The sequence below is a fragment of the Methylobacterium sp. UNCCL125 genome (assembly GCF_900116795.1).
GTDB lineage: Bacteria > Pseudomonadota > Alphaproteobacteria > Rhizobiales > Beijerinckiaceae > Methylobacterium > Methylobacterium fujisawaense.
Genome location: NZ_FPBW01000005.1, coordinates 167505 through 223490, shown reverse-complemented (window position 1 = coordinate 223490; position 55986 = coordinate 167505). Strand labels below are relative to the sequence as shown.

General features: G+C 70.0%; 55 protein-coding genes (2 of these 55 running past the window's edge). 27 read left to right on the top strand and 28 right to left on the bottom strand.

Annotated elements, in window-relative coordinates; genetic code table 11:
• The 5 genes in view from BM396_RS06445 to BM396_RS06425 are tightly spaced (at most 8 nt apart) and all read right to left on the bottom strand, a layout consistent with a single transcriptional unit that may run on beyond the window.
• Positions 1 to 1641, bottom strand: partial view of a glycosyl hydrolase 2 galactose-binding domain-containing protein gene (locus tag BM396_RS06445; RefSeq protein ID WP_043382224.1) — the 5' portion only. Its footprint begins 795 nt before the window's first position; the window shows 1641 of its 2436 coding nt (coding positions 1-1641); its start codon is at positions 1639 to 1641; the stop codon falls past the left edge of the window.
• 8 nt (positions 1642 to 1649) lie between these two features.
• Positions 1650 to 2621, bottom strand: coding sequence for a DUF1839 family protein (locus tag BM396_RS06440; RefSeq protein WP_043382227.1), 972 nt, complete (start codon positions 2619 to 2621; stop codon positions 1650 to 1652).
• A gap of 4 nt (positions 2622 to 2625) precedes the next feature.
• Positions 2626 to 3582, bottom strand: a complete 957-nt coding sequence (locus BM396_RS06435) for an amino acid--[acyl-carrier-protein] ligase (protein WP_244538823.1) — start codon at positions 3580 to 3582, stop codon at positions 2626 to 2628.
• Positions 3582 to 4745 (bottom strand): acyl-CoA dehydrogenase family protein, encoded by a 1164-nt coding sequence (locus BM396_RS06430; protein ID WP_043353391.1) that lies wholly within the window; start codon positions 4743 to 4745, stop codon positions 3582 to 3584. The genes BM396_RS06435 and BM396_RS06430 overlap by 1 nt, the downstream gene beginning before the upstream one ends.
• The gene (locus BM396_RS06425) at positions 4742 to 4996 is read right to left on the bottom strand and encodes an acyl carrier protein (protein ID WP_043353394.1); all 255 of its coding nucleotides are present in this window, start codon (positions 4994 to 4996) and stop codon (positions 4742 to 4744) included. The genes BM396_RS06430 and BM396_RS06425 overlap by 4 nt, the downstream gene beginning before the upstream one ends.
• A gap of 386 nt (positions 4997 to 5382) precedes the next feature.
• Between BM396_RS06425 and BM396_RS06420 the strand changes: the two genes are divergently transcribed.
• The 9 genes from BM396_RS06420 to BM396_RS06380 all read left to right on the top strand — a co-directional run bounded on the left by BM396_RS06420 (position 5383) and on the right by BM396_RS06380 (position 18002).
• Positions 5383 to 6471 (top strand): acyltransferase family protein, encoded by a 1089-nt coding sequence (locus tag BM396_RS06420; protein ID WP_043382230.1) that lies wholly within the window; start codon positions 5383 to 5385, stop codon positions 6469 to 6471.
• 311 nt (positions 6472 to 6782) lie between these two features.
• Entirely contained in the window at positions 6783 to 7952 is a 1170-nt protein-coding gene (locus BM396_RS06415; RefSeq protein WP_043382233.1) for a glycosyltransferase, read from the top strand.
• An 11-nt stretch (positions 7953 to 7963) separates the two neighbouring features.
• Positions 7964 to 10159, top strand: a complete 2196-nt coding sequence (locus BM396_RS06410; protein ID WP_043382236.1) for a GumC family protein — start codon at positions 7964 to 7966, stop codon at positions 10157 to 10159.
• Positions 10156 to 11382: a glycosyltransferase family 4 protein gene (locus BM396_RS06405; RefSeq protein WP_081948652.1), complete on the top strand. Its 1227-nt coding sequence runs from the start codon at positions 10156 to 10158 to the stop codon at positions 11380 to 11382. The genes BM396_RS06410 and BM396_RS06405 overlap by 4 nt, the downstream gene beginning before the upstream one ends.
• A gap of 46 nt (positions 11383 to 11428) precedes the next feature.
• On the top strand, positions 11429 to 12565 hold the full coding sequence (locus tag BM396_RS06400; protein ID WP_043382238.1) for a glycosyltransferase family 4 protein: 1137 nt from the start codon (positions 11429 to 11431) through the stop codon (positions 12563 to 12565).
• The gene (locus BM396_RS06395) at positions 12546 to 13802 is read left to right on the top strand and encodes a glycosyltransferase family 4 protein (RefSeq protein ID WP_043382241.1); all 1257 of its coding nucleotides are present in this window, start codon (positions 12546 to 12548) and stop codon (positions 13800 to 13802) included. Before BM396_RS06400 ends, BM396_RS06395 begins: the two co-directional genes overlap by 20 nt.
• A gap of 110 nt (positions 13803 to 13912) precedes the next feature.
• The gene (locus BM396_RS06390) at positions 13913 to 15136 is read left to right on the top strand and encodes a glycosyltransferase family 4 protein (protein WP_043382296.1); all 1224 of its coding nucleotides are present in this window, start codon (positions 13913 to 13915) and stop codon (positions 15134 to 15136) included.
• On the top strand, positions 15133 to 16644 hold the full coding sequence (locus tag BM396_RS06385; RefSeq protein ID WP_043382244.1) for a lipopolysaccharide biosynthesis protein: 1512 nt from the start codon (positions 15133 to 15135) through the stop codon (positions 16642 to 16644). The genes BM396_RS06390 and BM396_RS06385 overlap by 4 nt, the downstream gene beginning before the upstream one ends.
• A 119-nt stretch (positions 16645 to 16763) precedes the next feature.
• The gene (locus BM396_RS06380; protein WP_236961656.1) at positions 16764 to 18002 is read left to right on the top strand and encodes an O-antigen ligase family protein; all 1239 of its coding nucleotides are present in this window, start codon (positions 16764 to 16766) and stop codon (positions 18000 to 18002) included.
• A gap of 45 nt (positions 18003 to 18047) precedes the next feature.
• Here the strand turns inward: BM396_RS06380 and BM396_RS06375 are convergent, their stop codons facing one another.
• The 8 genes from BM396_RS06375 to mdcA form a co-directional block, all read right to left on the bottom strand.
• Positions 18048 to 19529: an aldehyde dehydrogenase gene (locus BM396_RS06375; RefSeq protein WP_043382250.1), complete on the bottom strand. Its 1482-nt coding sequence runs from the start codon at positions 19527 to 19529 to the stop codon at positions 18048 to 18050.
• Between the two features lie 69 nt (positions 19530 to 19598).
• The gene (gmd, locus tag BM396_RS06370) at positions 19599 to 20582 is read right to left on the bottom strand and encodes a GDP-mannose 4,6-dehydratase (protein ID WP_043350641.1); all 984 of its coding nucleotides are present in this window, start codon (positions 20580 to 20582) and stop codon (positions 19599 to 19601) included.
• Positions 20583 to 20758: 176 nt separating this feature from the next.
• Complete coding sequence (locus BM396_RS06365) at positions 20759 to 21685, bottom strand: acyltransferase domain-containing protein (RefSeq protein WP_043380218.1); 927 nt, start codon at positions 21683 to 21685, stop codon at positions 20759 to 20761.
• Positions 21682 to 22341 (bottom strand): malonate decarboxylase holo-[acyl-carrier-protein] synthase, encoded by a 660-nt coding sequence (mdcG, locus tag BM396_RS06360; protein WP_043380220.1) that lies wholly within the window; start codon positions 22339 to 22341, stop codon positions 21682 to 21684. The genes BM396_RS06365 and mdcG overlap by 4 nt, the downstream gene beginning before the upstream one ends.
• Complete coding sequence (gene mdcE / locus BM396_RS06355) at positions 22334 to 23050, bottom strand: biotin-independent malonate decarboxylase subunit gamma (protein ID WP_043380223.1); 717 nt, start codon at positions 23048 to 23050, stop codon at positions 22334 to 22336. Before mdcE ends, mdcG begins: the two co-directional genes overlap by 8 nt.
• Positions 23037 to 23966, bottom strand: coding sequence for a biotin-independent malonate decarboxylase subunit beta (locus BM396_RS06350; RefSeq protein WP_043380226.1), 930 nt, complete (start codon positions 23964 to 23966; stop codon positions 23037 to 23039). Before BM396_RS06350 ends, mdcE begins: the two co-directional genes overlap by 14 nt.
• Positions 23967 to 23968: 2 nt before the next feature.
• Complete coding sequence (gene mdcC / locus BM396_RS06345) at positions 23969 to 24277, bottom strand: malonate decarboxylase acyl carrier protein (protein ID WP_043380229.1); 309 nt, start codon at positions 24275 to 24277, stop codon at positions 23969 to 23971.
• A 39-nt stretch (positions 24278 to 24316) separates the two neighbouring features.
• Positions 24317 to 25963, bottom strand: a complete 1647-nt coding sequence (mdcA, locus tag BM396_RS06340) for a malonate decarboxylase subunit alpha (RefSeq protein ID WP_043380232.1) — start codon at positions 25961 to 25963, stop codon at positions 24317 to 24319.
• A gap of 227 nt (positions 25964 to 26190) precedes the next feature.
• Here mdcA and madL point away from each other — a divergent pair, with 227 nt between their 5' ends.
• The 3 genes from madL to BM396_RS06325 all read left to right on the top strand — a co-directional run bounded on the left by madL (position 26191) and on the right by BM396_RS06325 (position 28223).
• The gene (madL, locus tag BM396_RS06335; protein ID WP_043380233.1) at positions 26191 to 26649 is read left to right on the top strand and encodes a malonate transporter subunit MadL; all 459 of its coding nucleotides are present in this window, start codon (positions 26191 to 26193) and stop codon (positions 26647 to 26649) included.
• Between the two features lie 17 nt (positions 26650 to 26666).
• A complete protein-coding gene (madM, locus tag BM396_RS06330; RefSeq protein WP_091994733.1) occupies positions 26667 to 27431 on the top strand; it encodes a malonate transporter subunit MadM in 765 nt (254 codons plus the stop codon).
• A gap of 123 nt (positions 27432 to 27554) precedes the next feature.
• Positions 27555 to 28223, top strand: a complete 669-nt coding sequence (locus tag BM396_RS06325; RefSeq protein WP_043380236.1) for a GntR family transcriptional regulator — start codon at positions 27555 to 27557, stop codon at positions 28221 to 28223.
• A 322-nt stretch (positions 28224 to 28545) separates the two neighbouring features.
• On the opposite strand, the gene BM396_RS06320 is transcribed toward BM396_RS06325, so the two are convergent.
• Entirely contained in the window at positions 28546 to 28917 is a 372-nt protein-coding gene (locus BM396_RS06320; protein ID WP_043380238.1) for a cell division protein ZapA, read from the bottom strand.
• Between the two features lie 42 nt (positions 28918 to 28959).
• The gene (locus tag BM396_RS06315; protein ID WP_043380241.1) at positions 28960 to 29244 is read right to left on the bottom strand and encodes a DUF4164 family protein; all 285 of its coding nucleotides are present in this window, start codon (positions 29242 to 29244) and stop codon (positions 28960 to 28962) included.
• 450 nt (positions 29245 to 29694) lie between these two features.
• Between BM396_RS06315 and gap the strand changes: the two genes are divergently transcribed.
• The 7 genes from gap (at position 29695) to BM396_RS06280 (ending at position 35763) form a co-directional block, all read left to right on the top strand.
• Positions 29695 to 30699: a type I glyceraldehyde-3-phosphate dehydrogenase gene (gap, locus tag BM396_RS06310; RefSeq protein WP_043345211.1), complete on the top strand. Its 1005-nt coding sequence runs from the start codon at positions 29695 to 29697 to the stop codon at positions 30697 to 30699.
• A gap of 89 nt (positions 30700 to 30788) precedes the next feature.
• A complete protein-coding gene (locus tag BM396_RS06305; protein ID WP_043380244.1) occupies positions 30789 to 31277 on the top strand; it encodes a hypothetical protein in 489 nt (162 codons plus the stop codon).
• A 35-nt stretch (positions 31278 to 31312) separates the two neighbouring features.
• On the top strand, positions 31313 to 32515 hold the full coding sequence (locus BM396_RS06300) for a phosphoglycerate kinase (protein WP_043380246.1): 1203 nt from the start codon (positions 31313 to 31315) through the stop codon (positions 32513 to 32515).
• A 55-nt stretch (positions 32516 to 32570) separates the two neighbouring features.
• Positions 32571 to 32915 (top strand): hypothetical protein, encoded by a 345-nt coding sequence (locus tag BM396_RS33105; RefSeq protein WP_210187135.1) that lies wholly within the window; start codon positions 32571 to 32573, stop codon positions 32913 to 32915.
• Between the two features lie 63 nt (positions 32916 to 32978).
• Positions 32979 to 34049 carry a class II fructose-bisphosphate aldolase gene (fba, locus tag BM396_RS06290; RefSeq protein ID WP_043345222.1) on the top strand — a complete coding sequence of 357 codons (1071 nt, stop codon included), beginning with the start codon at positions 32979 to 32981 and terminating at the stop codon, positions 34047 to 34049.
• A 20-nt stretch (positions 34050 to 34069) separates the two neighbouring features.
• A complete protein-coding gene (locus BM396_RS06285) occupies positions 34070 to 34714 on the top strand; it encodes a thiamine phosphate synthase (RefSeq protein ID WP_043380249.1) in 645 nt (214 codons plus the stop codon).
• A gap of 44 nt (positions 34715 to 34758) precedes the next feature.
• On the top strand, positions 34759 to 35763 hold the full coding sequence (locus BM396_RS06280; RefSeq protein WP_244538822.1) for a tetratricopeptide repeat protein: 1005 nt from the start codon (positions 34759 to 34761) through the stop codon (positions 35761 to 35763).
• 3 nt (positions 35764 to 35766) lie between these two features.
• On the opposite strand, the gene BM396_RS06275 is transcribed toward BM396_RS06280, so the two are convergent.
• The 3 genes from BM396_RS06275 to BM396_RS06265 are packed head-to-tail and all read right to left on the bottom strand — an operon-like array spanning position 35767 to position 37070.
• Positions 35767 to 36207, bottom strand: coding sequence for a cupin domain-containing protein (locus tag BM396_RS06275; RefSeq protein WP_051044584.1), 441 nt, complete (start codon positions 36205 to 36207; stop codon positions 35767 to 35769).
• Positions 36204 to 36617 carry a carboxymuconolactone decarboxylase family protein gene (locus tag BM396_RS06270; protein WP_043345227.1) on the bottom strand — a complete coding sequence of 138 codons (414 nt, stop codon included), beginning with the start codon at positions 36615 to 36617 and terminating at the stop codon, positions 36204 to 36206. The genes BM396_RS06275 and BM396_RS06270 overlap by 4 nt, the downstream gene beginning before the upstream one ends.
• A gap of 27 nt (positions 36618 to 36644) precedes the next feature.
• Complete coding sequence (locus tag BM396_RS06265) at positions 36645 to 37070, bottom strand: DUF779 domain-containing protein (protein WP_043345230.1); 426 nt, start codon at positions 37068 to 37070, stop codon at positions 36645 to 36647.
• Positions 37071 to 37218: 148 nt separating this feature from the next.
• Here BM396_RS06265 and BM396_RS06260 point away from each other — a divergent pair, with 148 nt between their 5' ends.
• A complete protein-coding gene (locus BM396_RS06260; protein ID WP_043380252.1) occupies positions 37219 to 37512 on the top strand; it encodes a hypothetical protein in 294 nt (97 codons plus the stop codon).
• A gap of 81 nt (positions 37513 to 37593) precedes the next feature.
• Here the strand turns inward: BM396_RS06260 and adh are convergent, their stop codons facing one another.
• The 5 genes from adh to BM396_RS33630 all read right to left on the bottom strand — a co-directional run bounded on the left by adh (position 37594) and on the right by BM396_RS33630 (position 42914).
• Positions 37594 to 39117, bottom strand: a complete 1524-nt coding sequence (gene adh, locus BM396_RS06255) for an aldehyde dehydrogenase (protein WP_043345235.1) — start codon at positions 39115 to 39117, stop codon at positions 37594 to 37596.
• 310 nt (positions 39118 to 39427) lie between these two features.
• A complete protein-coding gene (locus BM396_RS06250) occupies positions 39428 to 39775 on the bottom strand; it encodes a DUF3325 domain-containing protein (RefSeq protein WP_043380256.1) in 348 nt (115 codons plus the stop codon).
• On the bottom strand, positions 39772 to 41295 hold the full coding sequence (locus tag BM396_RS06245; RefSeq protein WP_348273013.1) for a PepSY-associated TM helix domain-containing protein: 1524 nt from the start codon (positions 41293 to 41295) through the stop codon (positions 39772 to 39774). The genes BM396_RS06250 and BM396_RS06245 overlap by 4 nt, the downstream gene beginning before the upstream one ends.
• Entirely contained in the window at positions 41292 to 41603 is a 312-nt protein-coding gene (locus BM396_RS06240; RefSeq protein ID WP_043380262.1) for a hypothetical protein, read from the bottom strand. Before BM396_RS06240 ends, BM396_RS06245 begins: the two co-directional genes overlap by 4 nt.
• Positions 41604 to 42131: 528 nt before the next feature.
• Positions 42132 to 42914 carry a cold-shock protein gene (locus tag BM396_RS33630; RefSeq protein ID WP_043380269.1) on the bottom strand — a complete coding sequence of 261 codons (783 nt, stop codon included), beginning with the start codon at positions 42912 to 42914 and terminating at the stop codon, positions 42132 to 42134.
• A gap of 315 nt (positions 42915 to 43229) precedes the next feature.
• Here BM396_RS33630 and BM396_RS06225 point away from each other — a divergent pair, with 315 nt between their 5' ends.
• From BM396_RS06225 to BM396_RS06210, 4 genes are all read left to right on the top strand, one after another.
• The gene (locus BM396_RS06225) at positions 43230 to 43703 is read left to right on the top strand and encodes a response regulator (RefSeq protein ID WP_012317168.1); all 474 of its coding nucleotides are present in this window, start codon (positions 43230 to 43232) and stop codon (positions 43701 to 43703) included.
• Positions 43704 to 43813: 110 nt separating this feature from the next.
• Positions 43814 to 44896, top strand: a complete 1083-nt coding sequence (locus BM396_RS06220; RefSeq protein ID WP_043345257.1) for a Ppx/GppA phosphatase family protein — start codon at positions 43814 to 43816, stop codon at positions 44894 to 44896.
• Positions 44897 to 44906: 10 nt separating this feature from the next.
• Positions 44907 to 45632 (top strand): RlmE family RNA methyltransferase, encoded by a 726-nt coding sequence (locus tag BM396_RS06215; RefSeq protein WP_043380271.1) that lies wholly within the window; start codon positions 44907 to 44909, stop codon positions 45630 to 45632.
• A 206-nt stretch (positions 45633 to 45838) separates the two neighbouring features.
• Positions 45839 to 46396 (top strand): hypothetical protein, encoded by a 558-nt coding sequence (locus tag BM396_RS06210; protein ID WP_348273012.1) that lies wholly within the window; start codon positions 45839 to 45841, stop codon positions 46394 to 46396.
• A gap of 69 nt (positions 46397 to 46465) precedes the next feature.
• Here BM396_RS06210 and BM396_RS06205 read toward each other — a convergent pair whose 3' ends face one another.
• From BM396_RS06205 to BM396_RS06185, 5 genes are all read right to left on the bottom strand, one after another.
• Positions 46466 to 47542 carry a DUF4167 domain-containing protein gene (locus BM396_RS06205; RefSeq protein ID WP_043380274.1) on the bottom strand — a complete coding sequence of 359 codons (1077 nt, stop codon included), beginning with the start codon at positions 47540 to 47542 and terminating at the stop codon, positions 46466 to 46468.
• Between the two features lie 420 nt (positions 47543 to 47962).
• Positions 47963 to 48847 carry a peptide chain release factor N(5)-glutamine methyltransferase gene (gene prmC / locus BM396_RS06200; RefSeq protein ID WP_244538821.1) on the bottom strand — a complete coding sequence of 295 codons (885 nt, stop codon included), beginning with the start codon at positions 48845 to 48847 and terminating at the stop codon, positions 47963 to 47965.
• A gap of 23 nt (positions 48848 to 48870) precedes the next feature.
• Positions 48871 to 49956 carry a peptide chain release factor 1 gene (gene prfA / locus BM396_RS06195; protein WP_043380277.1) on the bottom strand — a complete coding sequence of 362 codons (1086 nt, stop codon included), beginning with the start codon at positions 49954 to 49956 and terminating at the stop codon, positions 48871 to 48873.
• Between the two features lie 215 nt (positions 49957 to 50171).
• Complete coding sequence (ptsP, locus tag BM396_RS06190; RefSeq protein WP_043380280.1) at positions 50172 to 52433, bottom strand: phosphoenolpyruvate--protein phosphotransferase; 2262 nt, start codon at positions 52431 to 52433, stop codon at positions 50172 to 50174.
• A 189-nt stretch (positions 52434 to 52622) separates the two neighbouring features.
• Positions 52623 to 53858: an aspartate kinase gene (locus BM396_RS06185; protein WP_043380282.1), complete on the bottom strand. Its 1236-nt coding sequence runs from the start codon at positions 53856 to 53858 to the stop codon at positions 52623 to 52625.
• 258 nt (positions 53859 to 54116) lie between these two features.
• Between BM396_RS06185 and ubiG the strand changes: the two genes are divergently transcribed.
• The 3 genes from ubiG to BM396_RS06170 all read left to right on the top strand — a co-directional run.
• Positions 54117 to 54890 (top strand): bifunctional 2-polyprenyl-6-hydroxyphenol methylase/3-demethylubiquinol 3-O-methyltransferase UbiG, encoded by a 774-nt coding sequence (gene ubiG / locus BM396_RS06180; RefSeq protein WP_043380284.1) that lies wholly within the window; start codon positions 54117 to 54119, stop codon positions 54888 to 54890.
• 46 nt (positions 54891 to 54936) lie between these two features.
• Positions 54937 to 55509 (top strand): YbhB/YbcL family Raf kinase inhibitor-like protein, encoded by a 573-nt coding sequence (locus tag BM396_RS06175; protein ID WP_043380286.1) that lies wholly within the window; start codon positions 54937 to 54939, stop codon positions 55507 to 55509.
• 171 nt (positions 55510 to 55680) lie between these two features.
• On the top strand, positions 55681 to 55986 hold the 5' portion of the coding sequence (locus BM396_RS06170; RefSeq protein WP_244538820.1) for a PAS domain-containing protein. It continues 276 nt past the right edge of the window; 306 of the gene's 582 nt are visible here — the first part of the coding sequence; it begins with the start codon at positions 55681 to 55683; the stop codon falls past the right edge of the window.

Below are 55986 nucleotides of genomic sequence, written 5' to 3'. Positions count from 1 at the left end.
CAGCGCCGCCGGATCGACGCCGTAGAGCAGGGCGACATAATGGTCGCGCACCGTCTCGAAGTCCCAGTCGGCCCCCCGGTCCCGGGGGATGCCGGCCGGCCAGAGCGGATCGGCCGGTCCGGTCGGTCCCGGCGTGCCGGGTTCGGGCGGATTGGCGAAGGCGAGGCATTCGCTGGCGAAGCCAGGTTCTGCCCGGCGGGCATCCTCCAAGGGCCGTCGATAGGCGCCGACGCCGAAATAGTGCGTGCAGCCCCCGCGCGGCGAGAAGGGCAAGTCGCCGCCGGAGGGCGAGTTCGGCACGACGATGAGATCGGATCGCAGATCCGCCGCGCGCGCCGGCAAAGTCGTCGCGCAGAAGGTGTCGGCCCAGACGGCCCGGGGCGCGCCGAGCATCGCCGCCTGCTGCCAGACTTCGCTGCCCCCGCACAGCACGCAGAGCGACGGCGCGGTCTGCGTCCGCTCGAGAAACCCCGTCAGCTCGCGGTCGAGTTGGGACGCGAAAGCCGGGTCCGCGTGCGGATAGTCGAAATTGGCGAGCATCAGGTCCTGCCAGACCAGAATGCCGAATTCGTCGCACAGATTGTAGAAGTCGGAATCCGGATAGAGCGTCGTGCCCGGGACGCGCAGCATATTCATGCCGGCCTCACGGGCGCGCATGAGCAGCGTTCGGGTCCCGTCGGAGCCCAGCCCGACGAGATCCGGCGGCGTCCAGACGGCGCCCCGGCAGAAGACCGGCACGCCGTTCACTGCCAGCGACAGGCCGTCCTCGAACGGACGGGTGAGCGTCAGGCTTCGGAAGCCGACGCGGCCGAGGTCGAAGCGTGCGCCGTCGACGCGCACCTCGACCGGGTAGAGGTTCGGCACGCCGTGCGTGTGCGGCCACCAGGGCGCGATGCCGGGAAGCGCCAGCGCGCCTGCGAACAGGCCCGGCTCGACCTCGGTCAGAGAAGCCTCACCCCCGCCGCACGCGAGGATGACCGAGTCGGTCCGCCCGTCGATTCGCAGGCGCACGGCCAGGTGGCCGATGTCGCCTTCGAGGGTCGAACGCACATCCGCGGCCGCCATGCGGGGTCGGACCGGCCCGACAGTCAGCGGTCGGAAGGGGCCGACGTGGTCGATCTCCGGGCACCAGCCCGGCATGAAGCCGAGGACGCTGGTTCGCAGATGGCGCAGCGATCCGGGTGTGATCATCCGAGGCCGCCAGCGCCCGCGCTTGGCCGGTCGGTCGAGTTCCTCCCGGAGCGCACGGAAGCAGAGCGCCAGCTCGGAGACGCCGCCGAGTTCGACATCGACGGTGTGCGCCTCGAACATGGAGCGGGTGCAGAGGATCGGCGCGAAGTCGAGCCAGACCTCGGCCAGGGTGGCGAGCCCTTCGAATCGAAGACGGGCCGGGCCCGCCCCGGCGATGCGCGACCGGTACCAGACATCGCGATCGTGGATCGGCTCCGGCGCGGCCTCGCTCCAGCGCCCGGCGGCCCGCAGGGCGGCGGCGGCGGTGCCCGGAACGGTGGCGGGGATCCAGCCGGTCACGGCGTCGAGGTCAGCGGGGCCCGCACAGGCGCCCGGCGGCGTGACGCCGAGCATCCAGGGCCCGAACTGGACCTCCGGCGCACGCTCGTCGACGCAGCGGATGCGGGCCATCGCGGCTCTCAGCGGTCCAGCGCGCGGTCGAGGTCGGCGAAGAGGCGGTCGTAGGTCGCCGCGAGGCGGTCGAGACGCAGTGCCAGTCCCTCGGCCGAGCGGCGGTGGAAGGCGCGGGCAAGCTGGAACTGGAAGGCCTTCGCCTCGCGGCTCACATCCGCGGCGGCCGCGGCCGCTGGCGCGAACCCACCGGCATCCCGCGCCTCGAGCCACGAGAGATGACTGGCGAGCATCTCGAAATTGGCGCCGAGCTGGCGCGTCGTATTGAAGGCGTAGGCGTGGAACACGCTGAGCGGCCGGCACACCAGATCCCCGGCCGTCGCCGCCAATGCGTCGCGGAACGCCAGGACAGGATTGCGGCGGGGCGCCCGGGCGCGATGCCGGACGAGCAGCGCGCGGGCGGCCCCCGGCAGGTCCGCGGAACTCAGGGGCGAGGCGACCGACTTCACGAACTCGGCGTAGGGCGGCAGCAGCGCCGGCGCAAAGATCCCGGCATAATCCGCCCCCGACAGCCGGAAGCGCCCGGCATTGTGGAGATAATCGAGTTCCTGGGTCACCGGGTCGAGGGCCAGGATACCGATCGTGGTCTTGGCGTGGTCCCGGCTGTAGGTCGTCCCCTGGGTATCGGGCAGATAGATCGCGTCGACTTCGACCAGCACCGGGCGGCCGGCCTCCGCCTGACGCACGGCATGGGCCTCGAGGCCTCCGTAGACCGCGAGTTCCAGCACCTCCAGCCCGTAGAGCCGCTCGATGTCGCCGGGCGGCGGCTTGAAGAAGGTGAACTGGTCGCCCTCGAAATCCTGCCGCAGGGTGAAGCCCAGCATCGCCTCGGGCACGAGGCCGCGTCCGTGCAGGAGCTCGATCCAGAGGTCGACGTAGCAATTCGTCTCCGGCCAATCGCGGCCGGACCCGTGGAGCGGGTGCGGGGCGTAGGGTCCCGCGGCTCCGAGACCCTCCGGCCGGCGCAGAGCGGCGGTCACCGCCTCAACCCCACAGCTCGGCGCGGACGGCCTCAGGCCAGGCGGCGAGATCGAGTCCGTGGTGGCGCAGCAGCGCCAGGGTGATCCGCTCCAGGCCGAAGCCGACGCAGGCCGTATGGGCGACCGCGCCATCCGCCTGTTGCAGGTCCCAGGTGCTGCCGAAATGGTCCTGGTGATAGTTGAAGCTGAGACAGGCGGTCGGATTCTCGACGCTGTTGACCGGGACATTCAGTTCGAACTTGAGGCCCTGCGCCCGCTGGTTGTTGGCGAGCATCCGGCCGGCGCGTCCGAAAAACGGATCGTTGGCCGCGTCGATGGCGAGCGGAAGACCGAGGTCGCGCATCATCGCCGTGCCGCGTTGAAGCCACGACTCGCGGAAGGCCAGAACCTGCTCGGGACTGCCCATGCGCACGTATTCGCGCATGCGGAAGAGCTGCATCCGGGTCGGCTCCAGCGAGGGCTCGCGCCGGAAGCAATAGGATTGCAGGTCGAAGAGGCGGCCCGCGGCGGGCAGCGCCCCCCGGGCGGCAGCCACCGGATAGACCGGGTAGCAGGCCGCGGGCGTCAGGACGACGTCGGTGGCCTCCTGCTGGCCGGTCCAGTCGGTCCCGGCCTCCAGACAGGCGAGGATCTCGGCATGGCCGCGGGCGTCGCCGCAGAAGCTGTGGACGGTGCCGGCGAGGTTCGGGAACCCCTTGAGGTACCCGCTGCGCTCGAAGGCCGACCGGCTCATCGCGGGCGGGAAGCGCAGCACCTCGGCCCCCTCGGCGGCGCCGAGACGCGTGATCATCCGGTCGAGGGCGTCGACGACGCTCTCGAAGCCGCCGCTGCGGCCGTAGAGGCCGTCGACGCCGGTCCGGACCAGCAGCCCGTGGTCAAACAGGCGGTCGAGGAACGTCGGACCGCCGGCCGGCTCGTCCTCGGGGAGGACGTCGCCGGCGGGAGAGGAGATCGATTCCATCACGCACTCATGAGCTGGCCGCTGCCCTTCTGCACGAGCAGGAGCTTGGCGGTGTTGGCGAGGATGCGATCGTTGCCGATCATCAGCGGTGCGGAGAGGACGTCGCGCAGCGGCCGTCCCAGGCTGAAGGGCGTGTCGTTCCTGTATCCGGCGAGACCGACGATCGCGAGCGCACCCCGCACGATCTCGACCGCCATGTCGGAGACGGTGACCTTAAGGTTGTTCAGCATCACGCAGAAGCCGACGGAGCCGATCGTGTCGGCGTCCCCGTGCGCATCCTCGAAGCGGCGCAGGGCCGACACGATGGTGCCGCGCATAGCCTGGTGCGCGTTGGAGACCTCGGCCAGCCGCAGGGCCGTGGGCGGGACCTGCCCGGGCCGCCGTCGGGCCTCGGCCTGCACGAAGGCGCGGGCGCGGTCCACCGCGTAGGTCGCGATCCCGTACCACACGCTGCTCCACAGCAAGTGCGACGAGGCCAGCATCGACTGGGCGGCGATCTCCGCGAACGGCTTCGGCAGGATCTGCTCGACCGGGACGTTCCGGGCCTCCAGGCGGAAGCCGTCGCTGCACGTCCCGCGCATCCCGAGGGTGTCCCAATCCCCCGTGCGCACCAGGGAGATCTGATCGGCCATCAGCGCGACGAGGACCTGATCGGACGTCGCCGCGTCCGGATGGCGCCGGGCCGTGGCGAGGATCAGGTCGGCCCGGGCGCCGTAGGAGATCACCGACGCGTCCTTGCCGAGGGCGAAGACCTCACCGGTGGTCTCCACGGCGCAGAGGCTGTTGCGCAGGTCGCCGCCGATGCCGGCTTCGGTGGTCGAGGAGGCGACCAGCAATTGCTCGCGGGCGATCCGCTCCATCAGGCGGCCGTGCCACGGGCTGTCGAGCCCGTGGGTCACGAGGCTCGACACCTTGATGTGGTGCATCGCGAACACCATCGCGGCCGCGCTGCAAGCCTGCCCGAGCGTACTGCACAGCTCGGCGATCTGGACGAGCCCAGCCCCCTCGCCGCCGAACTGCCCCGGGATCTGAAGACCGAGGAGGCGCTCGGCCTTCAGCGCCGCCACCGCCTCTTCGGGGAAGCGGCCTTCGCGATCGACGGCGTCGGCGTGACGCGCCGCCACCGCCGCCACCCGCTCGGCGCGCGCGGCAAACGTGCTCATGCGGCTTCCTGCTGGATCAGCGTGGAGACGGCCTCGCGAATCGCGCGGATGGACGAGAACGACTTGCGGTTCAGGAGTTCATCGGGGAACTCGATGTTGAAGCGCTCCTCCAGCGCCAACATCAGCTGCACCGAGCCGAACGAATCCAGCCCGCGATCGAACAGGCTGTCATCCTCGGAGAGCTGGTCGGCCTTGCCGGCGAAGGCTTCGTTCGATCCTAGGATCTCACGGATATCCTGAGCGATGTTCAAGGCGGAACTCCCTATTCCAGTCATAACGACGCTATTGAACGGATCGGCCCGCCGTCAAATTATCTATTTATTAATAGTAAATAGCCGTGCGCGTGTTGCGATACGGGGATGCGCGCGGCGTATCCAGGCAGCTCACGCGGCCCGAGCGCTATATTGGCCGCCGCTACCTTTACGATCACTTTCCAGCTCTTTATTTCGCGACCGACTCTCCCGCCAATTCGCGGATTCAGCAACTTACGCGCGTAGATGCGCGGCATGACGTCAATTCGGGATGAGGAGCCATTTAGGACGATTCGGGACTTGTCGTGACGTGGCGGGGCCATCGTGGCCATAAGGTTGCGGCTTCGCCTGTCCCGGGCGTAGCCCCAGGCATCAGCCGGCGCGCGATGATCGACAATCTTCAAATTCTGCGTGCCGTCGCGTCATACCTTGTCTTCCTCACGCATTACGGCCTGTATATCGGACCGGTTTTGCCGCGACCGGATCTCCTGGCCTTCGGCGCCTTCGGCGTGGACGTCTTCTTCGTCCTGTCCGGGCTCATCATGTTCGTGAGCACCAGCGGCCGCCATGAGAGCCCCGGTGGGTTCCTGCTCCGCCGGGCGTCGCGCGTCGTCCCGGTCTACTGGCTCGTCACGATCGGCCTGGCGCTCATCGCGCTGACCGGCCTGAAGCCCATCGGGATCATGGAGGTCCGGCCGGACTACCTCATCCAGTCGTTGCTGTTCCTGCCGTTTTCCCGCGGAGGCTTCATCGAGCCTCTGAATTCCGTCGGCTGGACGCTCAACTACGAAATGTTTTTTTACGTGATCTTCGCGGGCCTGCTGCTGGTGCCGAAGCCCGCCGTCCGGGCGCTGGGCGCGGCCGCAATCTTCCTCGCGTTGATCCTGCTCGGACTTCTGCCCGTCCCGGGCCTGTACTGGGCCTACTACACGAAGCCGATCATCATCGAGTTCGCCGCCGGCATCGGCCTGGGCTACGCCTATCTGCGCCTCGGCATCCCGCCCGCGGGATTCCCGGTCAGGCGCTTGGCCTGTGCCGCCCTGTCCGCGGCGGCGCTGCTCGTCCTCGGCGGCCAGATCGCCACCACGCTGCTCGACGCCAGCCCCGAATTGTCTGGATTCGCCCGGCCACTGGTCTGGGGCTCCGCGGCCGTCCTCGTCGTCGGCGCGATGCTGCTCCTGGAGCAGGGCGGCGTCGCGCTGAAATCGCGCTGGCTGCTCTCGCAAGGCAATGCCAGCTACTCCTTCTACCTGGTCCACAACCTGCTGCTTCACAGCGCCGCCAAGCTCGCAGCGCTCCTCGTCGCCCCCGGATACGCGCGTGCCGCTCTCATCTTCGCCATCGCGTTTCCGGCCTCTGTGGCCGCGGGAGAGGTGCTGTTCCGATATGTCGAGACCCCTCTGATCGCCGGCCTGCGACACCGGCTCCATCGACGGACGCGTCCTGCCTCTCAGCCGACGCCGATCGCCTCGTAGCCTGCGCCACGCAGGATCTCCGCGGTGCAGGCCGCGACCGGCTTGCGCTGCCAGTGCATAGACCGAAACCACGCGCTGACCGTGCAGAGAATGCCGATCATTAACGTTACTAATTCATAAAAATTAAGTTTACACTCGGTATTAGACATCTGAACAGGGCCTATTTCCAACTGTTGTCGAGGCGGTGACCCCTTTTTTAGGGCCGATGTCTCCATTACTCTTTCCAGTGCGCCTTTGCTCGCTGTCACAGGCGGGGGCGGCAGGACAGTATTGATTGGTCCCGCGTCTGGCGTGCCGACGAGGAAGCTGTGATGCGTGTCGCGATTGTTCACGACTGGTTGTATATCGTCGGTGGCGCCGAGCGTGTCCTCGAGCAGCTGCTGCGGATCTATCCCGACGCGGATGTCTTCGCGCTCTTCGATTTCCTGTCCGAAGAGGATCGGGAGCGGCTGGGCTACACGCAGGCGCGGACAAGTTTCATCCAGCGTATGCCCTTCGCGCGGACGCGGCACCGCAACTACCTGCCCCTGATGCCGCTCGCGATCGAACAGTTCGACCTCTCGGCCTATGATCTCGTCATCTCCAGCAGCTACGCGGTGGCCAAGGGCGTCCTGACCGGACCCGACCAGCTGCACGTCTCCTACATTCACTCGCCCATGCGCTACGCCTGGGACATGCAGCATACCTACCTGAGGGAGAGCGGCTGCGACGCCGGGATGAAGAGCCTGCTCGCCCGGCTCATCCTGCACCGGATGCGGGTCTGGGACTTCCGCACCGCGGCCGGTCCCAACGCGATCGTGGCCAATTCCGCCTTCGTCGCCCGGCGCATCCACAAGGTCTACGGCCGCACCGCCGAGGTCATCCACCCGCCCATCAATCTGCCGAGCCAGCGCTACGACGGGCCGCGCGGCAACCACTTCCTCGTGGCCAGCCGGCTCGTGCCCTACAAGAACGTCGAGGCCGTGATCCGCGCCTTCGCCCTGCTTCCCGATCTCGAACTCGTGGTGGCGGGCACCGGGCCGGATGCGGCACGGCTGCGGGAGATCGCCGGGCCCAACGTGTCGTTCTCCGGCTTCGTCTCCGACGGGGAATTGCGGCGCCTCATGGCCACGGCCCGGGCCTTCATCTTCGCGGCCGAGGAGGATTTCGGGATCATCGTGGTCGAGGCCACGTCGGAGGGCACGCCGGTCCTCGCGCTGGGCCGCGGCGGCGCCCGCGAGACGGTTCAGGTCCGCGGCCCGCAGCGCACCGGGATGTTCTTCGACACGCCGGAGCCGCAGGCCATCGCCGATTGCGTTGGCTGGTTCCTGCAGCAGGAAAGCCTGTTCACCCGGGAGGCCCGCTGGGCGCAGGCCGAGATGTTCTCGGCCGAGCTGTTCCGAAGCCGCTTCGCGAGCTTCGTCGGTCAGCAGATGGCTCTCCATCAAGCCGCCTGCGAGACGCGCCCGCGGATCCTGCCGCGGCTCGAAGCCGTCGGCTGAGGACGCGCCGCATGTCCTTCCTGACTGTCGATCTGGCCGACCGGGCGCCGGTCCGCGCCCTCCCCCAGGAGCCGGTGCGCGGCGGCCCGCTGGCCGCCGCCCTCTCCCGGATCTGGCATCGCCGCTACCTGTTCGCAGCGGTGTTCGTCGGGATCCTCGGCCTCGCCGTAACCGCCCTGCTGATGATTCAGCCGCAATACGTGGCGAGCGGCTCGGTGATCGTCGCCGAAGCGGAGCCCGGGGCGAACAACGCCTCCATGGCCTGGATCCAGAAGATCGGCGATCCGGCCGATATCGAGAGCCAGATCCTGGTGATCCGCTCGCCCCGGCTGCTGCGTCTCGCGATCGACGACGGCCTGATCGCGGCCGTCATGGCCGAGTGCCGCTCTGCGGCGACCCGCGGGCATCCCGACGAGATCAGCGCCAAGAAGGAAGCGGCCTGTACGAAGCTCACGACGGATCGCAACGCCCTCGTGGAGTATCTTCAGAAACGCTACACGGTCCTGAGTTCGGGCCGCTCGCGCATTATCACCATCGGTTACAAGTCGCCACTGCCCGAGACGGCGCAGACGATGGCCAACGGCCTGATCAACGCCTTCCTGGAGGATCAGCGCGAGACGCAGGCCTCGAGCCGGAAGGCGGCCGCCGACTGGCTGCATGCCGAGATCAGCCAGCTCGATGCATCGATCCGCGCGGACGAGACCCGAATCCAGACCTTCCGCCGTCGCAAGGGCCTGCTGAAGGGCTCGACGGCCCCGATCAGCGCCGAGCGACTGACCAGCATCAGCCAGCAGCTTGCCGCTGCGGAGATGGCCAAGGCGGATGCCGCCGCGCGTCTCAGCGAGATCGAGAACAAGGGCGCTCGCGGCGCCGACAGTGCCCCGGCGGTGCTGGCCAGTCAGACCGTCGTATCCCTGAAGCAGCAACTCAGCGGCGTCAGCGCGCAGCTCGCCAACCAGAGCACGCTGCTCGGGGCGAACCACCCGGTCATCCGGGCGCTCGAGACCGAGCAGGCGAGCCTGCGCACGCGGATCGAGCAGGAGGTCGGCAACGTGGCGAAGGGCTTGCGCAAGTCCTACGAGGCGTCGAACGCCCTCGCCAAGTCGCTGCGCGCCCAGCTCGAAACCGCCAAGACCGACGCCGCCGCCGCCATGGACGACGAGGCCTCGATCGAGGGCATGGTCCGCAACGCGGAGATCAAGCGCACCCGCTACGCCGATCTGGTGAAGCGGGCGGGCGAGCTGGAGACCGAGCGGCGCATCCTCACCGGCAGCACGCGGCTGGTCAGCCTCGCCGAGCTGCCGCAGGAGCCGTTCTCGCCGAAGGCCGTGCCGTTCCTGGCGGGCGGCTTCGTGCTCGCGGGCGTCCTCGCCGCCGCTGCCGCGCTGCTGCGCGACTATACCGACCGACGGGTGCGCAGCTCCGCGCAGCTCATGGCCGGCACCGGCGCCCCGGTCTTCGCGCAGCTGCCCAGCCTGGAGCCAGCCGGGCTGGTCGGACGCTTCTCCGAGCGTCAGCGGGCGCTCGAACTCCCGGAGGCCCTGGCGCGGGCGCGGGTCGATCCGGTGATGCAGAACGTCCTGCGCAACCTGCACGCCCATCTCGTCCTGGCAGGCTCCGGCAAGTCCCGCGTCATCCTGGTGACCTCGGCGAAGCCGCGCGAGGGCAAGTCGTTCACGGCCTTCGCGCTGGCCGGGATCGGCGCCGCCGGCGGGCGACGGGTCCTCGTCGTCGAGTGCGACCTGCGGCGCCCGAATTTCGAGGCGTCGCTCGGGCTCGGCCGCGGGCCGGGCCTCGGCGGCGTGCTCCGCGGCGAGATCGACCCGGCCGAGGCCGTGGTCCCGGCCGGACGCTTCGACGTCATCCCGGCGGGGACGCCGACGGCCGACTCAACCGAGCTTCTGATGAGCGACCGGATGGCGGGCTTTCTCGACTGGAGCCGCCGCTACGACCTCGTCCTTCTCGATACGCCGCCCACCAGCCTCCTGATGGACGCGCCGACGCTCGCCCGCCACGTCGACGGCGTGCTCTGTTGCGCCCGCTACGGCCGCTCGCAGCTCTCCGACACCGTCGAGACCGTGGCGAACCTGCGCCGCGCCGGCGGACACGTGCTCGGAATCGCGATGACGATGGTCCGGCCGGGCACTCAGCCGACCTACGATGTCATGCCCCTGCCCGATCCACGCACGGCCGCGGGCGCCCGATGACAGACGTCCTTCCCGCCGCGACGCTTCCGGAGCGTGGCTCCGTCGACCCGGTTTTGGCCGCCCGGTCCGGGATCGCCGCGCGTCCCAGCGTTCTGTTCGTCAGCCACACCGGCACGATGTCGGGAGCGGAGCTGGTGCTCCGCGACGCCGTCCAGCCATGGGCGGGTTCGACCGCCTTCCTGTTCGAGGACGGCGCCCTCACCGACGCCCTGCGCGGGCAGGGTCTGGAGATCCGTCTTGCACGGCGTCGGACCTCCCTGGCGGCTCTCCGGCGGGATGCCTCGCCCCTGAGCGCCCTGCCGGTGCTGGGCCGGCTCGGCGCCCTGGCCCTGGAGATCGCGCGGGCGGCGCGCGCCTGCGACGTCGTCTACGCGAATTCGCAGAAGGCTTTCCTGCTGTCCGCCTTCGCCGCGCGCTGCGTCGGACGCCCCCTGGTCTGGCACCTGCACGACATCCTCGACAGCGCGCATTTCGGGCGGGCCCAGCGCATCGCCCAGGTGTGCCTCGCCAATCTCTGCGCGACCCGGGTGATCGTGCCGTCCGAAGCCGCAGCGCGGGCCTTCGTTCAGGGCGGGGGACGCCGATCCCTGATCCGTATCGTGCCGAACGGCCTCGACCTCGACCGCGACCCCCGGCCTGCCGCGGCGCTGCGCGCGGAACTCGGCCTTCCGGCGGGTCCGCTCGTGGGCGTGTTCAGCCGCATCGCGCCCTGGAAGGGACAGGACGTGCTGATCGAGGCGCTCGCGCGCCTGCCCGGCCTCCACTGCATCGTGGTGGGGGCGCCGCTCTTCGGCGAGGATGCCTACGCGGCGCATCTGAGGGACCTTGTGGCCAAGTACCGGCTGTCGGACCGGATCACGTTCCTCGGCCAGCGCGACGACGTCCCCCGACTGATGCAGGCGGTCGACGTGGTCGTGCACCCCTCGGTCGATCCGGAACCGTTCGGCCGCACCCTCGTCGAGGCGATGCGCGTTGGCGTGCCGGTGGTCGCCACGGATGCGGGTGCCTCTGCGGAGATTCTCGACGGCGGGGCGGCCGGAACGCTGGTGCCGCCACGGCGACCGGACCGTTTGGCGGCCGCCCTGTCGGAACTGCTCGAAAACCCCGACGCCTTCGCGCCGCGAACCGGTCTCGCCCGGGAACGGGCGCTGTCCCGCTTCGGAGCGGACAGGATGCAGCGCGCGCTCGCCGACATCATCCTCCAGGTCGCCGGCCGCGCCTGACGGGCCGGCAATCCCTCCCCTCTCCTCCGGAGCCGTCAGAACCGCAATGCCGCGCGTCCTCGTCAACATGCCGAGCCAGCATGCCGGTCGGCCGTCGGGCGTCGCTCTCGTCGCCTTCCGGGTGATCGCCGGCCTGATCGCGCGCGGCACCTTCACGGTGGTGCTCCGCTCTCCCTGGCGCCGCGACCAGCTGCCGGCGGCGATCCGCGACCGCGTCGAGGTCGTGACGGTGCCGCGGCCGCGGATCATGCTGCTCGACGTCCTGCGCCAGAGCCTCGCGATCCCGCGGCTGTGCCGGGCCCTGGACATCGACGTGGTGCTGAATGCCGACCCCTACGGTGCGGCCTTCGGCGGTCGCGCGCGGGTGAGCGTCGTGCACGATCTCTATTTCCGCACGCTGCCCGAGCGCATCCGCTCCCGCGAGGCCCTGACCAGCGATCCGATCTTCCGGCTGGTGCTGGGCAACAGCGCACGGGTGATCACCGTGTCCGAGGCGACCCGGCGCGATCTGGAGCACCATTATCCCCGGCTTCGCGGACGGGCTCAGACCGTGCCCTCCGCGGCGATGCTGAATCCCACGCGCGACGGGCCCCGGGCCGGACTCCCGGCCGGGCCCTTCGTGCTGGCGGTCGGCAACGCCCTGTACAACAAGAACTTCGCGACCCTCGCCCGCGCCGTGGTCGGGCTCGGCCGGCCGGGGATCGGGATCGTGCACGTGGGCGAGGATCCCGACGAGGCGATCGCCGCCGCGCTCGGCGGCGCCCCGGTGCCGCTGACGCGCCTGTCGCGGATCGACGACGACCAGCTGGCGGGCCTCTACCGCGCGGCCTTGTGCCTGTGTGTCCCGTCCTTCGCCGAGGGGTTCTGCCTGCCCGTGCTGGAGGCGCAGGCCCTTGACTGCCCGGTTCTCTGCTCGGACCGCTCCGCGACGCCCGAGATCGCCGGAGCCGGTGCCCTGACCTTCGATCCCGCCGACGCTGCGGCGCTGACCACGGGCCTGCGCCGCCTGCTCGACGAGCCGGGGCTCCGGGCCACGCTGATCGCGCGCGGCCGCGACAATGTCCGTCGCTACGACTGGGCCGAAACCGCCCGCCGCTACGAGGGCCTGCTGCTCGACGCGCTCCGGGACGGCGCTCCGGCGCGCCCCGCTCGGGAGGTGCCGCATGCGCATCCTGCACCTTAGCTCGCTCTATCCGCCCGAGCAGGTCGGGGGCGCCGAACTGATGGTCGAGACACTCGCCCGCACCCAGGCGGGCCTCGGCCATGACGTTGCCGTCGTCTGCGCGGCACGGGCGCAGGGCGAGCCGGTCCGTCAGGACGGCGTCACCGTCTATCGGACCGGCCACGGAACGCCCTTCCACATCCTCGACTGGCCTGAACGCGGGCGGCTCGACCGCCTCCGCTACAAGCTCGCCGCGCAGTGGAACCGACCCACCCTCGACCGGATGGCGGCGGCGGTCCGGGATTTCGGGCCCGATCTCGTGAACACGCACTCGATCTCCGAGCTGCCGCCGGCGCTCTGGCCGATGCTCCGGCAGCTCGGACTGCCGATCGTGCACACGCTCCACGACTTCACCAGTCTCTGCACCAACGGCGCGATGGTGCGGGACGGCCGGCCTTGTGACGGTCAGCATCTCAAATGCCGCCTCTACGGTGGGATCCACCGGCGCTGTCAGCGCGCCGTGACGGCTCTGGCCGCCGTGGGCTCAGACATCCTCGAGCGTCATCTCGATGCCGGGTTCTTCACCGACGTGCCGCCGGCGCTGCGCCGGGTGATCTGGAATCCGATCCCGCCCGGCCTGCCGCCGGCACGGCGTCCGCGGGTTCCGGGGGCGCCGGTTCGGTTCGGCTATCTGGGTCGGATCGAGGCCGCCAAAGGCTTCGACACGCTCCTCGAAGCCTGCCGGAGCCTGCCGCGGGCAGGCTGGAGCCTCTCCGTTGCCGGCCGCGCCGTGGACGGGCTCGACCGCTACCGCGCCCGGGCCGAGGGCCTGCCCGCGACCTTCCTGGGCTACGCGGAGCGCGACGCCTTCCTGGATGGCATCGACTGCCTCGTCGTCCCCCCGATCTGGCCCGAACCCTTCGGCCGGACGGTGGCGGAAGCCTACGGGCGCGGCGTCCCGGTGATCGGAACCGCAAGCGGCGGCATCGGCGAGCAGGTCGGACCGGGGCCGTGGCTGGTGCCACCGGGCGATGCCCCGGCACTCGCCGCCGCGATGGCCCGGATCGTCGCGGAGCCCGCCCGCCTCGCAGAGGGGCTCGCCCGCGCCGCCCGCATCGGCGCCGGCACCGACCCGGTCGTCGTCGCCGCCGCCTATCTCGACCTCTACGCCGCGACCCGTGACGCGGCCCGCCCCGAACTGCCTCTCGAGCTTTCCGCGCGCGCAGAGCGCCCGCACCTCAGCGAGTGCCGTCCATGATCACCCCGACCCTGTCCTCGACCTATGTCCGGATCCTCACCGAGGAGCCGCGCTCCCAGGGCCAGGACCGGCCGAGCGATCAGGGCGCCGCACGCGCGGTGACCGGCCCCTTGCGGATCCTGCACCTCAGTGCCCTCTATCCGCCCTACATCGTGGGCGGCGCCGAGCGCTCGGTGGAGCACCTCGCCGAGGAACTGGTCGCCGCCGGCCACACGGTGGCAGCGGCCTGCATTGCCCGGGAGCCGGAGCCCAAGAGCGTGCGCGGCGGCGTCACCGTCTACCGCATGGCGCACCACAACGATTTCTGGCTGGAGGACTGGCCCAAGGCGACCCGGTTCGGCCGCGCCTGGGCCAAGCTCAAGCAGCAATGGAATTTCGCCGTCGCGGCCGAGTTCGGCCGCGTCCTCGACGATTTCCGGCCCGACATCGTCAACACGCACTCGCTGCTCGACGTCTCGACCCTGGTCTGGCGCGAGGCGGCCAAGCGCGGGATCCCGATCGTCCACACGGTCTGCGAGTACGACCTGATCTGCGGCAACGCCGCCATGTTCCGGGACGGCAAGCCGTGCGACCGCTGGCATCTGGGATGCAAGGTCGTGAACGCCGCCAAGCAGATCACCAACCGGTCTGTGGACGCGGTCGTCTCCGTCGGCACCGAGATCCTCAAGACCCATGTCGATCACGGCCTGTTCGCGCATCTCGCGCCCGAGCGGCGCCGGGTGATCTTCTATTCCTGCACGGTCCCGGATGGGGATCCCGCGGCGCGGCGGCAGATCGACCGGACGGACCGGCCGATGACCTTCGGCTATCTCGGTCGGATCAACACCGAGAAGGGGGTCGGCACGATGATCGACGCCTTCCGCCGGATCGGCCCCGGCGACTGGCGCTGCCTCGTCGCCGGCCAGGCGATGGACGACTCCATCGCGCGTTTCACCGCGCAGGCCGAGGGCCTCCCCATCGAGTTCGTCGGATGGGCCAAGCCCGCCGACTTCCTCAGCGCCATCGACGTGCTCATCGTGCCCTCGTTCTGGGCCGAGCCTTCGCCGCGGACGATCTACGAGGCCTATACGATGGGCGTTCCGGTGATCGGCGCGGCCTCGGGCGGGATCCCCGAGCTGGTCGGTGAGGACAACGCCGAATGGCTGTTCACGCCGGGCGACGATGCCGATCTCGCGGCGCGGCTACGAAGCGTGATCGCCCGGGGGCGCAAAGACCTCCCGGACGAGCGCGCCTTCCAGCACGTGATCCGCGAGTCGACGTCCGAGCGCGTCGCCGAGAAGTATCTCGACCTCTATGCCGAACTCGTCGCCGAGCGCCGGGCAACCCGCCCGTGAGCGCCGCCGCGCCGGTGCTTTCGGAAGCCGCCGCTGCAGAAGAGGAGCCTGGGCTCGCCTCCGGCGCGGAGGTGACGCGCCGCTCGTTCGACGCCGCGCGCTGGGTGGCGGTCGCGTCCGTCGGCAACGTCGTCCTGAGCTTCGGGGTGTTCCTCGTGCTCGCCCGGCTGATCGGACCCGCTGAGTTCGGGATGGTGGCGATCGCCGCCGTCTTCATCGACATCCTGCAGATCGTCGCCCGCTGCGGCCTGCCCGACGCGGTCGTCCAGCGGGCAGACCTCGACGAGGACTTCGCCGCCACCGCCTTCTGGGTCATGCTCGCCACCGGCGCCCTCTGTGCCGTGGGGCTGGTCGCATTGTCCGGGCCGATCGCCTGGATCTTCGACCTTCCGGCGCTGCAACCGGTCCTGTGCGCGCTGTCCGCCTGTTTCGTCATCACGGCCGCGGGCGCGATCCACGAGGCGCGGCTCCAGCGAAGCTTCGGCTTCCGCAAGCTCGCCCTGCGGGCGCTGGGCGCCAACATCTTCGGTGGCGCCGTCGCCCTCGTGCTGGCCCTCGACGGCTACGGTGTCTGGAGCCTCGTGGTTCAGCGCCTCGTCGCCGCGACGGCGACCACGCTCCTCACCTGGGTCGCGGCCCGCTGGATTCCGCCGCTGCGGCTGCACTTTGCCTCCGTGCGCGAGCAGATCGCGTTCGGCTCGCGGCTGTTCTGCACCTACCTGCTGCTCGTCGCCTCGATCCGGAGCCAGGAGGTGATCGCCGCCTATTTCCTGTCCGCGGCCGATGTCGGCTACCTGCGCCTCGCGTGGCGCTGCATCGACCTCGTGAGCCAAGTGGCGGTCATCCCGCTGACCACGGTCGGATTGACCACCTACGCGCGCCTGCAGGATCGGCCGGGCGAGCTGGCGACGGCCTTCTATGGCTTCACCGAGGCCTCGTCCTTCCTGGCGGTGCCCGCCTTCTTCGGCATGGCGGCCGTGGCCCCGACCCTCATCCCCTTCCTGTTCGGCGATCAGTGGCACGACGCGGCGCCGGTGCTCCGGATGCTGGCGTTCCTGGCCCCCGAATTCGTCGCCACCTCGATGCTGTGGATGATCTTCACGGCGCTGGGGCGGAACGGCATGGCCCTGCGGCTCGCGGGCGCGCAGTTCGGCCTCGGCGCCGTGGCGGCCGTCGTGACCGCGCCCTTCGGCCTCGCCGCCCTCGTCGCCGGGCACGTGGTCCGGGCCTACCTGTTCTCGCCCGCGATCGTCGCCAGTGCCGGGCGCATCGTCCCGGTGACGAATGGGCGCCTCGTCCGGATCCTGACGCCGATCACGCTCTGTGCCGGCGCGATGGCCGGGCTCGTGCTGCTCGTCCAGAGCCCGCTCGACGCCGCCCTCGGGGATCGGGTCGGCCTCTTCGCGGCAATCGGCACCGGGATCGTGGCCTATCTGGGTCTCGCCTGGTTCCTCATGCGGGACACGCTCCGCACGGCGCTCGGCTTCTTCCTGCGTCGCGCCGCCTGATCTGCACCCTCCGCCAACCTTTCTGGGCGACATTGTCCGCCGAAGGTCGCGGCCGGCGGAGACGGTTCATCGGCGGCGGGTGCGCGTTCAGACGGTGCGGGACCATGACGGGACAGGCGGTGCCCATCGGAACAGGTGCGCCGGCCGCGTCCCTGCTGGCGGATCGCGTCGCGGTGTTCCTGCTCGGCGCGGCCCTGAACTTCAACGTGTTGACCTCGACTTTCGGGCTGCCGTTTCAGCGCCTGTCCGACCTTCTCCCGTTTTTGCTCATCCCCTGGCTCGGGCTGCGCCGCGCCGTCATCGCGGAAGCTTTACGTCAGGCCGCGCCGCTCGCCGGCATCCTGGCGCTCGTCGCGGCCTCGCTGGTGCTGAAGGCGCACAAGCAGGCCGGCGACGTCTACCTGACCCTCGTCCTCCTGCTCTACGTGGTCCAGGCGTTCATCCTGCTGGTCATGTTCCGCGACCGGCGCGTCGAGGACGCGTTCTGCGTCGGCCTGCTCGCCGGCCTGCTCGCCTCCCTCGCCGTGCTGCTACTCGCCGCTTCGGGCCTGCAGCTCGAAAAGTTCGGGCTCGCGGTCCCCACGGACGGGCTCGACGAGGAATTGAAGCTGTTCGTGCAGGACAAGCAGGGTGGCCTCTGGGCCTCGGGAAACGAGACCGGCCATGTCTTCGCCCTGGGCGGGACGGCGGCCCTGGTGCTCAGCCTGCGCTATCGCCTGAAGGCGATCTATCTCGCCTATTTCGCGGCCCTGCTGGCGAGCTTCCCCTTCACCAACAACCGCGCCGGCCTGTTCATGCCGCTGCTGTTCCTCGGCCTGCTGATGCGGCGGAACCTCAAGGCGCCCGCCGTGCTGGCCGTGTTCGGTGTGCTCGGTCTTCTGCTCGTGGCCTGGGCGGTGACGGGGGAGATCCCTCTGCCGGGAACCCTGTCCCAGGCGATCGAGCGGCGCTTTGCCGAGGATCGCAACGTCACGGGCAATTTTGACGAGCGGTTCCTGTCGGGCGTGACCGCGCTCCAGCTCGTCGTTGAATACCCGTTCGGCGTCGGCGAGGTCGCCAGGCGGGAGGAACTTCAGGCGCTGACCGGCCTCGTGACGCCGCATAACGGCTTCGTCTCGCTGGCGCTTCAGAGCGGCATCGCGGTGGCGCTGCTGCTCCTCTCCGGTCTGGGCCGGATCCTGCTGGCGCCCGCCGCCTTCGGGCCATTCCTGACCTACAGCGCCCTGTTCCTCATCCCGTCGCTGATGTTCGAGGAGCTGTCGGTCAACCAGTATTTCCTCTTCTTCATGGGCTTCATCCTGGCATCCCTCGCCCTGCCGCCCGACCGCGCGGCATCCGCGACCGGCCAGCGACCCTGAGGGCCGGCCGCGCCGCCGCGATCTGCAACGGCGCGGCCGCTGCCATCACCGCATGACGAAGGGGTTCTCCGGCGCGTCGCGGCTGGTCGAGATCCAGACGCTCTTGGTCTCCAGGAACTCGCGGATCGACTCGATGCCGCTCTCGCGGCCGATGCCGGAGCGCTTCATGCCGCCGAACGGCATCATGTAGCTCACCGCCCGGTAGGTGTTCACCCAGACGGTGCCGGCCCGCAGCCCCTTCGACATCCGCATCGCGCGGCCGATATCCTGCGTCCAAACGCCGGCGGCGAGCCCGTAGATCACGTCGTTGCCGAGCCGGAGCGCCTCGGCCTCGTCCTCGAAGCCGATGATCGACAGGACCGGGCCGAACACCTCCTCCTGGGCGATACGCATGTCGTTGGTGACGCCGGTGAAAATCGTCGGCTCCACGAACTGGCCGCCGAGCACGCCGGGACCGGAGGCGGGATTGCCGCCGAAGACGCAGCGGGCCCCCTCGCTCTTGGCCAGCGCAATGTAGTCGAGCACCTTCGTGTATTGCGGCGGCGTGGTGATCGGCCCGATATTGGTGTCCGCCTGCATCGGGTCGCCGAGCTTGGCGGTGCGGGCGAGTTCGATCAGTCGGTCGGTGAATTCCTGGCGGATGCTGTTCTGAACCAGCAGGCGCGAGCCGGCGATGCAGGTCTGCCCGGTGGCCGCGAAGATGCCCGAGATCGCGCCCGCGGCGGCGGCCTTCAGGTCGGCATCGGCGAAGACGATGTTGGGCGACTTGCCGCCGAGTTCCAGGGAGACGCGCTTGATCTGGCGCGCGGCCGCTTCGTAGACCTTCGCGCCGGTCGCGTCAGAGCCCGTGAAGGTGATCTTGGCAACGTCCGGATGCTCGACGATCGCGCTGCCGGCCTCGCCGCCGAAGCCGGTGATGACGTTGAACATCCCGTCGGGCAGCCCCGCCTCCTTGGTGAGCCGGGCGAATTCCAGCGTGCTGGCTGAGGCGAACTCGGAGGGCTTCACCACGACCGCGCAGCCGGCCGCGAGCGCGGGCGCACATTTCCAGGCCACGAACAAGAGCGGCGAGTTCCACGCCGTCAGCGCCCCGACCACGCCCACCGGCTCGTGCCGGGTGAACGCGAAGGTCTCGGGCTTGTCGATCGGCACCTGGGCGCCCTCGACCTTGTCGGCAAGCCCCGCATAGTACCACCACCATTCCGGCTGGTAGCGGGTCTGGCCGTACATCTCGGCGAACAGCTTGCCGTTGTCGCGGACCTCGACCTCGGCGAGAGCTTTCGCTTCGCGCTCCACGAGGTCGCCGATCCGGCGCAGCACCTTGCCGCGCGCGGTGGCCGTCATGGTGGCCCAGGGGCCCTCCCACATGGCGCGCTTGGCGGCGGCCACCGCCCGGTCGACATCGGCCCGCCCGGCACGTGGGATCCGGGCCCAGGGCTCACCGCGATAGGGATCGATGGACTCGAACCACGAGCCCTCGACCGGATCGACGAATTGCCCGTCGATGTAGAGCTGGTAGGTCTTCACGGCGCGCTCCTCCGACTGCGGATGCGCGCCATATGGATCCGGGGCCCGCCTCCGGCGAGCCCGGCCGTCTCAGGCGTTGGCGCTGAGGCGCTTGATGTCGGCGTCGACCATCTCGGTGATCAGGGCCTCCAGGCTGGTCTCGGCCTCCCAGCCGAAGGTCGCCTTCGCCTTGGCGGGGTTGCCGAGCAACACTTCCACCTCCGCGGGCCGGAACAGCGCCGGGTCGATGACGAGGTGGTCGTCCATGGTCAGGCCGACATGCTTGAACGCGATCGCGCACATGTCCCGCACCGTCGTGGTCCGGCCGGTGGCGATCACGTAATCGTCCGGGCGGTCCTGCTGCAGCATCAGCCACATCGCCTGCACGTAGTCGCGGGCGTGACCCCAGTCGCGCTTGGCGTCGATGTTGCCGAGCCGCAGCTCCTTCTGCGTGCCGAGCTTGATCCGCGCCACCGCGTCCGTGACCTTGCGGGTCACGAACTCGACCCCGCGCAGCGGGCTCTCGTGGTTGAACAGGATCCCGTTCGAGGCGTGCAGCCCGAAGCTCTCCCGGTAGTTGATGGTCATCCAGTGGGCGTAGAGCTTGGCCACACCGTAGGGCGAGCGCGGGTAGAACGGCGTCGACTCGCTCTGCTTGGCCTCCTGGATCAGGCCGAACATCTCCGAGGTCGAGGCCTGGTAGTAGCGCGCCTGGGGGGCGACCGAGCGCAGGCATTCCAGCATGTGCGCGGCGCCGAGGCCGGTCACCTGCCCGGTGAGAAGCGGCTGCTGCCACGACGAGGTCACGAAGGACTGGGCGGCGAGGTTGTAGATCTCGTCGGGCTTGGCGGCCTGGACGATGCGCATCAGCGCCGAGAGGTCGAGCAGGTTGCCGTCGACCAGCTCGACATCGTCGAGGATGCCGAGCCACTTCAACCGGTGGTCGAACACGCCGGCATGGCTGGAGCGCCGCACGATGCCGGTGACGGCGTAGCCCTTCTGCAGCAGCAGCTGTGCCAGATACGCGCCGTCCTGGCCCGTCACACCCGTGATCAGCGCTCGCTTGGCCGTCATGAACCCGTCCCGTCCCGAAGATGCCCGGCTGCTACGACCGCAACGGGCCGCGCGTCAAGGCGAGGTGTCGACATCAGTATTGTGCCAGGCGAGCGGGGCCGGACTGGCCCATCACCAGACTAGCGTCGCAGAGGCACGGCCAACCGCAATGGATGTGCGGCATATGTGCGGCGTGACTAAGGTCGCGCGAGCCAGTCCGTCACACCGCTGAGCGAGCGGAATTCCTCGACGGCGTGGACGCGTGCCGCCGGGAGGGCGGCCCGGGCCATCGTGGCGAGGGCGTGCCCCGGTCCGAGTTCGAGCACGCGGTCCGCGCCGTACTCGCGGCACGCCTCAAGGCAGGCGGCCCAGTCGATCGTGCGCGAGATCTGAAGCGCCAGCTTCTCGCGACCGTCCGCGTCGCGAAACACCGTGCTCCCGTCCAGCCCGCTGACCAGGCGCGGCGCGCGGGCCGGCGGACGGCGCGGCGACACCGCGGCGAGCGCGTCCCGAAAGCCCACCGTTGCGGCATCCAGCAGGGGCGTATGCGACGGCGTGTGGACGGGCAGGACCACGGCCCGCTGCGCGCCCGAGCCGGTCGCATCCCGGCACAGCGCCGCCAGCGCCTCGCGCGGACCGCCGACGACGCCGCTGTCGGCCGCGTTGCGGATGGCGAGGTGGCAACCGTGGCGTGCCGCAAGATCCGCGAGCGCGTCGAGGCTCAGACCGCGGATCCCCGCCAGCCCGAACCCCGCGCCGGAAGCGGCATCCATGGCCTCCGCGCGTCGCGCAGCGAGAGCGAGCACGTCCGCGTGGTCGAGGCGTCCGGCGACGCCCCAGGCCGCGAGATCGCCGATGCTGTAGCCGGCCACGATCGAGCGGTCCGATGCCGCCCCGGCCAGCGCCCGCCACGCCGTCAGGGCGGCGACGCAGCACAGGATCTGACCAGTCCGATTCGCCTGCAGGTTGTCGCCGCCCGCGCGGGCCAGGTCGCGCGGATCGGTGCCGCCGAGAAGCGGTCTGGCGGAAGCGAACACGTCCTGCGCGGCCGGATGATCGGCCGTGAGGTCGAACATGGCCGGGTGCTGGCCGCCCTGGCCGGAGAGGAGGATCGCGAGGGTCATGCCGGGCCGGGGCCGCGCAGGCCCGCGACCCCCTGCAGGGCCAGACGGTCCAGGCTCTTGGCGAGCACCGAACCGTCCTCCGGCGCGTCGCGCAGTTCGCGCCAGTGCAGACCGGCGCCGTCCGGCAGGAGGATCTCCCCATCGATGCCCATCGGTGCCGTCCCAGCCACGGCGGCGATGCCGTCGAGAAGACCGACCGGCACCGGAAGTCGGCACGGCCAGAGCAGGTCGAGGTCGGAGGCGGCGCTCAGGTAGGTGAGGCCCGTGACAGCCTGCCAGAGGAGGCTGCCGAAGGGGCGCGGCACCAGGCCGTGCCGTCGGCCGAGCGCCGTGAGGGCGTCGACGGCCGGACCCCAGGACGCCGGGGCGTGGGCGGCGGCCTCGGCGAGGCTCACCGCCGGTACGGGCGACAGCGCGGATGCCGGCAGGGCGAGCCCGATCCGCCGCTTGCCGTCCGCGGGCGGCAGCGGCAGGCCGAGCGGCACCGGGTCGCCGGTCTCCCCGGGAACACGGCGGCGGACGATCAAGGGCCGGCCCGCCGAGGCCCAGCCCTCCAGATGGGGGACGGCGCCGAGATCGGGCCGGTCCGCGCGCCACGCGTCCCAGGCCGCCGGATCGACGCGGACGAGGTCGTGGCGTCGGAAGGGCTCAGCCAAGGCGCGCCTGATCGGCGACGGCCGCCGCGACGGTGTGGGCGACCGGGCGGCCGCCCCGCTCGGCGCCCAGCCGGTCGCGGACGTCCTCCGCCTCGATCGTGTCGATCACCGCGCGGATCTGGCTGCCAAGGGGCCGGTCCGGGTCCAGAACGACGTGGACGGCACCGGCCGCCACCATGTTGTCGAGGCCGGGGGCGAAGACGGGGGTCGACTTGGCCATCTCCTCAAGGGTGTCGAGGGGCAGCTTGGTCACCCGGGCGACGGACGGCAGATCCATGACGCTGGGATTGGCCCCGGGCAGTGCCGCCAGGACCCGCGTCGCGAGGGCCGTGGCGATGAAGGCGCCGGCGGCCGAGTGGCCGTAGATCAGCCCGATCGTCGGATGGCCCGACCGATCCGCCAGGAGCAGCGCCTTGGCGAGATGGGCGAGGCATTCGTTGAGACCCAAAAGCTCGTCACGGCGGCTCATGCGCTGGCTGTCGGAATCCACCGCCACCAGGATCGGCGCGCGGTCGCCGGTGCGCACGGCATTGAGCACGGCGCGCGACAGGACGAGCGCCCCGTCGACGCCGAGGGGCGTGTCGCCGTCGATGCCCACCACGTGCATCGGGCCGTCCCCGAACGGACCGGTGCCGGTCACGAGGCCCTCGCGCACCGCGACCGCGTGGCCCTGCGGGAAGAGGGAGGCGAGGATCTCAGCGAGCGTCATGGTCGGCCTCCGGGCTTCGTGCCACGGTCTCCGCGAAGGCGTCCGTATCCATTGCCGGCACGGATTCGGGATCGTTCACGCCCAGGCGGGCCCAGACATCCGTGGCGTCGCGGCAATCGCCGAACCGGTCGATCCGGGCTTCCAGGCGGGCCTGCTCGGCTTCGAGGGTGTCCAGGTCGAAGGCCGGCGCGCGGCCGACGAGATCGCGGGCGGCCTTGCGGAAGGCCGAGACGATGTCGGCGCAGAAGGCGTCGGCACCCCCGATCAGGCGGCGGTGCTTGCCGCCCATGGTGCGCCAGACCAGCGCCCGGTCGCGGGAATCGAATTCCTCCGCGCCCTTGTTGGTCTCGATGACCTCGGGGCCGGACACCGAGATGCGGCCGCCCTCCGAGACCGCGAGCCGCGAGCAGGTGCCGGCGATCAGGCCGCCGCCGCCGTAGCAGCCGGCCCGGCCGCCGATCAGCCCGATCACCGGGATGCCTGCGACGCGCACATCGACGATGGCCCGCATGGCCTCGGCGATGGCCGTCTCGCCGGCATTGGCCTCCTGCAGGCGGACGCCGCCGGTGTCGAACAGGATCAGCACCGCCTTCGGCTTCAGCGCCAGGGCCGCCCGGAGCAGGCCGACCAGCTTGCCCCCATGCACCTCGCCGAAGGCCCCGCCCATGAAGCGGCCCTCCTGGGCGGCGATCAGGATCGGTTCGCCGTCGAGGCGCGCGCGGCCGACCACGATGCCGTCGTCGAAGGCGCGCGGCAGGTCGAACAGCGGCAGGTGCGGGCTCATGCGCCGCTCCGTCGGCGGCAGGAACTCGTGGAAGCTTCCCGGATCGGTGAGCGCCAGCACCCGCTGGCGGGCGGTGGCCTCGTACCAGCTCAGGGCGTCCGGATCGATGCTCGCGGCGCGGTCGCCAGCCATGGTCAGGCCTCCATCAGCCGCGCGCCCTGGAGCAGGCGCAGCGACACGGTGTCGGGGCGGGCACCGCCGTCGTTGATGCTGATGCGCAGGCCCCCGGGCTGCGCCCGGGCGACGAAATCGGCCACCACCGCCTCCCAGACGTCGCCGTAGCCGGCGATCGGGGTCTCGACGGCCACCTCGCAGGCATCCGGCGGCAGGACGCGCTCCAGCAGGATCTCCAGGTTGCCGGACGCCACGACGCCGGTGATCGCGCTCGGCACCGAGCCGGGCAGCGGCTTCTTCGTGGTGTGGCGGAAGGTCAGAGATTCCATGGCCGGCTCCTTGCCAGAGGACCCTTCATCGCGCGCCGCTCACCAGTTCCGGAACCGGGCCGGCGGCTCGTAGAGTCCGCCGGACCAATGCACGAGATCCTTGATCGACTTCGCGGCGAGCAGCGCCCGGTCGGCGTCCAGGGGCTCGATGCCGAGATCCTCGGGGCGACGGATGACACCCCGGGCGCGCAGCGCCTCCACCTTCGCCCGGTCCCGGCCGCGACCGACCTCGGTGTAGCCGGCGACGCCCCGGATCGCCTGCTCGCGCTCGTCCGCGTCCCGGCAGAGCAGGAGGTTCGCGATACCCTCCTCGGTGACGATGTGGGTCACGTCGTCGGCGTAGATCATGACCGGCGCCAGTTCGAGGCCGATTTTCTTCGCCAGTTCGAGGGCGTCGAGCTTCTCCACGAAGGTCGGGACCAGCTTGTCGCCGAAGGTCTCCACCAGCTGCACCACGAGCTTGCGCCCGCGCATCAGCGCCGGGTCGCCGACGATCTGGCCCTCACGGCCGGCCTTCATCCAGGCATCGGAGGGATGGCGCCGGCCATGCGGGTCCGAGCCCATGTTGGGGGCGCCCCCGAAACCCGCCACCCGGGACTGCGTGACGGTCGAGGAATGGCCCATCAGGTCGATCTGGAGCGTCGCCCCGATGAACATGTCGCAGGCGTAGAGACCGGCGGTCTGACAGAAGGCCCGGTTCGAGCGCAGACTTCCGTCCGCGCCGGTGAAGAAGATGTCGGGCCGCTCACGGATGTAGCGGTCCATCCCGACCTCGGAGCCGAAGCAGTGGACCTGCTTGACCCAGCCGGATTCGATCGCCGGGATGAGGGTCGGGTGCGGGTTGAGCGCCCAGTGGGTGGCGATCTTGCCTTTCAGGCCGAGCTTCTCGCCGTAGGTCGGCAGCAGCAGCTCGATCGCCGCGGTCCCGAAACCGATTCCGTGGTTCAGCCGGCGGATGCCGTACTCGGCGTAGATCCCCTTGATCGCCATCATGGCGATTAGGATCTGGGTCTCGGTCATCGCCGCCGGATCGCGGGTGAAGAGCGGCTCGACGTAGAACGGCGTGTCGGCCTCGACCACGAAGTCCACCCGGTCGCCCGGGATGTCGACCCGCGGGACCGTGTCGACGATCTCGTTGACCTGCGCGACCACGACGCCGTTCTTGAAGGCGGTCGCCTCCACGACGGTCGGCGTGTCCTCGGTGTTCGGCCCCGTATACAGGTTGCCGTTCCGGTCGGCCGAGACGCCGGCGATCAGCGCCACGTTGGGCGTCAGATCGACGAAGTAGCGGGCGAACAGCTCCAGGTAGGTGTGGACCGCGCCGAGCTCGATCTGGCCGCCGTAGAGCATCTTGGCGATGCGGGCGCCCTGCGGACCGGAATACGAGTAGTCGAGCCGCTTCGCGATCCCGGTCTCGAACACGTCGAGGTGCTCTGGCAGCACGATCCCCGACTGGACCATGTGCAGGTCGTGGATCTTGTCGGGATCGTAGGCGCTCAGGCCGCGGGCGAGGCAGTCGGCCTGCTTCTGATTATCGCCCTCGAGACAGACACGGTCGCCGGGCCGCAGGATCGACTCCAGCAGGTCGACCACGGCCCCGGCCGGCACGACCTTGCCGTCCGCGTGGGCGCGCCCCGCCGCGATGCGCGCGTCCCGCGCCCGCCTCTCACCGCGCCACTCGCCCATCCGCGTGCTCCAACCGGTGTACCAGAAGATATCTAGCGGCTGTTCCCGTATTTTCAAACCCGGCGCAATCACAGTTTCGTATACGGGATTGCGTGCGTGTGAACATATTGCATACTTCGCGCAACGGCCCCAGAGGCCGATCCGGGAAGGGAACGCGCCATGTTGCACGCGTCCACACGGCCGTCGGATGCGGCCGGAAGCGCCGCTCCAGTGAACGGGCAACGCCGATGATCGTCCTCGGTGTCGCCCTGCTCGCCGCCGCCACGCTGATCGGCGTGTATCTCGGCGACCTTCTCGGCCTCGCTCTCGGCGTCAAGGCCAATGTCGGCGGCGTCGGCATCGCCATGATCCTGCTCATCGCCGCGCGCCTGTGGCTTTCCCAGCGGGGGCGCCTGACCAAAGGAGTCCAGTTCGGCGTCGAATTCTGGGCGGGGATGTACATCCCGATCGTGGTCGCCATGGCGGCCCAGCAGAACGTCGTGGCGGCCGTGAGCGGCGGTCCGATCGTGCTGATCGCGGCGACAGGCTCCCTGGTCCTGTGCTTCGGCGCCGTCGCCCTGCTCAGCCGGATCGGCCGGCGCGACGCCGGCAGCGGCGCCGTGGAGCATGGCGGCTCTGTGATCGGCGGCGACGCCGAGCCCGAAGCGGTGGCGCCGGCCGCCGCGCCCGGCGCCAGGAAGGGGTGAACGCCATGGGACACGACATCTGGCACGGCATCGAGCACGTCTTCGTCGAGCAGAGCCTCGTGGCCGCCTTCGCGGTGGTCGGCGCGCTGATCCTCGTCTCGAACTACGCCGCCAGGCGCCTCACCAAAGGCCGCGTCCACGGCTCCGCGATCGCGATCGTGCTGGGGCTGGCGCTCGCCTATCTCGGCGGGCTCTACACGGGTGGGAAGAAGGGCCTCGCCGACATCCCGGCGCTTGCCGGGATCGGCCTGATGGGCGGGGCGATGCTGCGCGACTTCGCCATCGTCGCCACCGCGTTCGAGGTGGACGTGATCGAGGCGCGGCGTGCGGGCCTGCTGGGCGTCCTGGCCCTCGCCCTCGGGACGATCCTGCCGTTCATCGTCGGCACCCTGACCGCCGTGGCCTTCGGCTATCACGACGCGGTCTCGATCACGACGATCGGCGCGGGGGCGATCACCTACATCGTCGGGCCCGTCACCGGCGCGGCGATCGGCGCGGATTCCACCGTGATGGCGCTGTCCATCGCGACCGGGGTGACCAAGGCGGTCATGGTCATGGTCGGGACGCCCCTGGTGGCCCGGCTGATCGGCCTCGACAACCCGCGCTCCGCGATGGCGTATGGTGGCCTGATGGGCACGGTCAGCGGGGTCGCGGGCGGCCTCGCGGCGACCGATCCGAAGCTCGTCCCCTACGGCGCGCTGACAGCGACGTTCCACACCGGAATCGGCTGCCTCGTCGGCCCCTCGATCCTGTTCCTGACGGTGCGGGCCCTCGTCGGCTGAAGCGGCTTCGTTCCGGCGCGTCCGGTCGGGATGCGGATTCGCCCGTGCGGATTAGGGTATGGTTCCGCATCGTCTTCCCGAAGACTGGCAGGCGCCGCTCACGGGACGATTGAGGAACGGCGGATGCACGGCGACTTTCAGAAGATCGACAGCGGGCTGCTCTCGGACCGGATCCGCGACGCGCTCACCGACGCCATCGCGTCGGGGACGATCGCGGCCGGCACGGCCCTCGACGAGCAGAACCTGGCCGATCGCTACGGCGCGTCGCGCACGCCCGTCCGGGAGGCGCTGCGCCAGCTCGCGGCCTCAGGGCTCGTGGAAATCCGGCCCCGCCGGGGCGTCGTGGTGGTGCGCCTCACGCCGCAGCGGATCGCCGACATGTTCGAGACGACCGCCGAGATCGAGGCGATGTGCGCCCGGCTCGCCACCTACCGGATGACGCCCCTGGAGCGCGGGGAGCTCATGGAGCTTCACGAGGAATCCGCCAAGGCGGTCGAGGCGGGCGACGTCGACGCCTACGACCGGTTCAACCGCGCCTTCCACGAGGCGCTCTACACGGCGACCCACAACGGCTTCATGGCCGAGCAGGCCCTGGCGATCCGCGAGCGCCTCGCCGCGTTCCGGCGCACGCAGCTCCGCCACGCCGACCGGATCCGCCGCTCGCGGGAGGAGCACGGCGAGATCCTGGCGGCGATCGCCGAAGGGGACGGCGAGACGGCCGCCCGGCGTATGCGCGCCCACATGCTCCGGGCGGCGGCGGCGCTGGGGCGCTACATCGCCGAGACGGAATGAGGTTTTCGACAGCGATGATCGGTCCGGCGCGGCAACCCGGCCCCGGACGGCCTCACGGTTGCGCGAAGACCAGTCCGACCACGAACCGAAAGGGCCTCGAACGGTCGATCAGCACCGGCAGCCGGTGACGGTCGTGTTCAAGGGGACCGGCGTCGTGCCCGCATCCACGTCAGTCCAGAGGGGTGAGGATTCCCGAAAATCCCGCCGCTTTCGGCGCCGCCGGGGTCGGATTGCGGTCCGCGATTGGCTCGCGCGCGGCGTCGGACGGCGAACCGGTTCGACGGTGCAGGCGTCCGGCTCCTGGTCGTTCACGGGATGTCGTTCACGTGCGCGGACCTACCCCGCCGAGCGCGTCGGCGAGCTTTCCGATATGCTCGGCCGCCCGCCCGATTCCGACGGCCGCCCGCTCGGCATCCTCCGCTCGCCCGCGCTCGGCAGCCTCGGCAGCAGCGCGCAGCGCCGCGACGTCGGTCTCGAGGGTCGCGTACCGCATGCGCAGCTCCGCGAGCTCGTCGACGATGGTCAACGCCGCCATGACCTGAAGGCGCATGTCCCCGATCTCGCCGAAGCTCTTGCGCATCTCGCCGATGCGCCCGTCGAGGGTGGCGGCGAGGCCGGTGAGATGCGCCTCCTCCCCCTCCCCGCAGGCCATGCGGTAAGAGCGGCCATCAATGGTCACGTTGATCTGCGGCAAAGGCGGCTCCGCTGTGCGCTCCGACAGGCGTAGGCGTGGGGATCAGGCGCGCCCGAGCACATCCTGGACGGTCTCGATCGCCCGGTCGAGCCGATGCCCGACCTCCCCCGTAGTCGCCGAGACGGTGGCAAGACGGGCGCTCGCAGCATCGAGAGCCGCGGCGAGGCGGGCCCGATCCTCGTCCATCAGCGCGAGTTCCGCATCCCGGTCGTCGGGCTGCGCGGCCACCTCAAGGCGGCGCTGGACGACGGCATCCAGGCGGTTGATGGCCGCCTCGAGGCGGCGGAGGGCGTCGTCGATGGAACGGAGCTCGGTCTCGTCGGCCATGGTTCTGTGTCTACCTCGACAGCAAGCTTTCCGTCGAATGCAGCCGAAATTCCAGGGGGAAATGGCCTTCGATCCCCGATCCGGGTGAACTCCGAATGGATCGTGCCGATCCCTGTTTATTGGACGGTGGATCGAAGGTCTTTGTCACGGCGACGCGTTTGACAGGTCGAGGCTCCATGCTAGACAGCCGCGCGATCCCGAGAGGGACCGCGCGAGACATGCCGGAGGGCCGGTCCGCGACAGTTCCGAGGCCTCAGCCGGCACCGTCCGATCCGACGGTCACGCGCGTGGAAGCCCGGCCTCTCCCGGTCCGGTTCATCGCAGGTTCAAACCCGCCCGCACAGATCCCGCCCGGCCCGGCCCGGACGGTATGGCGGGCCGCCGAGACCGCTCCGCGGACCACCCCCCAGGTCCGGCGCGCGGCGAGCCGCATCAGGAAGGAGTCACGCCGTGACGAAGGTTGCCATCAACGGGTTCGGACGCATCGGCCGCAACGTCCTGCGCGCGATCGCGGAGGCCGGCCGCAGCGACATCGAGGTCGTGGCGATCAACGATCTCGGCCCGGTGGAGACCAACGCCCACCTGCTCCGCTACGACTCCGTGCACGGCCGCTTCCCCGGCGAGGTCGCCGTGGACGGCGAGTTCCTGGTGGTGAACGGCAAGCGCATCAAGGTCACGGCCGTGCGCAACCCGGCCGAGCTGCCGCACCGCGACCTCGGCGTCGACATCGCGCTGGAATGCACCGGCATCTTCACCTCGAAGGACAAGGCGAAGGCCCATCTCGACGCCGGCGCCAAGCGCGTCCTCGTCTCGGCCCCGGCCGACGGCGCCGACCTGACGGTGGTCTACGGCGTCAACCACGACAAGCTCACGGGCGAGCACCACGTCGTGTCGAACGCCTCCTGCACCACCAACTGCCTGGCGCCGGTCGCCCAGGTGCTGGACGCCGCGGTCGGCATCGAGCGCGGCTTCATGACCACGATCCACTCCTACACCAACGACCAGCCCTCGCTGGACCAGATGCACAAGGATCTCTACCGGGCCCGCGCCGCGGCGCTCTCGATGATCCCGACCTCGACCGGCGCCGCGAAGGCCGTCGGCCTCGTGCTGCCGGAGCTGAAGGGCAAGCTCGACGGGACCGCGATCCGCGTGCCGACCCCGAACGTCTCGGCGGTGGACCTCGTCTTCACGGCCAAGCGCGCGACGACGGTCCAGGAGATCAACGACGCCATCAAGGCCGCCGCGGCCGGCCCGCTCAAGGGCGTGCTGGGCGTCACCGACCGGCCGAACGTCTCGATCGACTTCAACCACGACCCCCATTCCTCGACCTTCCACCTCGACCAGACCAAGGTGATGGACGGCGTGCTGGTGCGCATCCTGACCTGGTACGACAACGAATGGGGCTTCTCGAACCGCATGGCCGACACCGCCGTGGCGATGGCCAAGCTCATCTGAGCCGGACTGCAGCGGTCGCCGCCTCCTGAAAGGTCGGCGGCCGCACCACTCTTCGGACGGCCTTTCTTCGAACCAGGGACTCTCCAGGGATGACCGACGCTTCGCAGGGCACGTCGAGCGGACCGGCTGCCGTGCCGCCCGCCCCCAGGCCGGCTCCGCCGCCGCCCGCCACACCCGCCGCCGCACCGACCGCCGCGGCCCCTGCCGCATCCGCGGTCCCGTCCCACCCGCTTCCGGCCAACCAGCTCTTCGATCAGCTCGCGCGGATCGAGGACAAGTGTTCGCGGATCGAGGACAAGTATGCCCGCTCCGAGGCACTGCTGTCCCGAGTCGAGGACAAGGTCGAGAATGCGGCGAACCGGATGAATGAATCGGCGCGCCAGTCCGACCTGGCGGCGCTCCGGACGGAGATGCGCGGCCTCGCCGAGCGCACCCGGCGCCTGCCCGGGACCGGCGCCCTCGTCCTTACCGCCGTGATCACCGCCATCCTGACCGTGGTCCTGATGGTCGCCGTCCAGCGTCTGAATCTCGACCGCCTGCTGCCGCAGCGGGCCACCATCGGCACCACCGCGCAGTAATCGCCCTCGCCCCGCACAGGACCGCACCAGACCGCATGAGCGCCTTCCGCACCCTCGACGATGCCGGCTCCCTCAAGGGCAAGCGGGTACTCATGCGCGTCGATCTGAACGTGCCCATGGAAAACGGGCGGGTGACCGACGCGACCCGCATCGCGCGCGTCGCACCGACGATCCGCGAGGTCGCCGAGCAGGGCGCCAGGGTGATCCTGCTCGCCCATTTCGGCCGGCCGAAGGGCAAGCGCGAGCCGAAGGATTCGCTGGAGCCGGTGGTCCCGGCCCTCGGCGCGGCCCTCGGGCGCACCGTCGCCTTCGCGTCGGATTGCGTCGGCGACGCCGCCGCGCAGGCGGTGGCGGCCCTGAAGGACGGCGACGTCCTCCTCCTGGAGAACACCCGCTATCATCCCGGCGAGGAGAAGAACGACGCGGCTTTCGCGGACGCCCTGGCGGCGAACGGCGACGTCTACGTCAACGAGGCCTTCTCGGCAGCCCACCGCGCCCACGCCTCCACCGAGGGTCTGGCGCACCGGTTGCCGGCCTATGCCGGCCGCGAGATGCAGGCCGAGCTCGACGCGCTGACCAAGGGCCTGGAATCGCCCCAGCGCCCGGTGATCGCACTGGTCGGCGGCGCCAAGGTCTCCTCCAAGATCGATCTCCTGGAGAACCTCGTCGCCAAGGTCGACATGCTGGTGATCGGCGGCGGCATGGCCAACACGTTCCTGCACGCGCAGGGCAAGGCGGTGGGCAAGTCCCTCTGCGAGAAGGATCTCGCCGAGACCGCCACGCGCATCCTGGCGGCGGCCGAGAAGGCCGGCTGCCGGATCATCCTGCCGGTCGACGCCGTAGCCGCGACCGAGTTCAAGGCGCAGGCTCCCCACGAGACCGTGCCGGTGGATGCCGTGCCGGACGCGAGCATGATCCTCGATGCCGGTCCGCGCTCGGTCGCCGAGATCAATGCCGCCATCGACGGGGCCAAGACCCTGGTGTGGAACGGCCCGCTGGGCGCCTTCGAGCTGGCCCCGTTCGACGCCGCCACCGTGGCCGCCGCCAAGCATGCGGCCGCGCGGACGAAGGACGGCCAGCTCGTCTCGGTTGCGGGCGGCGGCGACACCGTGGCCGCGCTCAACCATGCCGGCGTGGCGCAGGACTTCACCTACGTCTCGACCGCCGGCGGCGCCTTCCTCGAATGGCTTGAGGGCAAGGCCCTCCCGGGCGTCGAGGCGCTGCGGGCGAAGGGCTGAGACGGCCGCCTTGCTCTCCTCCCCCATTGGCCCGACCCTATCTACACTGCCGGGCTTGATCAGCCGCGGGGCCGGGGCGATGGGTGACGATGGGGAGAACGCGACCTTCGAGATCCTGAAGGGCATCCAGGCGAGCCTGGCGGATCTGCGGTCCGAGACGGTGACGCGCTTCGACAGGCTCGAGGCGCGGATCGATCGTCTGAACGCGGCCGGGATGCGCGTGACGATGCGGGCCACGGCGGTAAGGTTCGACGCGCGGGTCAGCGAGGTCGAGGACCGCGTCGCAGCCCAAGAAAGCCGGACCGACCGGGGATCATCCGCCGAAAGAATGGCCTGCGCCGCGTCGGAGATTGACCGAAAGCAAGGCACCCGGCAGAGCGAAACGATACAGCCCAGCTGAGGGCCTCACCGCGCCTCCGGCGATCGGGCGGACAACGAAACGGGAAACGGGAAGACACGCACGATGGCACGCATCACCCTCCGGCAGCTCCTCGATCACGCCGCTGAGTACGAGTACGGCGTGCCCGCCTTCAACCTGAACAACATGGAACAGGGGCTCGCCATCATGGCGGCCGCCGATGCCACCGACTCGCCGGTGATCCTTCAGGCGAGCCGTGGCGCCCGCGCCTACGCCAACGACGTGGTGCTGGCCAAGCTGATCGACGGCCTCGTCGAGATCTACCCGCACATCCCCGTCTGCATGCATCTCGACCACGGCAACAACGAAGCCACCTGTGCCACCGCGATCCAGTATGGCTTCACCTCGGTGATGATGGACGGCTCGCTGAAGGCCGACGGCAAGACCCCGGCCGACTACAACTACAACGTCGAGATCACCCGCAACGTCACCAAGATGGCCCACTGGGCCGGCGTCTCGGTCGAGGGTGAGCTGGGCGTGCTCGGCTCGCTGGAGAGCGGCCAGGGCGAGGCCGAGGACGGCCACGGCGCCGAGGGTACGCTCAGCCACGACCAGCTCCTGACCGACCCGGAGGAGGCCGTGAAGTTCGTCGAGGCCACCAAGGTGGACGCGCTGGCGGTGGCCATGGGCACGAGCCACGGCGCCTACAAGTTCACCCGCAAGCCCGACGGCGAGGTGCTGGCGATGAACGTGATCGAGGAGATCCACCGCCGCCTGCCGACGACCCACCTCGTCATGCACGGCTCCTCGTCGGTGCCGCAGGACCTGCAGGACATCATCAACCAGTACGGCGGCCAGATGAAGCCGACCTGGGGCGTTCCGGTCGAGGAGATCCAGCGCGGCATCAAGCACGGCGTGCGCAAGATCAACATCGACACCGACAACCGTATGGCGATGACCGGTCAGATCCGGAAGGTCCTCACCGAGAACCCCTCCGAATTCGACCCGCGCAAGTACCTGAAGCCCGCCATGGAGGCGATGACCAAGCTCTGCAAGCAGCGCTTCGAGGAGTTCAACACCGCCGGCAAGGGCTCGAAGATCCGGCCGATCTCGGTCGCCGAGATGGCCAAGCGCTACGCCAGCGGCGCCCTGGATCCGAAGATCGGCGCGCGGTAAGGCGCCGGTTGTCGCCCCCGATGAGCACCAATGCCCGCCTCGCCCTTCTCGGACCGCACGGTCTCGACGCCGAGGGACTCGAAGGCTTCGTGGCGGCCCTGAAGGCCGCCTGCGAAGCGGGCGATGTCGCCGCCGTGATCCTGCGGCTCGCCGCCACCGACGAGCGCGGGCTGACGGCCCGCGTGAAGGCGGTCGCTCCGGTGGCGCAGGAGCGGGGCGCGGCCCTGGTCGTGGCCTGTCCGGGTTTCACGGGTGATCTCGCCACGGTGGCGATCCGCGGCGGCGCCGACGGCATCCATGTCGACAAGCCGCGCGACCTGAAGGATCTGCGCGGCCGGCTGCGCGACGGGCGCATCCTCGGTGCTGGAGGCATCGAGACCAAGCATGGCGCCATGGAAGCCGGCGAGGCGGGTATCGACTATCTGATGTTCGGCGGGCTGTATCCGGACGGTGTCGCGCCGGAGGCGGAGACCGTCCGGGCCCGCGCCACCTGGTGGGCCGAAATCTTCGAGACGCCGTGCATCGCGGTCGCCGTCGCCGCCGACGAGATCGGGCCGCTCGGCGCGACAGGCGCGGAGTTCGTGGGATTGGAGAGCGGCCTCTGGCTGTCGGATCCGGCAGCCGTCGAGCGGGCCCAGCGCGTCCTTCGGGAGGCTGCCGCGTGAGGCGCCGCAACGCCCCTCATCTGTTGGCTTTCGTCGGAGCGGCAGTGCTCGCTCTGCCGACCTGGGCCGTCTCCGCTCCGGCCGACCCGCCCGCAACCGCGGCGCCCGGATCGATCGGGTCCACCGCGCAGACCGGCAAGAAGTTGATGCCGGAACTGCCGAGTCCCTATACGCCGAACTACACCCGGGGCGCCGTGCCGCCGCAGGGCGGTCAGCCGCCGGATCTCGCCTACGGCGCCTATCAGAAGGGCCAGTACGTCACGGCCTTCCGCGAGGCGACGAAGCGCATCGAGGCGAATCCGAAGGACGCCGCCGCCATGACGCTTCTCGGGGAGCTGTACAACCAGGGCCTCGGCGTGAAGCAGGACCCGGTGAAGGCCGCCGACTGGTATCGTCTGGCCGCCGCACAGAACGACCCGTCCGCCATGGCATCCCTCGGGCTCATGGCGCTCGACGGACGCGGTATGCCGAAGGATCCGAAGGCCGGGCGCCGATGGCTGGAACAGGCCACGTCCCAAGGCTCGCCGACCGCCGCCTACAATCTCGGCCTGATCCTGATCGGCACCGGGGCCACGGCCGACGAGGCGGCGGCCGCCGCGCAGTTCCGCAAGGCGGCCGATGCGGAGATCGGCCCCGCGCAGCACGATCTGGGCGTTCTCTACCTCCAGGGTCGCGGGGTACCGAAGGATCCGTCCAAGGCGGCGGAGTTGTTCCGGCGCGGCGCCGACAATGGCGATCTCGCCAGTGAGGTCGAGTACGCGATCCTTCTTTTCAACGGCACCGGCGTCACCAAGGACGAGCGGGCGGCTGCCCGCTATTTCCTGCACGCGGCCTCGCGCGGCAACGCCATCGCGCAGAATCGCGTCGCGCGCCTCTACGCGGTCGGCCGTGGCGTCGCCAAGAATCCCGTCGAGGCTGCGGCCTGGAACCTTGCCGCTGCCGGACAGGGCCTTTCCGACGCGTGGCTGGATCAGACGCTGTCCGGCCTTTCCGCCGACGAGCGCTCGCGCGCCGAGCGCCTCGCCAATGAGCGGATCGAACAGCGCTGAGCGCTACCCCTCGGCCTTGGACCAGTCGACGCCGGCCTCGAGGTGCGGCAGGAGGACGACGCTCTCCTGCTCGTTGGGATCCGTCCGGGCGATCACGGCGGTGACGGGCTCCGTCTGGCTGCGGTTGTAAGGCAGGTGCGGCACGTCGGCGGCGATATAGACGAACTCGCCGGCCCCCGCGATCGCGTGATGCTCCAGCCGCTCGCCCCAGAAACAGCCTGACACCCCCGACAGCACGTAGATCGCCGTCTCGTGCGATTCGTGCTTGTGCGCATGGGCACGCTCCCCGGGCGGTATCTCCAGAAGCTGCATGTGCAGCGCCTTCGAGCCCACGGCTTCGGCGGAGACCGCCGGCCGGTAGATGTGCCCCTGCTTGCCGCGGAAGGGCGCACTCTCGCGCACCACCCGGAAACCCTGCTCTCCTTGACCGGACACGGAACTCATGGACCTTCCTCCACTCTGAAGGCGGGATCGACCGGGATCTGCATGCCGTTCACCAGCGCGTTGGTCTGGTTGGCCATGCCGACCACCGCCAGGAACTCGCCGTGCTGCGCGTCCGTCAAGCCCTTAGCCCGCGCAGCGGCGGTGTGGGAATGGATGCAGTACGGGCATCCATTGGCGATCGAGACCGCGATGTAGACCAGCTCTTTGGTGAGGGGATCGAGTGTTCCCGGTCCCATGACGGTCTTCAGGACAGACCAGGTCCGTTCGAGCAGTGCCGGATCGTTGGCGAGGCCCCGCCAGAAATTGTTGATGAAGTCGGAGCCGCGGGTCGCCCGGATGTCGGCGAACACGGCGCCGATGCGCGGGTCGGTTTCGGCCTCGGCATCGGACCAGAGTTTGACGGTGGCCATCGTGCCCCCTCTCCGCGAAGCTCGTCCTCAGAGTTTGCAGGCCCCTTCGAGGGCCCGGTTCTCCGCGTCGGAGAACAGGCGCGAGCGAATATGGAAGCGCTTCTCGCGTCCATTCTCCAGCGAGAACATGCCGCCGCGCCCCGGCACGACATCGAGGAGCAGGTGGGTGTGCTTCCAGACCTCGAATTGCGACCGGCTGATGAAGAACTCGGCGCCGCCGACGGTGCCGAGTCGGACGTCCCCGTCGCTCACCAGGAAATCACCGACGGGGTAGCACATGGGCGAGGAGCCGTCGCAGCAGCCGCCGGACTGATGGAACATGACCGGGCCGTACTCGCTCCGCAGCTCGTCGATGAGGGCGAGAGCCGCCGGGGTGGCGGTCACCCGCAGGGGTGTTCCGTCGGCGCCGGCCTGCTCGGCGACGTTGGCGTCCAAGGTCTGATCCGAATTCATGCCATCCTCCCCAGTCGATGTTGAAATATGCGCGGTTGCCGGCGGGTTTCCACCGCAACGCGAGCGAATGCAGGTCCCGAAACGTCGCGATGCGCGTTGTCTCGACGGAGGGCGGCGGTTGCCGCCCGACGCTTCGGGAGCGCCCGTCATGTCAGTTCTCAGAAAAGCCGCCTGCGTCGTCCTTGCCCTGACCGGTCTCGCCGGTCCCGCCGCAGCCGAACCGCTGTCGCTCCGCGTCCAGCCCCGCGAACAGCCGCTGTTCGTCCAGCATGCGTGGCGCGTCGCGGGGAATCCCAACGTCACGCCCGACAATCCCATGGGTGTCGTCGGCTGGGACGGTCCGCCGGACGACGTGCCCAGCGTCAGCGGCGATGCCGGCCCGATGGCGCCGGGCTCGATCGTCAACGCCCCCTTCGAGGGCTACGGCTACGGCCTCTACTGAACGCGGTGTTGCGGGATCGAAAAAGCCCCGGCCGTGAGGCCGGGGCTGAAGTTGTCTCGGGGGGTTAACCCGGGAAGAAGCTCAGAAGAATCCGAGCTTCTTGGCCGAGTAGCTGACCAGCATGTTCTTGGTCTGCTGGTAGTGATCGAGCATCATCTTGTGGGTCTCACGGCCGATGCCGGACTGCTTGTAGCCGCCGAAGGCCGCGTGAGCCGGGTAGGCGTGGTAGCAGTTCGTCCAGACGCGGCCGGCCTGGATCGCCCGGCCGAAGCGATAGGCGCGGGTGCCGTCGCGGGTCCAGACGCCGGCGCCGAGGCCGTAGAGCGTGTCGTTGGCGATCGCGAGCGCCTCGGCATCGTCCTTGAAGGTCGTCACCGACAGGACCGGGCCGAAGATCTCCTCCTGGAAGATCCGCATCTTGTTGTGACCGCGGAACACCGTCGGCTTCACGTAGAAGCCCTCGGCGAACTCGCCCTCCTTGACGTTACGCTCGCCGCCGGTGAGCAGCTGGGCGCCCTCCTGCTTGCCGATGTCGATGTAGCTGAGGATCTTCTCCATCTGCTCGCCCGACGCCTGGGCGCCGATCATCGTGGCCGGATCGAGGGGCGAGCCCTGCGTGATCGCCTCGACGCGCTTCACCGCCCGCTCCATGAAGCGGTCGTAGATCGACTCATGGACGAGCGCGCGGCTCGGGCAGGTGCAGACCTCACCCTGGTTGAGGGCGAACATCGTGAAGCCTTCGAGCGCCTTGTCGAAGAAGTCGTCGTCCTCGTTCGCCACGTCGGCGAAGAAGATGTTCGGCGACTTGCCACCGAGTTCCAGCGTCACCGGGATCAGGTTCTGCGACGCATACTGCATGATGAGGCGGCCGGTGGTCGTCTCACCCGTGAAGGCGATCTTGGCGATCCGCGGCGAGGAGGCGAGCGGCTTGCCGGCCTCCAGGCCGAAGCCGTTGACGATGTTGAGCACGCCCGGCGGCAGCAGGTCGCCGATGATCTCGGCCAGCACCAGCACAGAGGCCGGGGTCTGCTCGGCGGGCTTCAAGACCACGCAATTGCCGGCGGCGAGCGCCGGGGCGAGCTTCCATACCGCCATCAGGATCGGGAAGTTCCACGGGATGATCTGGCCGACCACGCCCAGCGGCTCGTGGAAATGGTAGGCGACCGTGTCGTGGTCGATCTCGGAGATCGAGCCTTCCTGCGCCCGCACGCAGCCGGCGAAGTAGCGGAAATGGTCGATGGCCAGCGGGATGTCGGCGTGGGTCGTCTCGCGGATCGGCTTGCCGTTGTCCCAGGTCTCGGCGAGGGCGAGCAGATCGAGGTTCTCCTCCATCCGGTCGGCCATCTTGAGGAGGATGCGGGCGCGCTCGGCCGGCGCCGTGCGGCCCCAGGCCTCCTTGGCGGCGTGGGCGGCGTCGAGCGCCTTCTCGACGTCCTGTGCGTCGGAGCGGGCCACCTCGCACACCACCTTTCCGGTGATCGGGGAGGTGTTCTCGAAGTAGCGGCCGGCCGCGGGGGCGACCCACTGGCCGCCGATGAAGTTCTCGTAGCGGGCCGAGAACGGCGACTTGACCTTGGCGTCGCCGAGGAATTCCGGCTTGTTCATCGCTGTGTTCCCTCCATAGGCCCCGGCCTCGCGAACCGCGGCTCTTGGGCTTAAGCTGGCGCTCGGGCGACCGATCGTCGGGGCCGCATCCGCTTCCGCTCTGTTCGCAGCCAATGGCTTTTGGCCTGCCGAATCAAGGTGGACTTTTGGCCAGTGCGCGAGTGGGCCGATCCTACGCTCTTCCGGACCTCACCGCGAGCGGAGAGATATCCTCGGCGTCGGAGTGGTCCGAATCGCCTTCGAAGGCCATTCCCGCGTCCCGATGACCGTTCGAATCACCGCCGATCGAGGAAGACTCCGATGCGCCTGCTTACCTGAGCAAGGCGAGCGGAGCGGCCGCCGCCGCGAGCGGCAGCGCCGCCAGGGCCGCGTTGCGCAGCCAGGTAGGCCGATAGGCGATGAACGCCACCACGAATAAGGCGGACCCGGTCAGCGATCCGATCCACTGCACCGGGCCGAAATTCCAGCCGGCCGCCGCGATGGCCGCCGCGAACGAGAGGGCGAGCCCGCACCAGCCAGCCATCCGCAAGCTGGCGACACGCCGGTCCGGGACGCTGATCCGGTAGGCCGCCCGGTGATGCCGGTCGAGGCTGAGGGCCAGGGCGGCAAAGCCCGAGAAGCTCAGGAGAAGGCTGAGGATCAGTGCCGCCGCGGTCATGCTTCCGCCGCCCGGGACAGGCTGGGCTGGCCGTGCCGCGATTCCGCCGGCCGTCGCCGTGCCGCCAGCCGGGAGCCCGCGACGAGGGCCAGACCCACAGCCGCCATCGCCGCATCGAAACCGAGGAACCGGTTCTGGCCGACGAGGACCGCATCGACCAACGGGATCGCCAGGAAGGCGCAGGCCGCCACCCCGAGGGCGATCGGCCACGCTCGCTGTCGCGGATACAGGGCTGCGGCGAGCGCCGCGGCGACCCAGGCGGCGAAGAATACGCGGACCTCCCAATCGGCCCGGGCCTCGAGCCCAAAGGGCGTCAGACGGTTGGCCAGAAAATAGGCCGCGAGTCCCACCGGCAGTCCTGCGATGGTGCCGAGGTTAAGGAACCGCACGAGCCGTAGACCGAATCGGGCGGGATCCGCGCCCTTGGGCGCCCGCGCCACGGTCCAGAGGACCAGCCCGCTCGCAACCGTGGCCGCGCCCATCACGCCGCAGAGGAAGAACACGAGACGCAACGGAGCGGCCGCGAAATGCGCCTCGTGCAGCCCCGCCATCACGGCGGCCGTCCGGGTCGCGGCGCCGGCTTCGCTGACCCGCGCGAGTTCCGCGCCGGTTCCGGCCGCATAGACGATCTGCGGATGGAGATGCGCGAGCCCATGCGGCTCCTCGAAATACGCCGTCGCGGTCGCATTGGCGTCCCCGGGAAGCGTCACCATCAGCATCTCGGGCGTCTCGCCGCCCGCCGCGCTGGCGCGCGCCACGATCTCGCCCAAGGGGAGCGGCACGCCCGGACGCCCGGCGGGGCCGGCTCCCGGCGCCGCCAATCCCGCCTCCGCATAGTACCGGAGCAGGTCGTCGCCGTAGACGGCCTTCACGCCCCAGGGCATGAGCATCGACGACAGGGTGACGAGGCCCGTGTAGACGATCATCAGGTGGAAGGGCAGCGCCAGAACGCCCATCACGTTGTGGGCGTCGAGCCAGCCGCGCTGGACGGACTTGTCCCGGCGGAAGGTGAAGAAGTCGGCGAAAATGCGCCGGTGTGTCACGATCCCGGAGATCAGCGCGATCAGCAGGATCATCGCGCAGCCCGAGACGATCCAGCGCCCCCAGATCGGCGGCAGGCTCAACTCGAAGTGAAAGCGGTAGAGGAAGTCGCCGCCCCGCGTGTCGCGGACGCGTGCGGGTTCGCCCGTCACCGGATCGAGCAGCGCCTGATGGTAGGGCCCATCCAGGTTCTGCCACCAGTAGACCTCGACGACCGAAGCCTCGGCGTTCGGCAGCTTGACCGACCAGCCGGCGGCGTCCGGCATGGTTTTGCGCAGGAACACACCGGCGCGCGTTGCCGCCACCACCGGATCCGGCGCCTCCTCGGACAGCTCGGGCCGCATCCATCGCGAGATGTCGCTGCGGTAATAGCTGGCCGTCCCGGTGACAAAGATGGCGAACAGCACCCAGCCGACCACGAGGCCGGACCACGTGTGCAGCCACGCCATGGACTGGCGGAAGCTCCGCGCGCGGCTCACAGGGCGACCCCGTGCCTGAAGCCGCCGGCCAGCCACAAGGCCACGGTCAGCAGAAGCGCCGCAGCCCCCAGGACCAGGGTGGCACGCGCGATCGTCCGGGCGGCGAACACCCAGATCACGGCCGCCGCCATGATGCTGAAGCTCGCGAGGGTCGCGGCAGATACCGCTTCTGCCCTCTGGCCGGGGAGAATCAGCGCCAGCCAGGCGCACGCGAGTGCGGCAACGGCATAACCGCCGAACGCCGCCAGAAGCACCCGGCCGGCGACCGCCAAGCGATCGGCCAGCGTGGGCACGGCATGGGCACTCATCGCGCGCCCTCTCGCTTCCGTGAAATCATATCGCGACCTAGCAGCGGCTGCGCCCGGCAGGCAACGCGTATGTTCCAGAACGATTCCAGTGTGAATTGAGGCGGTTAGGATCGCCCGGGTCGGGCCGAGAGATGAAAGTCCCGGCTTGCGCGGCAGCCCGTCTCAACGACCGGTCGTTCCGGGCGTTGCGGATCGGTCGGATCCGCGGATCGCGATGGCGGCATTCCGGGCACTCGGCGGCAGATCGGGGCCGGCCTCCGGCTTGGAAAGGGCCGACGATCCGGCGGTCACGGGGCGGCGTCCCTCAGGGCCGCGGTGCCCGGTGCCCCAGCCGTAGCCCGCGTTGATCCCGGCATAAAAGCCCGTGAAATCCTCAGCCCGGGCGCTGCCCGAAAGCAGGAGCAGAGCCGTCGGCAGCATCAAGCAGCGCATCGATCGTCCAGGAACGAGAAAGGCGACGGTCCCGGACAGGACCGCCGCCTCGTAGTCTTCTCAGGATCGCGGCGGCAAAGCGACCGCCGCGCGCCCTCAATCCTCGACGTTGATGCTTTGAGCCTCGCGGCCCTTCTGACCCTCGACCACGCCGAGCGTGACCTGCTGGCCTTCGGCGAGCGAATCGAGCCCGGCGCGGGACAGAGCGGAGCGGTGCACGAAGACGTCCTTACCGCCGTCGTTCACCGACACGAAGCCGAAGCCCTTGGCGGGATCGTACCACTTCACGGTGCCGCTCATCTCGACGGACGGGCCGCTGGCGAAGCGGCCACCACCGCCACCACCACCGAAACCGCCGCCGCCGTAACCACCACCGCCGCCGCGGTCGCGGTCACCGTAGCCGCCGCCAGCGCCACCACCGAACCCGCCGGTGCGCGGACGGAACTCGCGCCGGGGCGCAGGCGCCTCGGCCGTGGACGTGTCGACGCTGGTGACGCTGGTCACCTGCGGGCCCTTCTGACCCTGGGCCGTCGTGACCGTCAGCCGGGTGCCCGGCATCAGGTCATCGTGGCCTGCCGCCTCGACGGCGCGGATGTGGAGGAAGGCATCGCCCGAACCGTCGCCGAGTTCGACGAAGCCGAAGCCCTTCTCCTTGTTGAACCACTTGACCGTCGCATCGCGCTCCGGTCCGGACGCGACCGGTGCCGCGCCGCGCGCCGGACCACGGTCGAAACCGCCGCCGCCGAAACCGCCGCCGCCACCGCCGAAACCGCCGCCGCCGTATCCGCCGCTCGGGGGTGCCTGATCAGGCCATCTCGGCTCGCCACCCTCGTCGAAGCCGCGCTTCTGCGGCCCCCTGAAATCACGACCACGTCCCATCGAAAGCTCGCAAAAACCGTCCGCCGCCCTTGTCTCGAATACCGCGTGCGCGCCATCCCAGACAGCCCACGCCCCGCACTATCATTACCCCAGGTCGCGGTAACCAAGAATAACGCCCCAGTCCTGACGCAATCGGGCCTTGACCGCAAGGACCTTCTTGGCTCAGACGCGCCCGTTTCGTTACTTTCTTGCGGCAAACAACGGAGTCCGCCCCCGATCCCGGGTCGGTCCTTACTCATTCGAGGGAAGGCGTTAGCGAAACGCAAAGGCTGTCCCGCCTAGACTCGGCGCCGCGCCCCGCAGAGCCCGCCGGCCATGATCGCGACCCCGACCTTCCCCGATCTCTCGGCCCTCGTCGTCGACGAGAGTCTCTACATCCGCCGAATCGTGCGCGACATGCTGATGCGCGTCGGTATCAAGCGGGTCCTGGAGGCGCCGGACGGGGCGGAGGCGCTGGGCGTGCTGGCCGAGAGCAAACCCGATATCAGCATCATCGACTGGGACCTGTCGATCCTGTCGGGCGAGGAGTTCATCCGGCTCGCGCGGACGCCGACCACCTCTCCCTGCCCCACGATCCCGATCATCCTGATGCTGGCCCAGCCGCGCCGGAACGTGGTCGACCGTGCGGTGGCGCTCGGCGTCAACGAGATCATCGCCAAGCCGTTCTCGCCGAAGACCCTGTGGTCTCGCCTGGACGAGGTGATCAACCGGCCCCGCCCCTATTCCCAGGTGAAGAGTCTCCTGCGCCCGATCCCGCGCAGGGCCAGCGCCATGAAGGCCGTCGCCTGATCGCGACCGCGATGGGGCGTTGCAGTTCCCCGCTGAGCCTGTAGGGTCACAGATCAACAAAGGCCGAGCGCGACGCTCAAGGCCGACCCGAAGGATCGACGGCCGCGCCGATGAGGGACGAGACCGCCGCGGCCGCGCCGTCCCGAATCCAGACTGGCGCGGTGCCGCTTCAGACGCCAGCCCCCTTGCCGGGCCGTGAGCGTCGGCGCGCCGCCTACGCGGCGCTCGACCTCGGCACCAACAATTGCCGCCTGCTGGTCGCGGAGCCGACCTTCAGCGGCTTCCGGGTGATCGATGCGTTCTCACGGATCGTCCGTCTCGGCGAAGGCCTCGGCACGTCGGACCGCCTGAGCGAGGCGGCGATCGAGCGGACCGTGGAGGCCCTGCGGATCTGCAGGTCCAAGATGCAGGCGCGTGGCGTGCAGCGGGCCAAGATCATCGCCACGGAGGCCTGCCGCCTCGCGGTGAACGGGGCCGCCTTCGTGGAGCGCGTCCGCCGCGGCGTCGGCCTCGACCTCGAGATCGTCGATCGGCAGACCGAGGCCTATCTCGCGGTCACCGGCTGCGCGGCGCTGGCGGATCCGCTGGCCGAATCGGTGATCATCTTCGATATCGGCGGCGGCTCGACCGAGATCGCGTGGCTGGACGGCGCGGCGGCCAATCCGTCGACCGATCCGACGCTCAGGATCCGCGCCTGGGATTCGCTGCCCGTGGGCGTGGTGACCCTGGCCGAGCGCCACGGCGGCGCCGAGGTCACCCGCCGCATGTTCGAGGGCATGGTCGAGGAGGTGGCCGAGAAGCTCTCCGCCTTCGCCCTCCGGGCCGCTGCCGCCGCGACCGCGCCCCATTTCCACCTTCTCGGCACGTCTGGCACCGTCACGACCATCGCGGCGATGCATCTGCGGCTCGCGCGCTACGAGCGCCGGCGGGTCGATGGATTGTGGATGACCGACGCCGCAGTCTCCACCGCCATCGACGACCTGCTCGACACGCGGCTGGAGCAGCGCGCCGACAACCCCTGTATCGGTCGCGACCGCGCCGATCTCGTGCTCGCGGGCTGCGCGATCCTCGAGGCGATCCGCCGGGCGTTCCCCTCGGAGCGCCTGCGCATCGCCGATCGCGGCCTGCGCGAAGGATTGCTGATGAACATGATGCGGGAGGACGGGGTCTGGAACCGGAAGGCTGTCCGATGAGGGCCCCACGATGAGCGACCGGCGCGGCGGCGCGAGCTCCGGCGGCGGGGTCCGGGGCGACCTGAAGCAGCGGGTGAAGACCGGGCGTGGACGGACCCTGTCGCAGAAGCGCTGGCTGGAGCGCCAGCTCAACGATCCCTATGTGGCGCGGGCCAAGCGCGAGGGCTATCGCTCGCGGGCGGCCTACAAGCTGCTGGAGATCGACGAGCGCTACAAGCTGCTCCGGCCCGGCCAGAAGATCGTCGACCTCGGCGCGGCTCCCGGGGGCTGGTCGCAGGTGGCCGCCCGGGTGGTCGGGCCGTCGGGCCGGATCGTGGGCATCGATCTCCTGGAGATCGAGCCTATGGCCGGGGTCGAGTTCATCACCCTGGATTTCCTCGATCCCGAGGCGCCGGCGCGGCTGACCGGCATGCTCGGCGGCCCGGCCGACCTCGTGATGTCCGACATGGCCGCCAACGCCACCGGCCACAAGAAGACCGACCATCTGCGCATCATCGGCCTCGCCGAGACGGCGGCGGAATTCGCCCGGGAGATCCTTGGGCCGGGCGGCGCCTACCTGGCCAAGGTGCTTCAGGGCGGGACCGAGGGCGCCCTGCTCACCGACCTGAAGCGCGACTTCGCCACGGTCCGCCACGTCAAGCCCGCCGCCAGCCGAGCCGATTCGAGCGAGCTCTACGTCCTCGCGACCGGCTATCGCGGCACCTCGGCGCACACCGCGCCCTCCGACGCGGAGTGAGCCGGCCGGCGGTGCTGGTCGCCTGGGCCCTGTCGGTCGTCAATCCAGCGCCGCGGCCCCTGCGCAGGCTTGGCTATGTCCGGCAGAGCGGCCTGCTTCACGCGCGATAGCGCCGCTGCCGGGCGGTCTGGGCACCGCATCTCGCGCAGGCGCGGGGCACGATCGCGGCGGCGGCCGAGGGAACGGGGCATTGCCGACATGCGGTCGTGCTCGGCTCCGGCCTGCTCGACGACGTGCCGCTGGACGATCTCGCCCGCCTGTTCGATCGGATCGGCCTCGTGGATGCCGTGCATCCCTGGCCGGCCCGGATCGCCGCCCGCCGATACCCGAACGTGGCGCTGGTGACCGCCGAGATCAGTGCAGGCCTCGCCGGGTCCTGGGCGGATCTCTGCACGGGCGCCGACCTCATCGTTTCGGCAAACCTGCTGTCGCAGCTTCCGATCGTCCCGATCGAGGCCCACGAGGCCCGGGGCCGCGCGGCCCCGCCCCTTCTCGGGGCACATCTGGTCGAGACCCACCTCAAAGCCCTGGACACCCTGGCAGGCCGGGTCGAGCGCGTCTGCCTGATCACCGACGCGGTGCAGCGCGCGGAGGATCGGTCGGGCCGCTTCACCGACAGCCTCGATATGCTGTTCGGGTCCGAGCTCCCGCCTGCGGAGGCGGCTTGGGACTGGGAGCTCGGGCCGTTCGGCGCGAGCGGCCGGCGGCACCGTCTGATCCACCGGGTCCAGGCCTGCCCGGACTGGAAAACCGTGCCACGCTGAGCCCGTAACGACAGAGGCCGCTCCGGTTGCCCGGAACGGCCTCTCTTCAGTGCTTCCTGCAGCTTTGGCTCACTCGGTCGGCACGTCTGCCGGCGACGTGTTGGCGCTGCCCTCGTCCGCGGCGCTCTCGAAACGCGGGCGGCGGCGGCGGCGGGGCTTGGCGGCCGGAATTTCCTCGGCCGCAGCCTCCGGCTCGGGAGCAGGCGACGGTTCAGCCGGCGGGGCGGGACGCGCAGGGGCCATCAGGAATGCCGGCAGGCCGGTCGGCTCCTCGGCCTCCACGACAGGCGGAGGCTCGCGGCGGCGCTCACGGCGGGGCGCCGTCTCGCCCTGACGTCCGGCCTCGCCGCGGGGAGCCCGCTCGGGCCGCCCCTCAGGACGCGTTTCCTGCCGGGCTTCGGACCGCGGAGCCTCGCTGCGGCCGCTCTCGTAACGCCCCTGATCGCCGCGCGTGTCCTGGCGGGCGTCTTGCCGATCATTCTGCCGAGCATCCTGGCGCGTATCTTGGCGAGGATCCTGCCGGACGTCCTGGCGGTCCTGCCGGCCGTCGTGACGCTCCTGGCGATAATCCGGACGCCCGTAATCCTGACGGTCCTGCCGGTTCTCCTGCCGATAGTCCGGCCGTTGATAATCCTGGCGCTGATAGTCCTGACGCGGCTGGTCCTGACGCCGGTAATCCTGGCGCCCGCCGTTGTCGAACCGCCGTTGATCGCGGTTCTGGAACCGGTCACGGCCCTGCCGACCGTCCTGGTTTCCGTCCTGACGACCCTCGTAGGGCTGCGGCTGCTGGCCGGGATCGGCGTCTTCATAGCCGCTATAGCCGTGACCGTTCTGCGATCCGCCGTTGCCCTGGGCCTCGTCGTCGCCCTCTTCCATGTCGTCGTCATAGGGACGACTGGCGTAACCGGCGGTATTAGCCGGGCGATTCTGTTCCTGGGCACCGGAAACGATGCGGAAATAGTGCTCCCCGTGCTGGAAGTAGTTTTCAGCCGCAACTGGATCGCCGGCCGCCAGAGCATCCCGCGCAAGCTGCGCGTACTTGTCGGCGATGTGCTGCGCCGTGCCGCGGATTTTGACGTCGGGACCGTTGGATTCGTACGAGCGCGTCAGCGGATTCGGACCCTTCGGCCGGTTCCGGCCGCGCATCCGTCGATTCTGGTTTGGTCTCATCGGTCTGTAATGACCCTCGTTCACGCAAACGACTGTCTACGGAGGCGCCCGGGCGGATCTCCTGGCGCAATCCGGCCAAGCGCATCCGGCGGCGCCGCGCGTGCGACCGCTCTTCGGTCCGCGCGTCTGCCTGACCATCCCTCGAAGCGGGCGCCCGGTTAAAGCCGCCGATCCTCAGTTGATTGTCAGGTTCGATTGTGTCGCACCGCCGCGCTGGCACCGGCGCGTTCTGGTTCGACGGTTAAGGGGGATCAGCGAACCAATCGGCGACCCATGGTCACCACCGACCTTACAGCCGTCCGTCTTAACGGACGGTTCGCGATCTTCAAGCCGACTCTAGCGTTCCCCGGTTGATGCAACAAGCAATTTTTCGGTGACGCGATGCTCAACCCTGACTTAGGCATCCCTGTGGCCGGATAAAAGACCCTGTGGCCGGTCGAAACTCACGACGCGGTCGCGGCCGGCGAGGTCGCGGGTCAATCCCCGATCCGGGAAGCCCGCCGCGCATGCAAGGGCCAGCACCGCCGAGGCCTGATCGTAGCCGATCTCCAGGACGAGCCTGCCGCCCGGGGCGAGCAGCCCAGCCGCACCGTCGAGGATTCTCCGGTAGGCGTCGAGGCCGTCGACGCCGCCATCCAGGGCCGCCGCCGGATCGTGCATGCGGACTTCGCGGTCGAGGGTCGCGATCACGTCATGGGCGATGTAGGGCGGATTCGAGACGACGAGGTCGAAGGTTCCGCGCAGGGCCTCGCACCAATCGCCGACGACGAAGCGGGCCCGGTCGCCGACGCCGTTGGCGACGGCATTGTCCCGGGCGACGCGCAGGGCCCCGTCCGAGCGATCGAGCCCGACCCCGCTGGCCCGGGGCAGTTCCGAGAGAAGGGCCGTCAGGATGCAGCCCGTTCCGGTGCCGAGGTCCAGGCAGCGCACCGGCGCGGTCCGGTCGGGCACCGCGGCCAGCGCGACCTCGACCAGGATTTCGGTGTCCGGGCGCGGCACCAGGGTGTCGGGACCGAGCCGGAAGGGCAGGCCCCAGAACTCCCAGGCGCCCAGAATGCGGGCCACCGGCTCGCCGGCGAGGCGCCGGGCGAGCGCCGCGTCGAGGGCCGCGGCTTCGTCCGCGCTGACGCGGCGCTCGCCCTCGATCAGAAGATCGCGCGTCTCCAGGCCGAGGATTCCGAGCAGGAGGAACCGGGCATCGCCTGCCGCCTCGACGACGCCCGCGGCCTGCAGCCGTGCCGTGCAGGCTCGCAGCGCCTCGCGGCGCGATCTGTTCTGCATCGCGGCCGGCATCACGACATGGCTCAGGCCATACCCTCGGCGGCCAGCAGCTCCGCCTGATGCTCGGTGATCAGGGCGTCGACCACCTCGTCGAGGGCGGTCCCGGCCATCACCTCCTCGAGCTTGTAGAGGGTCAGGTTGATCCGGTGATCGGTCACCCTTCCTTGCGGGAAATTGTAGGTCCGGATCCGCTCGCTGCGGTCGCCGGAGCCGACCTGTGCCTTCCGGTCGGCCGCCCGGGCCGAATCCTTCGCGCTGCGCTCGGCGTCGTAGAGCCGCGCGCGCAGGAGTGCCATCGCACGGGCGCGGTTCTTGTGCTGCGACCGCTCCTCCTGGACGAACACCACGATGCCGGTCGGCAGGTGGGTGATGCGGATCGCCGATTCGGTCTTGTTGACGTGCTGGCCGCCCGCGCCCTGGGCCCGCATCGTGTCGATCTTCAGGTCCGCATCGTTGACGTGGATGTCGACCTCCTCGGCCTCCGGGAGTACCGCCACGGTGGCGGCGGAGGTGTGGATCCGCCCCTGCGTCTCGGTGTCGGGCACGCGCTGCACCCGGTGAGCGCCGCTCTCGTACTTGAGGCGGGCGAAGACGCCCCGGCCCTTCACCTCGGCCACGACCTCGCGGAAGCCGCCGACCGTGCCCTCGCTCTCGGAGATTACCTCGACCCGCCAGCCCTTCGACTCGGCGTATTTGGCGTACATCCGGAACAGGTCGCCGGCGAAGAGGGCCGCCTCGTCGCCGCCGGTCCCGGCGCGGACTTCCAGGATCGCGCTCTTCTCGTCGGCGGCGTCCTTCGGAAGGAGCAGCACCTGCAGGGCCCGGTGCGCGGCTTCGAGCGCCTCCTGCGCCTCCGGCTTCTCATCGGCGGCGAGGGCCCGCATCTCCGGATCCGTGCCCGGCTCGTCGATGAGGGCCTCGACGCCCGCGAGGTTGTCCAGGGCCGCGCGGTAGCCGCGGATCGCCGCCACGACGGGGTCGAGGTCGGACAGCTCGCGGGAGAGCTGGACCACGGTCTCCGGATCGATCTCGCCGGAGCCGAGCTGCGCGGTGACGATGTCGTGCCGCGCCAGGATGGCGTCGAGGCGCTCGGTGGGAAAGGGGATCATCGCCCGTGTTTCTGCAGGTCTGCGCGTGCCGTTCCGGGCTGGGCGCGGGTCTCGTCTCGGGGGGAAGAGGCGCGTGGCTTGGAGGGACCGTGACCCGGCAGGACTTCCCCCAAATCCACGCCCCTTCCGTTCGAGAGCGGAAGCCGCGGCGCGTCGGCCGAAAGCGTCGTGGCGTTGCCGTACAACCCCGGCCGAATGTTCGGCAAGGGTCGCGGTTAAATAGGGATGCCGTGGGCGTGCGCGAAGGCCGTGAGCGCCGGGCGCAGGGAGTCGCCGTCATGCATCCGCGCCATCTCGGCGTCGATGAGTTCGGCGATGGCGCCCGCATCGAGGCTCAGCACCATGGCCTTGACCGGCCCGATCGCGGCCGGCGACATCGACAGCTGCCGGTAGCCGAGGCCGATCAGCGCCATGGCGTCGAGGGGGCGGCCGCCGATCTCGCCGCAGACAGTCACCGGGCAGGAGGCCGCGTTGGCCCGCTCGGCGATCAGCCGGAAGGCGCGGAGGGCCGCCACGCTCAATGGATCGAAGCGGTCGGCGACCCGGCGATTCTCCCGGTCCACGGCGAACAGAAATTGCATCAGGTCGTTCGAGCCGACCGACAGGAAATCGGCCTCCCGGGCGATCTCGTCGATTTGGAACAGGAGCGAGGGCACCTCGATCATCGCGCCGAGGCGGCAATCGGTGGGAAGCCGGTAGCCGTGGCGCTTCAGGTAGGCCTTCTCCCGCTCGACGATGCCGCGGGCGCGCACGAACTCGTCCACCGTGGCGACCATCGGGAACATGATCTTGAGCGGGTCGCCATCGGCGGCCTTCAGCAGGGCGCGCAGCTGCATGCGCAGCAAAGCCGGCCGGTCGAGGCCGATGCGGATCGCCCGCCAGCCGAGGGCGGGGTTCTCCTCCTCGAGCTTGGCCATGTAGGGCAGGATCTTGTCGCCGCCGATGTCGAGGGTGCGGACGGTGACGGACTTGCCCGCCGAGGCGGCGAAGACCTTGCGGTACAGTTCCTCCTGCTCGGCCGCCGACGGCATGCGCTGCGCCACCATGAACTGCAGCTCGGTGCGGAACAGGCCCACGCCCTCGGCGCCCGTCTCCTGCAGGTGGCTGAAATCGACCAGCAGGCCGGCATTGAGGTGCAGGCCGACGCGCACGCCGTCGCGGGTCTGGGCGGGCACGTCCCGCAGCGCCCGGTACTGCTCCTGCCGCCGGGCGCGCAGGCGCACCATCTCGGCATAGGCGGCCTCGACCTCGGGACCGGGCCGGACATGGATCTCGCCGGCCACGCCGTCGACGATGATGGCATCGCCCGCGTCGCACAGGGCAGTGGCATTCTCCACCTCGCCCACGGCCGGGATGCCCAGCGCCCGGGCGACGATCGCCACGTGGCTGGTCGGACCACCCTCCTCCAGGACGATGCCGCGCAGGGTCGAGGCCTCGTAGTCGAGGAGGGCCGCCGGCCCCATGGTGCGCGCCACCAGGATGGCGTTCTCCGGCAGCACCATGGTTCCGGCCGCTTCGGAGCCGATCAGGGTGCGCAGGACGCGGTTGGCGAGATCGTCGAGATCGTGCAGCCGCTCCCGCAGATACGGATCCGACTGGCGCATCATCCGCGCGCGGTTGTCCGACTGGACCCGCTCGACCGCGGCTTCTGCGGTCAGGCCCGACGCCACGGCCTCCCGCATGCGCCGGAGCCAGCCCTTGTCGTGGGCGAACATCCGGACGGTCTCGAGAACCTCGCGGCTCTCCGCGGTACCGATCCGGTCGCCGCGCTCCACCAGCGCGTCGATCGCCGAGCGGACCTCCTCGATGGCCGCGTCGAGGCGCGCGACCTCGCGGTCGACGTTCTCGGCGATCAGCGTCTTCACCACGACGCGGGGCTCGTGCAGCACCACGTAGCCGAGGCCGATGCCGTCGGCCAGCGCGATGCCCCGCGCCAGGACCGGGCGGCGGGCCGCGGTGCCGGCATCGGGGGCTAGCCCCTCCAGCTCGCCCGAGGCGATCATCTCCGAGAGCACCATGGCGGTGGTCTGGAGCGCCTCGATCTCCTCCTCGGAGTAGACGCGATAGGTCTTGTTCTGGACCGTCAGGACGCCGAGCGTGTTGCCCGCCCGCAGCAGCGGCACGCCCAGGAAGGCGTGATAGGCCTCCTCGCCGGTCTCCGGACGGTACGAAAAGGCCGGGTGGTTCTGCGCATCCGAAAGGGAAAGCGGCTCCGCCGTGCGGGCGATCAGGCCGACCAGGCCCTCGTCGGTCCGCATGCGAGTCTGGTGGACCGCTTCGCGGTTGAGGCCCTCGGTGGCGAACAGTTCGAGGGTGTTGTCATCGCGCAGCACATAGACCGAGCAGACCTCGGCCACGACATTGGCGGCGATCAGGACGACGATGCGATCCAGGCGCGCCTGGGGGCTGACCGGCTCCGCCATCGCTTCGCGGAGGCGGCGCAGCAGCAGGCGCGGGCCTCCGGGCGCAGCGGGCATCGGTTCGTCGTTCCAGCGTCGGTGAGTGGCCTTGGCGTCGACCACCCTGCAACCTTGGCGCCAAACCCGGGACGGCTGGCACCGGATGGACCGGACCGCTGGTCCCAGAGACACTCTGAGATCGGCGGATCGGCCCGTGACTGTCTAGTTCACACCACGCGACCCGCTCGAACCCGCGTCGTCCCAGGCTCAGGCCTGGTCCAGGCCGTATAGCGAGTGAAGCGTGCGCACGGCAAGCTCCGTATAGGCGGCGTCGATCAGCACGGAGAACTTGATCTCCGAGGTGGTGATCGCGCGGATGTTGATCCCCTTCTCGGCAAGCGCCCTGAACGCCTTGGCGGCCACGCCCGCATGGCTGCGCATGCCGACGCCGATCGCCGATACCTTCACGACATCGGTGGCCCCCTCGATCTGGGCGTAGCCGATCTGCGTGCGGGCCTCGTCGAGGATGGCGCGCGAGCGCTGGTACTCGGAAGCCGGCACCGTGAAGGTCATGTCGGTGGTCGACTGGTCGCCCGACACGGTCTGGATGATCATGTCGACGTTGATGTTGGCGTCGGCCAGCGGCCCGAAGATCGCGGCGGCCACGCCGGGGCTGTCCTTGACACGGCGCAGGGTGATCTGCGCCTCGTCCCGGGAGAAGGCGATCCCGGTGATGATCTGCTGTTCCACGATGTCGTCCTCGTCGCAGATGAGGGTGCCCGGGCGCGCGGCGTCCGGCGGATCGAAGGAGGACCGGACCGTGGTCGGCACCCGGTGGACCATGGCAAGCTCCACCGAGCGGACCTGCAGCACCTTGGCGCCCAGCGAGGCCATCTCCAGCATTTCTTCGAAGGTCACCCGCTCCATGCGGCGGGCCTTCGGCACGATGCGCGGATCGGTGGTGTAGACGCCGTCCACGTCCGTGTAGATGTCGCAGCGCTCGGCCCCGATCGCGGCCGCGACCGCCACCGCCGAGGTGTCGGAGCCGCCACGGCCCAGCGTCGTCACGCGGCCGGTCTCGGCATGGACGCCCTGGAAGCCGGCGATCACCGCGACCTCGCCCTTTGCGAAACCCGCCTCGAGGTTCTTGGGATCGATCTCGGCAATCCGCGCCGAGCCATGGGCGTCCGAGGTCACGACCGGAATCTGCCAGCCCTGCCAGGAGCGGGCCTTGACCCCGTCCTTCTGGAGGGCGATCGCCAGGAGGCCCGCGGTGACGAGTTCGCCCGAGGCCACGACGGCGTCGTATTCCAGCGGGTCGTAGAGGGCGTTCGCGTCCTTGACCCAGTCGACCAGCTCGTTGGTCTTGCCTGACATGGCGGAGACGATCACGGCAACGTCGTAGCCGGCCGCCACCTCGCGGGCGACGTGGCGCGCCACGTTGCGGATGCGGTCGACGTTGGCGACGGAGGTGCCGCCGAATTTCATCACCAGACGGGGCATGGTCTCTCGGTCGCGGGTTCCCGGTGGCGATTGGACGGACCGCTGCAGCCCGGTCCGGACGGTGCCCGGCGGGTACAAGCGGCTCGGTAGAGTGTCAACAACCAGCCAAGCATGGCGCCCGCGCGCCGCGGCGACTTCCGAGCGATCTCCATGCTAGAGCGCGGACACGACGCATCGCGGCGGATCCGGCCTACCCGGCCTGCCCGGATAGAGGGGCGGACCGGATCGGGGCGGCGCCGGCATGAGGACGGAACGCGCATGGACAGGGCAGCCACGGATCGGGCCACGGATCGGGCCACGGACGGGTTCGTCGACCGCGGTGAGGTTGCGCGCTTCGATGCGCTCGCCGCCACGTGGTGGGACGAAACCGGCCCGATGCGCGTCCTCCACCGGTTCAATCCGGTGCGGCTCGCCTATATCCGCGACGCCCTGTGCCGGCGGTTCGGACGCGATCCGCGCGCGCCCTTTCCGCTGGACGGGCTTTCGATCTGCGACGTCGGCTGCGGCGGCGGCGTCCTCTCGGAACCCCTCGCCCGGCTCGGCGCACGCGTGACGGGGCTCGATCCGGCCGAGCAGAACATCGCGGTGGCCCGGGCCCATGCCGAGGCGGCGGGCGTGCCGGTCGATTATCGCGGCGCGACCATCGAAGCGGTGGTTGCCGGCGGCGAGCGTTTCGACGCCGTGCTGATCATGGAGGTGGTGGAGCACGTCTCCGACATGCCGGCCTTCGTGCGGACCGCCTGCGCGGGGTTGAAGCCCGGCGGACTGCTGTTCGGGGCCACCCTGAACCGGACTCTGCGCTCCTTCGCGCTGGCCATCGTCGGCGCCGAATATGTGCTCGGCTGGCTGCCGCGGGGCACGCATGACTGGCAGAAATTCGTGACGCCCGACGAACTCGCCCGCGCCATCCGGGCGGGAGGGCTCGCCGTCACCGACACGGTGGGGGTCGTCTACAACCCGCTCACGGATGGTTGGCGCACGAGCCGCGACACGGCCGTGAACTATATGGTCGCGGCCGAACGCTCTGCGTGAACGGGTTGCGTCCCCCGCCGTTGGAGACGGGACGGAGGGCGCGGCGATGCTTGAGAAAATCCCCGGGGCGGTCGGCGAAGCCCTGTCGGGCCTGAAGGGCGGCCGGGACAAGACGGCGGTCCATTCGGACTTCTCCGACATTCCCGACACCGTGTCGCTGACCAGTCCGGCCTTCGCGGACGGGGCGGACATGCCGGCCCGCTTCACCGCGGACGGTGCGGGCGTGTCCCCGCCGCTCGCCTGGAGCGGCCTGCCCGCGGGCACCGCTGCCCTGGTGATCCTCGTCGAGGACGCCGGGAGCCCGACGCCGCGTCCGCTGGTCCACCTGATCGCTTGGGCGATCCCGCCCGAGCCGGCCGAATTGCCCGAAGGTGCCTTGGCGAGCCCCGGGCACCCGGGCTCCGGCCACGCGTTGGGCCAAAACAGCTTCCTGCGCGCGGAATGGTTGCCGCCGGATCCTCCGACGGGCCACGGGCCGCACGACTACGTCTTCCAGATCTTCGCGCTGCGGCAGTCTCCCGCCCTGGCCGAGGCGCCGGGCCGGGGCGCGCTGATCGATGCGATGCGCGGGCACGTCCTCGCAAAGGGCACGCTGACCGGCGTTTACTATCGTTCCTGATGGCGTCGCTACCCTCGAACACCATCCTGATCTGTCACTCCCATGCGTTGTGCCGTTTCGGCAGTCCCAGTATTGTGTCGACCAAATAAGTCGGCCGGGCAAAGCGTCCGGACGGACCTGGAGATCGAGTCTGTGGGCGTCGGTGTGCACACGAAGCGGCGGAGCGGCCGCATGGGGATGCGTGCCCTGGCCGAATCGGATGTCGGGACCTGGACTTGGCACATCGCCGACGACGTCCTCGAATGCGACGCCGCCGCCGCGACGGTCCTGGGCCTGCCGCGGCCGAAAGGCGGCCGGGGGACGCCCTTCGCGGCGTTCCTGGAGCATATCCATCCCGAGGACCGGCGACGGATCGCGTGCATCATCGCTGACCTTCGCCGCGAGGGCGGCCTGTATATCGCACAGTACCGGACCGTACCGGTACCCGGCGAAGTCCGCTGGGTGCTCGTGCGCGGCCGGTATATCCGGAACGCCGAG

What these genes read in the sequence shown, in the direction of transcription:
- BM396_RS06435 (WP_244538823.1), bottom strand. Translation starts at nt 3,582, where the DNA reads ATGGAATCGATCTCCTCTCCCGCCGGCGACGTCCTCCCCGAGGACGAG.
- BM396_RS06430 (WP_043353391.1), bottom strand. Translation starts at nt 4,745, where the DNA reads ATGAGCACGTTTGCCGCGCGCGCCGAGCGGGTGGCGGCGGTGGCGGCG.
- BM396_RS06420 (WP_043382230.1), top strand. Translation starts at nt 5,383, where the DNA reads ATGATCGACAATCTTCAAATTCTGCGTGCCGTCGCGTCATACCTTGTC.
- BM396_RS06415 (WP_043382233.1), top strand. Translation starts at nt 6,783, where the DNA reads ATGCGTGTCGCGATTGTTCACGACTGGTTGTATATCGTCGGTGGCGCC.
- BM396_RS06410 (WP_043382236.1), top strand. Translation starts at nt 7,964, where the DNA reads ATGTCCTTCCTGACTGTCGATCTGGCCGACCGGGCGCCGGTCCGCGCC.
- BM396_RS06405 (WP_081948652.1), top strand. Translation starts at nt 10,156, where the DNA reads ATGACAGACGTCCTTCCCGCCGCGACGCTTCCGGAGCGTGGCTCCGTC.
- BM396_RS06400 (WP_043382238.1), top strand. Translation starts at nt 11,429, where the DNA reads ATGCCGCGCGTCCTCGTCAACATGCCGAGCCAGCATGCCGGTCGGCCG.
- BM396_RS06395 (WP_043382241.1), top strand. Translation starts at nt 12,546, where the DNA reads ATGCGCATCCTGCACCTTAGCTCGCTCTATCCGCCCGAGCAGGTCGGG.
- gmd (WP_043350641.1), bottom strand. Translation starts at nt 20,582, where the DNA reads ATGACGGCCAAGCGAGCGCTGATCACGGGTGTGACGGGCCAGGACGGC.
- BM396_RS06365 (WP_043380218.1), bottom strand. Translation starts at nt 21,685, where the DNA reads ATGACCCTCGCGATCCTCCTCTCCGGCCAGGGCGGCCAGCACCCGGCC.
- mdcE (WP_043380223.1), bottom strand. Translation starts at nt 23,050, where the DNA reads ATGACGCTCGCTGAGATCCTCGCCTCCCTCTTCCCGCAGGGCCACGCG.
- BM396_RS06350 (WP_043380226.1), bottom strand. Translation starts at nt 23,966, where the DNA reads ATGGCTGGCGACCGCGCCGCGAGCATCGATCCGGACGCCCTGAGCTGG.
- mdcC (WP_043380229.1), bottom strand. Translation starts at nt 24,277, where the DNA reads ATGGAATCTCTGACCTTCCGCCACACCACGAAGAAGCCGCTGCCCGGC.
- mdcA (WP_043380232.1), bottom strand. Translation starts at nt 25,963, where the DNA reads ATGGGCGAGTGGCGCGGTGAGAGGCGGGCGCGGGACGCGCGCATCGCG.
- madL (WP_043380233.1), top strand. Translation starts at nt 26,191, where the DNA reads ATGATCGTCCTCGGTGTCGCCCTGCTCGCCGCCGCCACGCTGATCGGC.
- BM396_RS06325 (WP_043380236.1), top strand. Translation starts at nt 27,555, where the DNA reads ATGCACGGCGACTTTCAGAAGATCGACAGCGGGCTGCTCTCGGACCGG.
- BM396_RS06315 (WP_043380241.1), bottom strand. Translation starts at nt 29,244, where the DNA reads ATGGCCGACGAGACCGAGCTCCGTTCCATCGACGACGCCCTCCGCCGC.
- BM396_RS06305 (WP_043380244.1), top strand. Translation starts at nt 30,789, where the DNA reads ATGACCGACGCTTCGCAGGGCACGTCGAGCGGACCGGCTGCCGTGCCG.
- BM396_RS06300 (WP_043380246.1), top strand. Translation starts at nt 31,313, where the DNA reads ATGAGCGCCTTCCGCACCCTCGACGATGCCGGCTCCCTCAAGGGCAAG.
- fba (WP_043345222.1), top strand. Translation starts at nt 32,979, where the DNA reads ATGGCACGCATCACCCTCCGGCAGCTCCTCGATCACGCCGCTGAGTAC.
- BM396_RS06285 (WP_043380249.1), top strand. Translation starts at nt 34,070, where the DNA reads ATGAGCACCAATGCCCGCCTCGCCCTTCTCGGACCGCACGGTCTCGAC.
- BM396_RS06275 (WP_051044584.1), bottom strand. Translation starts at nt 36,207, where the DNA reads ATGAGTTCCGTGTCCGGTCAAGGAGAGCAGGGTTTCCGGGTGGTGCGC.
- BM396_RS06270 (WP_043345227.1), bottom strand. Translation starts at nt 36,617, where the DNA reads ATGGCCACCGTCAAACTCTGGTCCGATGCCGAGGCCGAAACCGACCCG.
- BM396_RS06265 (WP_043345230.1), bottom strand. Translation starts at nt 37,070, where the DNA reads ATGAATTCGGATCAGACCTTGGACGCCAACGTCGCCGAGCAGGCCGGC.
- BM396_RS06260 (WP_043380252.1), top strand. Translation starts at nt 37,219, where the DNA reads ATGTCAGTTCTCAGAAAAGCCGCCTGCGTCGTCCTTGCCCTGACCGGT.
- adh (WP_043345235.1), bottom strand. Translation starts at nt 39,117, where the DNA reads ATGAACAAGCCGGAATTCCTCGGCGACGCCAAGGTCAAGTCGCCGTTC.
- BM396_RS06250 (WP_043380256.1), bottom strand. Translation starts at nt 39,775, where the DNA reads ATGACCGCGGCGGCACTGATCCTCAGCCTTCTCCTGAGCTTCTCGGGC.
- BM396_RS06240 (WP_043380262.1), bottom strand. Translation starts at nt 41,603, where the DNA reads ATGAGTGCCCATGCCGTGCCCACGCTGGCCGATCGCTTGGCGGTCGCC.
- BM396_RS33630 (WP_043380269.1), bottom strand. Translation starts at nt 42,914, where the DNA reads ATGGGACGTGGTCGTGATTTCAGGGGGCCGCAGAAGCGCGGCTTCGAC.
- BM396_RS06225 (WP_012317168.1), top strand. Translation starts at nt 43,230, where the DNA reads ATGATCGCGACCCCGACCTTCCCCGATCTCTCGGCCCTCGTCGTCGAC.
- BM396_RS06220 (WP_043345257.1), top strand. Translation starts at nt 43,814, where the DNA reads ATGAGGGACGAGACCGCCGCGGCCGCGCCGTCCCGAATCCAGACTGGC.
- BM396_RS06215 (WP_043380271.1), top strand. Translation starts at nt 44,907, where the DNA reads ATGAGCGACCGGCGCGGCGGCGCGAGCTCCGGCGGCGGGGTCCGGGGC.
- BM396_RS06205 (WP_043380274.1), bottom strand. Translation starts at nt 47,542, where the DNA reads ATGCGCGGCCGGAACCGGCCGAAGGGTCCGAATCCGCTGACGCGCTCG.
- prmC (WP_244538821.1), bottom strand. Translation starts at nt 48,847, where the DNA reads ATGCAGAACAGATCGCGCCGCGAGGCGCTGCGAGCCTGCACGGCACGG.
- prfA (WP_043380277.1), bottom strand. Translation starts at nt 49,956, where the DNA reads ATGATCCCCTTTCCCACCGAGCGCCTCGACGCCATCCTGGCGCGGCAC.
- ptsP (WP_043380280.1), bottom strand. Translation starts at nt 52,433, where the DNA reads ATGCCCGCTGCGCCCGGAGGCCCGCGCCTGCTGCTGCGCCGCCTCCGC.
- BM396_RS06185 (WP_043380282.1), bottom strand. Translation starts at nt 53,858, where the DNA reads ATGCCCCGTCTGGTGATGAAATTCGGCGGCACCTCCGTCGCCAACGTC.
- ubiG (WP_043380284.1), top strand. Translation starts at nt 54,117, where the DNA reads ATGGACAGGGCAGCCACGGATCGGGCCACGGATCGGGCCACGGACGGG.
- BM396_RS06175 (WP_043380286.1), top strand. Translation starts at nt 54,937, where the DNA reads ATGCTTGAGAAAATCCCCGGGGCGGTCGGCGAAGCCCTGTCGGGCCTG.